Below are 57671 nucleotides of genomic sequence, written 5' to 3'. Positions count from 1 at the left end.
AGCGGTGACATGAGACTGGAGTATAAGGATTTTAAGGTGCAGGTGATGCGCAAGGATGGAAAGAAGAAAAACAAATTCGTTTCTGCGCTGGCCAATCTTATTGTTAAGAACAAGGCTTTGAATGATAAAGCCAATCATAAGGACATTAGCTTTACGCGTGATAAAACAAAATCTTTCTGGAATTATCTCTGGAACCTGATTAAGAACGGGGCTTTGAAAGCCTTCCTTTAGATCTTGAAAGTGATGACTGGTTTGTTGGCATGATTTACCAGGTCCTCGCTAATACTGCCATTAAAGAAATGGGCAAGGCCTTTTCTTCCATGTGTGCCAATACCTATTAAGCTGGCGTTGACCTTTTTTGCAAAATTCAGAATACCCTGTTCCACACTTACATCATTATAAATATGGATCTTATGTTTTTCAATTTCAACATCTTTGAGGAATTCCTTTATTTTCTGATGAGCTTCTTTGGTGGTCACAAAGTCATTGGGGGTATTAACGAATAATAAATGCATGGTAGCCTGCATGCTGTTTGAAAAATTAACCGCCTTTCGAAGTACATTTTTATGGGATGGATTCGCATCTGTGGCGAAAACAAAATGATTAATTACAAAATCTTCAATTTCATTCTTGATCACCAGCACCGGGATCTCTGAGTGTCTTACCACTTTTTCTGTATTGGAACCAATGAACATTTCCTGGAAACCACGGGCGCCATGGGAACCCATCACGATAAGGTCGCAATTCTTTTCCTTGCCAATTTCCATAATACCTTCAAAGGCCCGGTGAAATTCCACCACTTCATGGACTTTGATGCCTTGGAGGTAGGGTTCTTTCATGATCCTGTTAAATCTCTGGTGAGCCAGTTTCATAAAGAAGATAGCCTCGGGCAGGTTCTGGCTTCCGCCACCTACGGGATCTATAAGCTGCAGGGGTAATTCCAGCATATGCAACAGGTAAATGTCACCGTCGAATTTTCGTGCAAGTTGTGCGGCTACTTTCAGGGCTTTCTCAGCCTGTTCACTAAAGTCTGTAGGGACGAGAATATGTTTCATGACTGAAGGTAAATAGTTGTAAATCAGTTATCTATTAAAATTACGAAGAATATTTTAGGTGTTCTTAAATATTTCACTTTTTATGGGATAGGAATTTTAGCGCAGAGTGCCACGATGACACTGATTTTATGTGATCACTCATTTCATTTATAATCACGTTTTTATACTTGGAAAATATTGCTATATTTGCAGCGTTGAAACTAAAAAAGTACAGCGAGGGGACAGAAGTCCCCTCTTTTTATAATTATATGCTGAAGGAGAAGGTAGAAAAATTAGCAGAGAAGGCATTCGAAGAAAATAATTCCTTATTTTTAATCAGCCTTGAAGTGAACTCCGCCAATCATATCAAGATAGTGTTGGACGGGGACAAGGGAGTTTCAGTAAATGACTGTATCACGGTAAGTCGTGCCATAGAGCACAACCTGGACAGGGAGGAGGAAGATTTTTCTCTGGAAGTTACTTCGGCCGGGGTCTCTGAGCCTCTTACCATGCCGAGACAATTCAAAAAGAATTTAGGTCGCAGGTTAAAGGTGAAAACCGCAAATGATAAGTTCGATGGAGATCTTATCGCTGCAGACGATAATGAAATAAAGCTTTCCTGGAAAGCGAGAGAGCCCAAGCCGGTAGGTAAGGGTAAGATTACAGTTCAGAAAGAGGCCGTTTTGCCTTATACTGAAATTGTGGAAGCAAAAGTTAAAATAACATTTTAATCACATATTGATATGGAAAATATCGCGTTGATTGAGTCATTCTCAGAGTTTAAAGACGATAAACTTATAGATCGTGTCACCCTGATGGCGATCCTGGAGGATGTTTTTAGAAATGCTTTAAAGAAAAAGTATGGAGAAGACGATAATTTTGATATTATTGTAAACCCTGATAAGGGAGATCTTGAGATCTGGAGAAACCGGATCGTAGTGGCAGATGGTGAAGTAGAGGACTCTAACAGGGAAATATCTCTTACCCAGGCCCGCAAAATCGAACCCGATTTTGAGGTTGGTGAAGATGTTTCAGAAGAAGTAAAGCTGGTAGATCTTGGAAGAAGAGCGATCCTGGCCCTGCGCCAGAATCTTATTTCAAAGATCCATGAGCATGATAACACGAATATTTACAAGCAGTTTAAAGATCTTGAAGGAGAGATTTATACGGCTGAGGTTCATCATATAAGACACAGAGCGATCATTTTGCTGGATGATGAAGGGAATGAAATAGTGCTTCCAAAGGACCGCCAGATTCCTTCAGATTTCTTCAGAAAAGGAGAAAATGTAAGGGGGATCATAGAAAGCGTCGAATTAAAAGGTAACAAGCCTACAATCATAATGTCCAGAACCGCACCAGGTTTCCTTGAGAAATTATTCGAACAGGAGATCCCTGAGGTTTTTGATGGTTTGATCACTATCAAGAAAGTAGTTCGTGTTCCTGGTGAAAAGGCGAAAGTAGCGGTAGATTCTTATGATGACAGGATAGATCCTGTTGGTGCCTGTGTAGGTATGAAAGGTTCCCGTATTCACAGTATCGTTCGCGAACTGGGGAATGAGAACATAGATGTGATTAATTTCACCAATAATGAACAGTTATTTATCACCAGAGCTCTAAGCCCGGCGAAAATAACTTCCATTAAAATGGATGAGGAAGCGAGAACGGCTGAGGTAATGCTTAAGCCGGAAGAAGTTTCTAAAGCGATTGGTAGAGGTGGGCATAATATTAGATTGGCAGGACAATTGACCGGCTATGAAATAGATGTGTACCGTGAAGGTGTTGAAGAAGATGTTGAGCTGAAAGAATTTACAGATGAGATCGAAGATTGGGTGATCGCCGAATTTTCAAAGATCGGTCTGGATACAGCAAAAGCTGTGTTGGAGCAGGATGTAGATGATCTTGTTCGTCGTACAGATCTGGAAGAAGAGACTATTAAAGATGTAATGTCTGTGCTTCGATCTGAATTTGAGGAATAATATTTTTAGAATACAGAATACAATTAAAGAGAGTAATTTAGAGGGCAATTTATGGCAGAAGCGAAAACAACGCGATTAAATAAAGTTCTACGTGAGTTCAATATCTCGTTAGACAGGGCTGTGGAATATCTTAATTCCAAAGGCTACGAGATAGACGCACGTCCAACTACCAAGATCTCGGGAGAAATCTACGAGGTGCTTTCTGACGAGTTCGAAACCGACAAGAGTAAGAAAAGAGCTTCTAAAGAAGTTGGTGAAGAGCGTAAGAAAGAGAAGGAAGAGCTGCGCAAGGAAATCGAGGAAAAACGTAAGGCTGAAGAGGTGAAAAAGGAGAAGGAAGAAGAGACGATCTCATCCAGAGCCAAACTCGAAGGACCAAAAACTGTTGGTAAAATAGACCTGGGCGCGAAGCCTGGTGAAAAGCCAAAGCCGGCAGAAGAAGCCAAGCCTGAAGAAAAAGCCAAAGAAACTCCAGTGGAAGAACCTGTCCAAGAAGCTGAAGAGACTAAGCAACCTGAAAAACCAGCGGCGAAAGCCGAGGAAAAAGCAGAGGAGCCTAAAGTAGAGGAGAAGAAACCTGAACCTGAGAAGGCTAAGGAAGAAGAGCCTAAGAAAGAAGAGGCTGCTCCTGCTGCTGCTGAAGAATGGGAAAAGGAGGAATCCAGTACTATAGAAACCAAGTATACCAAGCTTAGCGGTCCTAACTTTACCGGTAAAAAGATCGATCTTTCTCAATTCAAGAAACCTGTTAAGAAGAAGGAAGAGAAGAAAGACGATAAGAAGGATGATAAGGATAAGCGCAAAAAGCGTCGTCGCCGCATCAGCAAAGATGTGAAAGGTGGTGGCGGTGGGCCTCGTGTTAAAGGTACCGGAGCCGGAGCTGGAAGAAAAAGAAGTAAACCTATTACCAAGGAGGAGCCTACTGAGGAGGAAGTACAAAAACAAGTGCGTGAAACGCTTGAAAAACTTCAGGGTAAATCTTCTAAAGGTAAAGGAGCAAAATACAGAAGGCAGAAACGTGATGAACACAGACAGCGTTCTGCAGACGATCTGGCTCAACAGGAATCTGACGAAAAGATCTTAAAAGTTACTGAATTCGTAACGGTAAGTGAGGTTGCAACCATGATGGATGTTCCGGTAACTAAAATTATTTCAGCGTGTATGTCACTTGGAATGATGGTAACCATGAACCAGCGTCTGGATGCGGAGACCTTAACGATCGTAGCTGAAGAGTTTGGTTATGAAGTTGAGTTTACTACTGCCGATGTTGAAGAGACTGTTGAAGAAGTAGAAGAAAATCCGGAAGATCTTGAAACAAGAGCTCCGATCGTAACCGTAATGGGTCACGTTGACCACGGTAAAACTTCCCTACTTGATTACGTTCGTAAGGAGAATGTGATCGCAGGCGAAAGTGGTGGAATTACACAGCATATTGGTGCCTACGGGGTGAAACTCGAAGGCGGACAAAAGATAGCATTCCTGGATACTCCCGGTCACGAAGCCTTTACGGCGATGCGTGCTCGTGGTGCACAGGTTACAGATATTGCGATCATTGTGATCGCAGCAGATGATGATGTGATGCCGCAAACAAAAGAGGCGATCTCTCACGCTCAGGCGGCGGGAGTGCCAATTATTTTTGCGATCAACAAATCTGATCTTCCAACGGCAAACCCTGAGAAGATCAAGGAAAAACTTGCTTCCATGGATCTTCTTGTAGAAGACTGGGGTGGTAAGATTCAGTCGCACGATATTTCTGCTAAAACAGGAATGGGAGTTAAGGAATTACTTGAAAAAGTGCTTCTTGAAGCAGAGATCCTGGAATTAAAAGCGAATCCTAAAAAACTGGCTAAGGGTACCGTAGTAGAAGCATTCCTTGACAAAGGTCGTGGATATGTGGCTACGATCCTGGTTCAGGGTGGTACGCTTAAAGTTGGAGACTATGTACTTGCCGGTAGAAATAGCGGTAAGGTGAAGGCGATGCAGGATGAACGTGGTAACGACGTTAAAGAAGCTGGTCCATCTACACCGGTATCCATACTTGGTCTTGATGGTGCGCCACAGGCCGGTGATACCTTCAAGGTGATGGAAGATGAGCGTGAAGCGAAAGATATCGCAGCCAGACGTACTCAGTTACAACGTGAGCAGAATGTTAGAACTCAGCGTCACATTACGCTGGATGAAATTGGAAGACGTATTGCTCTTGGAGACTTTAAAGAGCTTAATATTATCCTGAAGGGTGATGTGGATGGTTCTGTGGAAGCGCTTACAGATAGTTTCCAGAAACTTTCTACTGAAGAGATTCAGGTAAATATCATACACAAAGGAGTAGGTGCAATTACTGAAAGTGATGTGCTGCTTGCTTCGGCCTCTGATGCGGTTATTATCGGGTTTAACGTTCGTCCTGCAGGAAATGCAAGACAGGTTGCCGATAAGGAAGAAATCGATATCAGAACATACTCGATCATCTATGATGCGATCAATGATCTTAAAGATGCCATGGAAGGAATGCTTTCTCCAGAATTGAAGGAGGAGATCACCGGTACGGCAGAGATCAGGGAGACCTTCAAGATATCCAAGATCGGTACGATCGCAGGTTGTATGGTAACTTCAGGAACTATTTACAGAAGTGCCGGTATACGCCTTATTAGAGATGGTGTGGTGGTATACACAGGAGAACTTGCTTCCTTGAAGCGTTTCAAGGACGATGTAAAAGAAGTTAAGAAAGGTTACGACTGTGGTATGCAGGTGAAGAACTACAACGATATTAGAGAAGGTGATGTGCTGGAAGCCTTCAGAGAAGTTGAGGTTAAGAAAACTCTTAAATAAGAGAAACTGTTATAAATTAAAAATGCGACTGAGAGATCAGTCGCTTTTTTTTGTTTGAAGCATTATGTGAAAAATGTAATGCCTTTTATTTTTAACTTCTGTTATTGCCCATCCGGGATAACCGGTAATGGCAGAAGTAAGTTCGCAGAGATGTGTTAATTTATTTTCTAAGGGGCTTCGGGATAAATGCTGCCGGAAAATTTTCCTTGATCTTTAGAAGCGCTCTGTCTGCTTCCAGGCGGTTTCTGAAGTTACCTACCCAAACCTTGTAATTTGGGGCCTCGTAAGTAATTTGTGAGCTGTATGGGTATAAAGTCCTGTATTTCTGGATCACTTCGTTGGCTTTTCCGTTGTCCCCGTAAAAAAGCTGAATCACATAACGATCCCTTATCTGGTTGTTTTTATTCAGCTCCTTTTTAACCTCCATTAATTTTTCGATCTTCCGGTTTTGTTGAATGTTCACATTCCCTTCCTGGGCACTGATTTCCAGGGTGAAAAAGAACATGAAAGCTGCAGTTGTAAAAAGAAGCAGGGAGTTGGGTTTTCTCATGATATTTTGGCTTTTTGACAAATGTAAAATTAAATAACTTAAACAGGTTATAATTTATTATTTAGAACTAATATAAATTACCTATTAACACTTCTGTAAGATTCCTAAAATCGTCTGTATGTATTACTTTTGTGCACGAATTTAAAGGTACCTTTTTAGGTTTTTAGCCCTAAAATACTGTGTGTAAAAACCGTACCAAAGTTTAGACGTTAATCGAACTTATAATATGAAAAAGGTGATTTTCCGCCATTCAACTTCGCGACAACTACTATTAAGCGTAGCATTTTTATTTACCTTCACCCTATCCGGGATCACGCAGGCTCAGGCGGCGCAGGATGCGACTGCTCAGGCAGAAGCCGGACAGGAAGCTGCTGCGGCAGATGATGGAGGTTCAGACCTTGGTGATGTGTCTGCAGGTAAAGAGTTATTTAATTCTTTGTGTGCAGCCTGTCATAAACCATATTCAAATTCGATTGGTCCGGCTCTTCATGGGGTGACTGAAAGACGTGATATGGAGTGGATCTATTCCTGGATCAAAAATTCTGCTGCTTTAATAGCCAGCGGTGATGCTCAGGCTAACGAGATCTACAACGAGTGGGGTCAAACCGCAATGCCGGCATTCCCGCAGTTGAGCAATAACGAAATAGATAACATACTCGCTTACGTTGAACAGCCTAAGCCGGAGCCGCCTGCTGCTGCTACTGCTGGTGGAGAAGCTGGTGCTGCCGGAGGATCTGGTGGGGTTTCTACAGATGTGATCCTGGGGATTCTTGTTTTTGTGTTGGCGATGCTTCTGCTGGTTCTTTTCCTTGTGAACAAAACCCTTAGAAATTTTGCTGATGCTTCCGGAATTGTAATTCCTGAAAAGCCAAAAAGAAAACCGATCTATAAGGCATTCGTGGAAAATCAATTCCTGGTGCTTGTAAGCTCGATATTTGTTCTTTTGGCTGTGGGTTATTTCGCTTACGGATGGATGATGCAGGTAGGTGTTGACCAGGGCTATCAGCCAATTCAGCCAATACATTACTCACACAGGATTCATGCCGGTGAGAACCAGATAGAGTGTAAGTATTGTCACTCTTCAGCCAGGGTCTCCAAACATTCAGGGATTCCATCGCTTAATGTTTGTATGAATTGTCACAAGGCGATCGCTGAAGTGGCTCCTGAAACGGCTACAGAAGAATACTCAAAAGAATTTTACGATAACGAGATCGCGAAGCTTTATGAAGCAACCGGATGGGATCCTGCTACCAGAACTTATTCTGGAGAAGAGAAGCCTGTGAAATGGGTGCGTATTCATAACCTTCCAGATTTTGCATACTTTAACCACTCGCAACACGTAACTGTGGCCGGGATCGAATGTCAGAAATGTCATGGTCCAATCGAGGAAATGGAGATTGTATATCAAAATGCTCCTCTTACCATGGGATGGTGTATTAACTGTCACCGTGAAACGAATATCAGGATCGAGGGTAATGAATATTACGAGAAGATCCACGAGGAGTTATCTAAAAAATATGGTGTAGAAGAGCTAACAGCTGCCCAGATGGGTGGGTTGGAATGCGGTAAGTGTCACTATTAAAATCCTGAAGTTCAGGTAACAAATTAAGAAGCTAATATCTAGATATAATATGTCATCAAACAAGAAATACTGGAAAAGTGTTGAAGAGCTAAATGAAAACAGCTCTGTTGTTGAGGCGCTCCAACAAAAGGAATTCGCTGAGAATATCCCGGTAGAGGATTTTCTTGGGGATAAGCAAAATCTTGAAGATTCAAAGACTTCAAGAAGGGACTTCCTTAAGTATGTTGGATTCAGTACAGCAGCTGCTTCACTGGCCGCCTGTGAAGGCCCGGTGGTAAAATCTATTCCTTACGTGGTACAGCCAGACAGGATCGTACCCGGGGTTGCCGATTATTACGCATCTACTATTGCTGATGGTTTCGACTTCGCAAGTGTTTTGGTAAAAACTCGTGAGGGTCGTCCTATCAAAATTGAAAATAATGATCTTTCGAAGTTCAAAGGCGGTGTAAATGCGCGTGTACATGCTTCGGTACTTTCATTGTATGATACAAAAAGGGTGAAACGCCCAATGATCGAAGGAAGGAATGTTTCCTGGGAAGAGTTTGACCGTGAGGTTACTTCTGCACTGGATAATGCCAGCGGAGATGTGGTTCTTCTTACGCAGACATTCGCGAGTCCTTCGACTTCAAAATTAATTCAGGATTTTTCATCTAAATACGGGAATGTACGTCACATCGTGTATGATACAGTTTCTGAAGATGCAGCCCTGAATGCTTTTCAGGCTAAATATGGTCGTCGTGCCTTGCCAAACTATGATTTCTCGAAAGTGAAGACCGTGGTTGGGGTTGGTGCAGATTTTCTTGCAGACTGGCAGGGAGGTGGCTACGATGCTGCTTATGCCAAAACAAGAATTCCGAAGGATGGTAAAATGTCCCGTCATATTCAGTTTGAGTCTAATATGTCTCTTACCGGGGCTAACGCAGATAAGCGTGTTCCTTTAAAGCCTTCTGAGCAAAAAGCAGTGATGTCTGCTTTAAGAGGTTATATCGCAGGTGGTTCTTCTACCAGTGATCTTCCTTCAAACATAGACGATGCAGTGGTGAAGGCAGCACGAGAATTGCGTAAAGCAGGGAGTGGTGCTGTGGTTGCCTGTGGCATTCCAGATATGGAGGCTCAGACCTGGGCATTGGAGATCAACGAAGCACTTGGAAGCCAGGTGATGGATACTTCTAACGCCAGGGTTATTCGTCAGGGTAACGCTGCAGAAGTAATGCAGTTGGTTGAAGATATGAATAACGGTAGTGTTGGTGCTCTTTTGATCGCCGGTCTAAACCCTGTTCATACCCTTCCAAACAGAGAAGAATTTATTGAAGGTCTTAAAAAGGTTGAAACCGTAGTAGATTTTACTACCAGAGCCGATGAGACTTCAGAAGTTAGTAAATATGTAGCTGCCACTCCACATTACCTGGAGAGCTGGGGAGATATTCAGTTCAATGAAAGATCTTTCAGTTTAATGCAGCCAACGATAAGACCTTTATTCGATACGAGACAATTTCAGGATACTTTACTGAAATGGGCCGGTAATAATGTGTCTTATCTTGATTATATAAAAGAAACTTGGTCTTCAGATTTCGGAGGTCAGCCATTTTCAAAAGCACTTCATGACGGCGCTTTCGAGGCGACTTCTCCGGTAGCTATCGCTGCAGGGTCTGAAAGCCTTTCCGGTTCCAGATCATCTTCATTAGAGGATAATCTTGAAGGAGAAGGATTTGAGCTTTCTCTTTACACGAAAGTGTCCATGGGAGACGGTCAGCAATTTAATAACCCGTGGTTGCAGGAAATGCCAGATCCGCTTACCAGAGCGAGCTGGGATAATTATGTAACTGTTTCTGAAGCCGATGCTGAAGAGCTTGGTCTTGAAAACTGGCATGATGCAAACGGAGGTTTAAATGGTAGCCATGTAAATCTTGGATTAGGGGATACGGTTCTTAAAAATGTACCGGTATATATTATGCCAGGACAGGCGAAGGGATCTATTGGTCTTGCGCTTGGTTATGGTAGAAAAGCCGGGATACAGGAAGAAATGCAAACCGGGGTGAATGCCTATCCTTTGTACAGGAACTTTAGTTCTGTACAGAAGGTGAAAATGGAGAAAACTGCCGGGGTACATGAATTTGCCTGTGTGCAGCTTCATAATACCTTAATGGGTAGAGGTGATATCATCAAGGAAACCACTTTAGAGGTGTTCAATACTAAAGATGCTCACGTATGGAATAAGACTCCGGAAGTATCTTTAGATCACCAGGAAACTCCTGTAACTTCTCCGGAAGTAGATATCTGGGAGAGCTTTGACAGGACTACGGGTCCACACTTTAACCTGAGTATAGATCTTAATGCCTGCACCGGTTGTGGAGCTTGTGTGATTGCATGTCATTCAGAAAATAACGTTCCTGTAGTAGGTAAGAACGAAGTAAGAAGATCAAGAGATATGCACTGGTTGCGTATAGACCGTTATTTCTCTTCTGAAGAATCCTTTACTGCAGATCTTGATAAAAAAGAAAATATTGGTGGCCTTGGAAGTTCCCTTTCTGAATTCGGAGAACTGGAAGAGCCTGCAGGTAACCCACAGGTTGTATTCCAGCCGGTGATGTGTCAGCATTGTAACCATGCTCCTTGTGAGACTGTTTGTCCTGTTGCGGCAACTTCCCATGGTAGACAGGGTCAAAACCAAATGATCTATAACAGGTGTGTTGGTACAAGATATTGTGCGAACAACTGTCCTTATAAAGTTCGTCGTTTCAACTGGTTCAACTATGCCCAGAACGATGAATTTGATTACCATATGAACAATGACCTTGGTAGAATGGTACTTAACCCAGATGTTACTGTACGTTCCAGAGGGGTTATGGAAAAATGTTCTATGTGTATCCAGTTAACTCAGAAAACGATCCTTGATGCCAAGCGTGAAGGTAGAACGATCAAGGATGGTGAATTCCATACGGCTTGTTCTGCAGCATGTGATAAAGGCGCTATGGTCTTTGGAGATGTGAATGATGAAGGAGCAAAAATTCTGGAAAAGAAAAATGATGACAGGATGTATCATCTGCTTGAGTATGTAGGTACAAAACCAAATGTGATGTACCAGACGAAAGTTAGAAATACTTCCGAAGCTTAATAATAACGAATAACTAAGAATCAATCTAATAAGGATATGTCTCATTACGAAGCACCTATACGAAAGCCTCTAGTTACCGGGAACAAAAGCTATCACGATGTGACAGTGGATGTTGCTGCTCCGGTTGAAGGAAGGGCGAATAAAACCTGGTGGATAGTTTTTTCTATCGCCCTTGTTGCCTTTCTTTGGGGTGTTGGATGTATAGTATACACGATTTCTACAGGTATAGGTACCTGGGGATTAAATAAAACAGTAGGTTGGGCCTGGGATATTACCAACTTCGTATGGTGGGTAGGTATTGGTCACGCCGGTACACTGATCTCGGCCGTATTACTTTTATTCCGTCAAAAATGGAGAATGGCGATCAACAGGTCTGCAGAGGCTATGACGATCTTCTCTGTAATGCAGGCGGGTCTTTTCCCTTTAATTCACATGGGGCGTCCATGGCTGGCATACTGGGTACTTCCAATCCCTAACCAGTTTGGATCTCTTTGGGTGAACTTTAACTCACCGCTTCTTTGGGATGTATTTGCAATTTCAACCTACCTGTCGGTATCGCTGGTATTCTGGTGGACTGGTTTATTACCTGATTTTGCAATGATTCGTGATAGGGCAATTACGCCTTTCACAAAAAGAGTTTACGGAATACTTTCATTTGGATGGAGTGGACGTGCCAAGGACTGGCAGCGTTTTGAAGAAGTATCTCTGGTACTTGCCGGATTGGCAACACCACTTGTACTTTCTGTACACACCATTGTATCTTTTGACTTCGCAACTTCGGTAATACCGGGATGGCATACCACCATTTTCCCTCCTTACTTCGTTGCGGGAGCTATCTTCTCTGGATTTGCCATGGTAAACACCCTGCTTATCATCATGAGAAAGGTTTCTAATCTTGAAGACTATATTACTATTCAGCATATCGAATTGATGAACATCGTGATCATGATCACGGGTTCTATCGTTGGTACTGCATATATTACCGAGTTGGTGATCGCATGGTATTCCGGGGTGGAATACGAACAGTATGCATTCCTTAACAGGGCTACCGGACCTTACTGGTGGGCATACTGGAGTATGATGACCTGTAACGTGTTCTCTCCACAGTTCATGTGGTTCAAGAAACTGCGTACCAGTATCATGTTCTCATTCTTTATTTCGATCGTGGTAAACATCGGGATGTGGTTCGAGCGTTTTGTAATTATCGTGACTTCATTGCACCGTGATTACCTTCCATCTTCATGGACAATGTTCTCGCCAACATTTGTAGATATCGGGATATTCATTGGTACCATAGGATTCTTCTTTGTATTGTTCCTTCTTTATGCCCGTTCGTTCCCGGTGATCGCCCAGGCAGAGGTGAAGACAATTCTAAAGGCTTCCGGAGAAAAATATAAGAAACTTAGAGAGGAGCATGGAGATGATGCATTGCATTACGATCCACAGGCTGTAGGTAGAAATCCACTTCAGAATGAAGAAGCAGGAATTCACCATAAGATAGAAGATACAGAGCATACTACAAGAAAAGAAGCAGATCATCCTCACGAGGAAACTGTAAATGTAGACGGCATGGTGGTATCTGAGGTTACCAAAGATCGTATCGACGAAATGCTTTCCAGAATTGGAACTTACGATCCAAAAACTCAGGATGCAGATGATCTTACGAAACTTAAGAATGTAGGGCCGCTACTTCAGCAGCATTTACATCAGGTAGGTATCTACTTATTTGACCAGGTAAGTAAATTAACAGAACAGGATTTTGAATTGCTTGATGAAGTGATCGAGAACTTCCCTATTCAGGAGAACAGGGCTGGATGGATCGAGCAGGCAAACAAACTAAAAAATAAATAATCAGGATGGCATCTAAAGTTTTACACGCTATTTACCGAGATGACGATCTGCTTTTACAGGCTGTAAAGCAGATTCGTGAAGCACGCTATCATATTGGAGAGGTTTATTGCCCGTTCCCGGTTCACGGACTGGACAAGGCAATGGGATTAGCTCCAACCAGACTGGCCATCACCTCGTTCATGTATGGTATTGTTGGTTTATCTGTTGCAGTTGCGATGATGAACTTTATCATGATCGAAGACTGGCCGCAGGATATTGGTGGTAAACCAAGTTTCAGTTTCTTCCAGAACATGCCGGCATTTGTGCCAATTATGTTCGAATTAACTGTATTCTTTGCAGCTCACTTAATGGTGATCACCTTCTATATGAGAAGTAGATTATGGCCATTTAAAAGCGCTGAGAACCCTGATGTAAGAACAACAGATGATGTGTTCCTAATGGAGGTAGATGCTGCCAACCATAACGTGGAAGACCTAACGGACTTTTTATATAAGACCGGAGCTTCTGAAATTAAATTAATAGATAATAAATAGTGATAATGAGAAGTTTGTTCCATAAAACTATAGGATTTTGTCTGCTGGGCTTGGCAGTTGTTTCCTGCCAAGACAAGGAGGATCCAAACTATCAGTACATGCCAGATATGTATGAATCTGTAGGTTACGAAACCTATGGGGAGTACGAGGTATTTCAGAACGGTCAGGAAGCTAAGTTACCTGTAGAGGAAACTGTACCAAGAGGCTGGTTGCCTTACGAGTATCAGGATACTCCTCAGGGAGCTGCAGATGCGAAAGCGAATCTTAAAAATCCACTTGCCTATACCATGGATAACCATGCAGAAGGTAAGCAACTTTATACTATATATTGCGCGGTTTGTCACGGTGACAAGGGAGACGGTAAAGGGATCCTGGTGGAGCGTGAAAAGATACTTGGTGTACCTTCTTATGATGACGCAGGTCGTGCCATTACAGAGGGAAGTGTATATCACGTGATGTATTACGGAATCAATAACATGGGATCTTATGCTTCTCAGACCAGTACAGAAGAGCGTTGGCAGATAGATCACTATGTGATGAGCCTTAAAGACAAGTTGGAGGGTAAACCCGAAAGAGAATTCGAAGAAGCCGGAGCGCAGGAAAATCTGCTCCCTTCAAGAGCAGATGCGAATATCTATGACGATGCAGATGATGTGGAATCTGGGCAGTCCAACGAAAAGAACCAAACCGAAATTCAAGAATAAAGATTTAGATCTATCGATATGTATACGCTATCCAGTAAATTAAAATTAACAGCAATCATTTTTATGATTGTTGGGGCTGTAGGTCTCATTTATGGATTCATCGCTGCACCGGAAACCGTAGAGGATGTGAAAGAAATGATGGCTTCAGAACATCATGGTGAAGAGCATGCAGAAGAGAATACTACAGGTATTAATGTGGAACAGCTTCCGGGAGGAGATAATGTTGAAACCGAAGATATTTCAGGATACGAAAGTGAAGTATCTCATGGGGATGAAGCTCACGCTGAAGCCGGTCATGGGGAAGAAGCTTCACACGAGAATGAGCACTACGAGCACATCCTGCACCAATTGCAGAATAAACCATGGGCTGCCTTATATGTAGCGGCTTTCTTTTTCTTTATGATATCTCTTGGAGTGCTCGCATTCTATGCGATCCAGTATGCTGCCCAGGCGGGCTGGTCTCCGGTACTCTTCAGAGTAATGGAAGCGATCACCGCATATTTGTTACCAGGAGGGATTATTGTATTTGTACTACTGGTTCTTTCAGGTCTGCATCTAAATCATTTATTTATTTGGATGGATCCTGAAGTAGTAGCACATGATGAGATCATTCAGGCTAAGACGGCTTACTTAAATGTGCCTTTCTTTCTTATTAGAGCTGCAATCTATTTAGGTGGTTGGATTTTCTTCAGACACCTGCTTAGAAAGAACTCTCTTAAGATGGATGATTCCACAGATCTTACCTACTTTAAAAAGAACTTTAAACTATCGGCAGGATTCCTTGTATTCTTTATCGTGACAGAATCTATGATGTCATGGGACTGGATCATGAGTCTGGATCCGCACTGGTTTAGTACCTTATTTGGATGGTTTGTTTTTGCCAGCTTATTTGTATCTGGAATTACTACTATTGCCATTATCAGTATATACCTTAAATCAAGAGGATATCTTGAATTTGTGAACGACAGTCATATTCATGACCTGGCGAAATTCATGTTCGGGATCAGTATTTTCTGGACCTACCTGTGGTTCTCTCAGTTCATGTTGATCTGGTACTCGAATATCCCTGAAGAGGTGGTATACTTCATCCAGCGAATGGAAGATTATCAATTACCATTCTTTGGTATGTTGATCACCAATTTCCTTTTCCCTGTATTGTTATTAATGAACAGTGATTACAAGAGAGTGAACTGGTTCGTGATTATGACCGGGATTGTGATCTTATGTGGTCACTATCTTAATGTATATGTTATGGTGATGCCGGCGACTGTTGGAGAATCATGGTTTATTGGAATACCTGAAATTAGTGCGGTACTATTGTTTGGAGGCTTGTTTACTTTTATTGTATTCAACGCGCTCACCAAGGCACCACTGCTGGTGAAAGGCAATCCTTTCCTTAAGGAAAGTAAGCATTACCATTATTAATAAAGATTGATTGTTTAAAGAAGAACTTATAAAATGACCGTATTTTTAGTAATCATAGTACTTGCACTTCTGGCCGTTACAGGTTGGCAGATCTCTAAGATATTTGAGTTATCCAAAAAACCGGATGGCGATACTTCTCAGGTGGCAAATGACAATGATAACCGCTGGAATGGAATTTTGATGCTGGCGTTTGTTATTTTCCTTTATGTAATTACAATTTACTGCTTCTGGGAATATGGTAGATTCTATCTGCCTGAAGCTGCTGCCGAGCATGGTAGTGAGTATGATAACCTTATGTTTATCTCTCTTGGGTTGATCATGTTTGTACAGATCATTACCCAGGGATTATTACACTACTTCGCCTATAAGTATAAAGGGAAAAAGACACAGAAAGCATTATTCTACGCAGATAATGATAAACTGGAATTCATCTGGACAATCATCCCGGTGATCACCCTTGCGGGATTGATCATCTACGGATTATTTACCTGGAGTGATATTATGAATATCAACGAGGAAGAAGATCCTTTAGTGATCGAGATCTATGCCTACCAGTTCGACTGGAGAGCAAGATATTCCGGTGAAGATAATACCCTTGGAAAAGCCAATGTTCGATTTATCGAAGGTGTAAACCAGTTAGGTGTGGATGAATCTGATTCTTATGGAGATGATGATAAGATCGTAACTGAACTGCATTTACCTGTGAACAGACCGGTATTATTCAAATTCAGATCTCAGGATGTCCTACACTCAGCCTATTTCCCATTCTTTAGAGCACAAATGAATGTTGTGCCTGGTATGATCACTCAGTTTGGTTTTACACCAACGATCACTACTGAAGAGATGCGTGAAAGCGAGTATATGGTAGATAAAGTAAAAAGTGTAAACGAGGAGAGAAAAGAGCGTAATGAAGATCTTATCGCTGCCGGGGAACCTACACTTGATCCTTACGAATTCGATTATTTCCTTCTTTGTAACAAAATATGTGGGCAGGCTCACTACAACATGCAAATGAAGATCATAGTTGAATCTGAAGAAGATTATGAAGCATGGTTGGCAGAACAACCTACTTTTGCGAGCACTATGGAGGGTAGCAATCAGGACCAGGCGCCTGCAGCACCTTCAGAAGATATGGAAACAGAGGAGCCACAGGAAAGTGAAGCAGTGGCTGTAGTAGATAACGAAAAAAACTAAGAATAAGATATGTCAGCAATTGCAACAGCACCGGCTCACGATCACCACGATGATCACGGACATCATCACAAGGAGACTTTTATAACAAAGTATATTTTTAGTCAGGATCATAAGATGATTGCCAAGCAATATCTTATTACCGGACTAATCATGGGGGTAATTGGTATCGCAATGTCGATCCTTTTCCGTATCCAGCTGGCATGGCCGGAACAGTCTTTCTGGGTGTTCGAGGCATTGCTTGGTGAGCGATGGGCTCCAGACGGGGTAATGTCTCCAAGTATTTATCTGGCCCTGGTTACCATACATGGTACCATCATGGTATTCTTTGTACTTACGGCAGGATTGAGTGGTACATTCTCAAACTTATTAATTCCGTTGCAGATCGGTGCACGAGATATGGCCTCAGGATTCCTTAACATGGTTTCTTACTGGTTGTTTTTCCTATCCAGTGTTATCATGCTGGCATCATTATTTGTAGAGTCTGGACCTGCTATGGCCGGTTGGACGATCTATCCGCCTTTAAGTGCGTTGCCACAGGCTATTAGTGGTTCTGGTACAGGGATGACCTTATGGCTGGTTTCTATGGCTATTTTTATTGCCTCTTCTTTACTTGGTTCTCTTAACTATATCGTTACGGTGATCAATTTAAGAACAGAGGGAATGTCTATGACCAGGCTTCCACTTACTATCTGGGCTTTCTTCGTGACTGCTATAATTGGGGTGGTTTCCTTCCCGGTTTTACTTTCAGCAGCATTACTGCTTATCATGGACCGTAGTTTTGGAACTTCGTTTTTCCTTAGTGATATATTTATTCAGGGAGAAGTTTTAAGTCACCAGGGTGGTTCACCGGTATTATTTGAACATTTATTCTGGTTCCTTGGACACCCGGAGGTATATATCGTACTATTGCCGACCCTTGGTATAACTTCAGAAATTATTGCAACTAACTCTCGTAAACCGATCTTTGGATATCGTGCGATGGTTGCTTCAATACTTGCGATCGCTTTCCTTTCAACTATCGTGTGGGGTCACCATATGTTTATTTCAGGTATGAACCCGTTCCTTGGTTCTGTATTTACCTTTACTACATTGTTGATCGCGATCCCTTCAGCGGTAAAAGCATTTAACTATATCACAACCTTATGGAAGGGTAACCTGCAGATGAACCCGGCTATGCTGTTTTCTATCGGTTTGGTCTCTACTTTCATTACAGGTGGTCTAACAGGAATTATCCTTGGGGATTCAACCCTTGATATCAACGTTCATGATACTTACTTCGTGGTTGCTCACTTCCACCTGGTAATGGGTATCTCAGCACTTTATGGACTATTTGCCGGTGTTTACCACTGGTTCCCTAAGATGTTTGGTAGAATGATGAATAAAAACCTTGGTTATATCCATTTCTGGGTAACTGCGGTTGGTGCTTACGGGGTGTTTTTCCCAATGCACTTTATCGGGATAGCAGGTCTTCCAAGACGTTATTATACCAATACAAATTTCCCATACTTTGATGACTATGCAGATGTGAACGTTATTATTACCGTTGCAGCGATCATCACCGCATTGATTCAGTTGGTATTCCTTTATAATTTCTTTAGTTCTATTTTCTTCGGAAAAAAGGCTACTCAGAATCCATGGAAATCGAATACCTTGGAATGGACTACTCCGGTGGAGCATATCCACGGAAACTGGCCAGGTAAAATACCTTCAGTATACCGTTGGGCATATGATTATTCCAAGACCGGTGAAAATGGAGAATACGTGATCAAGGGGCAGGATTTTGTCTCTCAGGTCGTACCTCTCCAGGAAGGTGAAGAAGAGCTTAATCATTAAGCAAGACCTTCCCTTATAAGAGATTTGAAAAGCCTTTTCCCACCCGGAAGAGGCTTTTTTAATTATCTTTGATCTCGAAATTCTCCGGAGTTCTCACCAATTATTTCTTATATTAATCCGGATAACAGATTTTATTATGAACGAAAACCTCGATGCCAGCGGAGATAATTTTTCTCCGGAAGAATTTGATATAGAAAGAGCATTAAGGCCGCTAAGCTTTGATGATTTTGCCGGTCAGGAACAGGTGCTGGAAAATCTTCAGGTTTTTGTACAGGCGGCTAATTTAAGAGGTGAGGCACTGGATCATACCTTATTTCATGGTCCTCCCGGGTTGGGAAAGACCACCCTGGCCCATATTTTGGCTAACGAGCTGAATGTTGGTATTAAGATCACTTCGGGTCCGGTGTTGGATAAGCCCGGGGATCTTGCCGGTTTGCTTACCAATCTCGACGAAAGGGATATACTGTTCATTGACGAGATCCACAGATTGAGCCCTATTGTGGAAGAGTATTTGTATTCGGCCATGGAGGATTACCGGATTGATATCATGATCGAAACCGGGCCAAATGCCCGTACGGTACAGATCAATCTAAACCCATTTACGCTCATTGGTGCGACCACCAGATCTGGATTGCTTACGGCGCCTATGAGAGCAAGATTTGGTATCTCCAGCAGGCTGCAATATTATACTACCGAATTACTTTCAGGAATCGTGGAACGAAGTTCAGATATCTTAAAAGTGCCTATTACTCAGGAAGCGGCTATCGAGATCGCAGGTAGAAGCCGGGGTACACCCAGAATTGCTAATGCCCTTCTAAGAAGGGTGCGTGATTTCGCCCAGATAAAAGGGAATGGAAAAATAGATATTGAGATCGCCAGATTTGGACTTAAGGCGCTGAATGTTGACGCTCACGGTCTGGATGAAATGGACAACAAGATCCTGGCCACGATCATCGATAAATTTAAAGGTGGCCCGGTTGGGATCACTACCCTGGCCACGGCGGTAAGTGAAAGTGCTGAGACCATTGAAGAGGTCTATGAGCCTTTCCTAATCCAGCAGGGATTCATTTACAGAACTCCGCGGGGTAGGGAAGTAACCGAGCATGCCTATAAACACCTGGGACGCATCAAAGGAAGCACTCAGGGCGGGCTGTTTTAGAGTTTATAATTGAGTCCGCATTAGACCCGGGATTAATATTTATTAGTGCAATCAGAGCATTTTATTTAACGACGTCATGCTGAACTTGTTTCAGCATCTTAAAAACACTTCTACTACTCCCAAACCATTGGGACAGTGTGACAGCCGTAATTTTAAATTTTGTTCTCGTCCTTTACATATTAATCGGCGATACGAAGGACTGATTTAGATGAATTCGAAGGCAAGGGTGGCATTCCCAGATTATACCTCATGCTGAACCTAAATTAGCATTTCGTTGGTTTGAATAATTGAATAAATCTATATTGTATGTCAGGCTGAGCGCAGTCGAAGCCTCTGGACTGGTTTAAATAGCCTTTGTGATTCTCTAATATGCATAAGTATTTTGTTTACATATTAAAATGTTCAGATAAATCCTATTATACGGGAATTACTAACGATCTGGAAAGACGAATAAATGAACATAAGGATGGTTTAGATAAGCAAAGTTATACATATAGAAGGAGGCCAATAAGCCTAAAATTCTACGAGGAATTTAATGATGTTTTGCAGGCTATCTATTTCGAAAAACAAATCAAGGGATGGACCAGATCAAAAAAGATGGCTTTAATAATGGGTGATTGTGATATGTTGCAAATGCTGGCAGAGTGTAGAAATGCGACGCATTATAAATATAATCCAGGTGAATAAGCACTTCGACTGCTCCCGACTCCTCGGGACAGTGTGACAGCTGTAATTTTCCATATTGTGAGAAGTCTCTTTTAAATTTTTAAAATTAGCATTTAGGATTGACCTGGAACTTTAGAATATTAGGGCATTTGTGGCTATTAATTCAATGACGTCATGCTGAACTAGTTTCAGCATCTCCTGTAATTGACCTTAACTCAAAGTGCCCTACTGTTTATTATATTTACTTTAGCATTTGCGCTTCATTTGCGAACCAACATCATGCTGAACTTTTTTAAGCATCTCATTTAATAAAACTCCCGGGTTTTGGAAACCTATGAGTTATCTTGCCAATTGATAAGTCTTAATAAAGATGAAAAAAACAGAAGATAATATCCCCGAAGTATCTATTCTCAAATTCTTAATGCATTCTGCTAATATCTTAAAGAATCCATTGCCTTTTCATCATCGTAATTTCGAGGAGAAAGGGGATACTTTCCGGCTGAACATTGGCTTTAATAAATCTGTGATATTTTCTCGCGACGCAGGCCTGGTGGAGTATGTACTCCAGAAGAACCAGCGAAATTATGTGAAATCTGAGATCCAGACTAAAGATCTGGTGAAGTATGTTGGAGAAGGACTTTTAACTTCAGAAGGGGAGCACTGGAAAAGACAACGAAAACTCATCCAGCCGGCATTTCACAAAAAACAGCTGGCGAATTTAATGGACTCCATAAAACAAGCGATCCTGTCTGAATATTCCCGGATAACCCCGGGAAAAGAACTGGATATCTTTCCTGTGTATAACGATCTTGCCTTTCAAACCGTGGTAAAATCTCTTTTTAGTAGTGCAGCGAACCAAGAGGAGATCAACAGGTTACAATTCATTACCGAAGAGACCCAGAAGATGCTGGTAAAGGAGCTGCGACAGCCCTATTTGGGTTGGTGGTTCAATCTAAGCGGGAAGATAGAAAGTTATCTTAAATTGACCAGGGAAGCCCGGACAATTTTAAAAGCTATGGTGCAGGAGCGAAGAAGTTCCGGAGAACGTTATGATGATCTTCTGGATATGCTCCTGGAAGCGAAATATGATGATGGTAATTTTATGGATGAAGAGCAACTCATCGATGAGATCCTTATCCTTTTTACTGCGGGGCATGAAACTACTTCAAATTCATTGACCTTTACAGCTCAATTACTTGCTTTAAATCCGGTATGGCAGGAGAATATATTTAATGAGATAGAAATCCTGGAACGGGAAGAAACAGATCTAATGGGTTTTGTTACCAAAGCGAAAATAACCCAGCAGGTGATAGAAGAATCCATGAGGATGTATCCGCCGGCTTATTTTATAGACCGGGTGAATCTGGAGCCTGATGAATTTGAAGGTAAGTATTTTGAGTCTGGGTCAAATCTATTGTTTTCCTTACATGAAGTTCATCGCCATCCTGAATTATGGGAAGATCCCGATGATTTTAAACCAGAAAGGTTCGCTGATGGCGGGAAAAAATTTTCCTCCCAGTATTTCCCCTTTGGCGCCGGCCCCAGAAAATGTATAGGTAATAATTTTGCCATGTTCGAAATGATCATTGCCGTGGCAGAAATCATTCGCAGGTATAAGATCATCCCGGTTAATAAGGAAATCGAGATCAAACCGCTTATAACTTTAAAACCCAAGAATGCTGCTTTGCGATTTGAAAAGAGAAACGGCAGTTAATATTTACATTAAAGTAAGTTTTATACCGAATAGCTGGTTTACCCCCATTTTTTTTCGCGCTGAATTTGCAGTACTTCGTATTTCGGTTCTAAGTCTCTATTGTTAGAACCTGTCTTAAAACAGGTTTTCCTACCCGCCTGATTTTTTTTCCCTTGGCCCTTAATTTTAATCAAGGAGATCTTTATAAAATATCTTTTATAGATAGCATAGCCAGTAAAAGTAATTCCTGAAAAGGAGCAGTCCCTGTTCAATAATTCTTTCTATGACAAAAGTTTTTATCAGAAGAAAGCTCTGACGTGTGTTTTCTGAAAACCTGGTAAATACACCAGAACAATTTTGAATAAATGAGATAGTATAGAGACTTTCTCTGGATTTATCTGTCCAATAAAAGGCGTGCCGTGATCATACTAATTTAGGGTGTAAGTTTAATACTCCTAACACCAACGCCTTAAAATTATTCCAAACGATTGGCTATATGAATTCCTTTTAATTGTAAAGTCAGAAGAAATCAATCAAGTTTAAAAAATTAATATTCAAATAAATATAAATATTATGAGATCAACACGAGTATATGCCGTAATTCTTACATCCTTTTTATTCCTGGTTGGATGTTCAGAAAATGATGAAAATGTAAATGATTCCAATTTAATTTCGAAAAATGCATCTGCATCGATGGCTTCATCAACATCAGACAAGGGATCTGCTGTAACCTCCCAGACTTTTCCCCAGGCCCAGCAAGAAGTTCTGGAAACATGGGAAGCAATTAAGGAAAGTGTTATTGAGGGAGATATTGATAAATTGATCTCTTTTCATGCCTATGGTCCAAAATTTACCGAATTCAAAAATGGTGAGCTTAGAAATGGCGCTGAAGAAAATGAAGCTTATGAACGAGCCGTTTTTGGCTCGGTAACCGAGGTAATTAAATTGGACGCCCAGGACATAAAGATTGGTGTCTATAATGGAAATGTGGCTATTATGACATTTCACGCTGATTTCCAGTTGATGTTTGGAGATAACCTTGCTCAAGTTAGAGAACAAACCTCGTTACTTTTTGTGAAAACTAAAGGTGAATGGAAAATAGTTCACGAACATCATTCTCCATTGAATTAAAAAATGTAATTAATAGTTTTGAATGCCCTGAGTTCAGGGCATTCTTTATTACATCGAGCCTTTAACTTTTTAGCATTTATTTGATGGCCTCTATCGTTTTTATGGATTATAAGAGCAGAGGTTCAAGAAGATTGTCGCCATTACCGGGCTATAAGTTCTTTATAAAATCGTTACCATTATTATAGAAATCGAGAACAAACCGCTTATAACTTTAAAACCAAAGAATGCTGTTTTACGATTTGAAAAGAGAAACGCCAGTAAATATAGCATTAAAGTAGGTTTTATACCAAATAGCTGGTTTACCCCTATTTTTTTTCGCGTTGAATTTGCCGTACTTCGTACTTCGGTTCTAAGTCTCTATTAATAGAACCTGCCTTGTAAACAGGGTTTCCTACCTACCTGATTTTTTCACCTATTGGCTTTATAAGTTAAATCTGAAAGATCTGGAAAAAAGATCTTCATTCAAATAGGTGTCACCATGATAATGGCCATTCCTTGCTGTGTTAAATAGTAATTTTTTTCTACCCAGAAATTATAAAACCATGGAAAATGGAGTATTGATCTAAGAAAAAAATTAATAAGGATGGATTGTTTTGCTGCGCTAAAACCTTATATCATGATGGAGCTTATGTGATTTCCCTGATAGTTGTAGGAAAGGAAAGGGTCAAAGCATCATATAACTGAAATGATTCTACCTGCGACATAAGATAATTTAGAAATTTATCAAGTTTGAACGACTCCTCTTAAGTGCCGGTCCCCTCCTGTATCTGTTTTCTATACCTTCTTATAATCTCATTTAGTAGTTGATTTACAAATTGTTATTAACCAAAATTATAAAAAATGAAAACTTTAATTAAATTTTTAAGCTGCGTTATTTTAATGTTGTATTGTTCATGCGAGAAAGATGCCATGAGCGATGGAGAGATTTCCGATTTTGATCTCACCTATGAAAAAATGAAACCTGACCGAAGTACGGTAGATGTATTTAATCCTATTTTAGGCGAGGTAGTAGGCTCGGCGACATTACTTAGAAATGAAAAGGGCTTTTCCTATACCTATAAATCTAATGCTCTTACGCCGGGTTATGCTTATACTGTTTGGCTTGTAGTATGGAATAACCCTCAGGAATGTGCTATTCCAGGAGCCTGTATAGACACCGATTTTGCGAGGGCAGATCTCACTCAAGTTGAAGTAATGACCGGCACCGGGCACGTGGTAGGCAGTAGCGGGAAAGGTTATTTTGGAGGACATTTAAATGTAGGGGATGATTCAGGTACAATCAATGACCTGTTTGGGTTACCATATGCGGGAGGACTCCAGCAAGGCAAAACCTTTAGTTCAGAAATCCATTTGGTTTTAAGAAGTCACGGTCCGGCGAGACCAGGTATGATATCTGACCAGATTGGTAGTTACGAGGGAGGTTGTGATAATCCTTTTGAATTTCCACCTTTTACCGAAATTCCGGATGAGATGGGAGAATGTGGTGATATTGAAGTCGCTATTTTCTCTCCAGTGAATTAAAAAATTATAGTTAATAGTTAGAATGCCCTGAGTTCAGGGCATTCTTTATTACATCGAACCTTTAACTTATTAACCTTTATTTGATGACCTCTATTGTTTTTGTAGATTATAGGAGCACAGGTTCAAGATGATTGTCGCCGTTACCGGGCTGTTAGCTCGTTATAAATTCCTTACTGTTAAAAAAGAGATAGAGATTAAAGCATTGATAACGCTGAAAATTAAAAATGCAATATTGAATTCGAACCTGGGTAAGCCAGCTATGTAAGCACTGTATCTAGAATCCTGTCAAGACTCCAGCTTAGAATTTCCTTTGATTGCTCGTTATCAAGATGACAAACGTCTTTCGTGACCACAAATGGTTCGATTCCCATTAAAATGGTAGCCATGTTTGCTAATTTCTCCATCTGCTCAGGGCTCATATCTTTTCTTCTATCCTGAAGTAGCATTAGAAGAGTTTTCTTTCTACGGGCTCCTCTCATTTTCGTGCTTTGTTCGGCATTTAATACCACACTCATATATTTTCTAAAACCAGCTTCATGATCTATCGTTAAATTATTGTAGTATTCCTGAATAGCCAGAATAGCCTGTTTTAAATTGAGATTTTTCACTTCTTCAATAATCTCTTCAGAACTTTTTGTGTTGAGATCCAGAACCGCTTCTGCAGTAAGAATATCGATGCTTGAATAATACCTGTAAATAGTAGCACGGGAAATATTTGCTTGCTTAGCAACATCTTCCAGAGTAAACTCTTTTTTCTTCCCAATTATATCCTGGGTGCTTGCAAGAATTCTATCTCTTGTTTTTAGCTTTTGATCTCTTCTGCCTGTTCCTAAATACTTCCCTTTCATGAGACAAATGTCTTATAAAATTTTGTAATTATAAAATTTAAAAATATATTTACGAGACAAAAATCTCATAAGATGAATAATGTATTGAAAATGTGGGTTTTGGGACACAAGGTTGCTCCGCAAAAAATATCTGCCGATTATGATCTAGCCATTGGAGAATCGCAGACAGATGTTCCCGGTCCACCACCACATCTTCACGAAAAGTATCATGAATCTTTTTATATCATAGAAGGAGAAATGGATTTCATCATTAATGGCAAATCAAAGAAAATTAGAACGGGAGAAACGGTGGATATCCCGCCAGGGACCTTGCATACTTTTAAAAATTCAGGTTCTAAGGTTTGCAAATGGGTAAATATACATAGTCCAAAAGGTTTTTCTGAATTTTTTGAAAAGTATGGGATTGCTGAAAATGAAACTGAAGCGATGACAAAATCTGTTTCACCGGAAATTTTACGGCAGGTTCTGGAAACCGCTGCTGATTATGATATGAAGATTCAAATGAATAAGTAAATAATTTATTAACCAATCCTATAGAAATGAAAAATCAGTTCAACCAAATTTTCAAAAGTGCTGTGGCACTTACATTATTTTTTGCAATTCTCTCTTGTAGCAATGATCCATTAGTAGAAACCGATACTCTGGAAACCTATGATTTCAAACTCGAAAAAGCAGAGAGCTGGGAGGATCAAATTGAAATCCTAACTAAGGCCATGAGGAGATTTCATAATTTTGAGGTCGCGATTGCCCAGGGGTATGTTCCCGTAAGTCCATTAGTTTCCGGAATGGGTATCCATTATGCCAAATTCGATTATGTCGATATGCAATTCGATCTTCTAAAACCCGAAATTCTTGTTTATCACCCGGACGAGAATGGTGATATGCAATTTGTTGCTGCAGAATATCTGTATGTAATTCCAGATTGTTTTAACCTTAGTGAATATCCTGATGCTCCAGAAGGATTTCTGGGAGGGCAGGATGAGTGGAGTGTAAACTGCTATGCGGGTCCTGGAGGATGGACTTTGCACGCCTGGGTAGGTTTAGAGAATCCAGATGGTGTTTTTGCAGCATATAATCCAGTTCTGCTCGAAGAAGATTAAAATCCAGACATTATTTCTTTAAATTAGCTGCTGAAAGTTCAATTTTGAATACAACAGCGAATAAATATTCAGAAATTATCAAAGCCGAAGCTAAACGCCTCGGCTTTCTTTCTTGCGGAATCTCTAAAGCTGAGTTTTTGGAAGAGGAAGCGCCGCGGTTGGAGAACTGGCTGAATAATAATATGCATGGGGAAATGCGCTATATGGAAAACTATTTCGATAAGCGTCTGGATCCTACCAAACTGGTGCCCGGCTCTAAAAGTGTGATCTCCTTACTGCTGAATTATTATCCGCATGAATTTCAGAATAAAGATGCATATAAGATCAGTAAGTATGCCTATGGCAGAGACTATCACTTTGTGATCAAGGATAAACTGAAAGAATTATTATCCAGCCTTCAGGATGAAATTGGTGATTTTCATGGGCGGGCATTTGTAGATTCGGCTCCTGTCCTTGATAAAGCCTGGGCTGCAAAAAGCGGACTCGGCTGGATTGGTAAGCATTCAAATTTACTGTCAAAGAAAACCGGCTCTTTCTATTTTATTGCAGAACTTATCGTAGACCTGGACCTGGAATATGACACCCCCGTGACCGATCATTGCGGTTCCTGTACGGCCTGTATAGATGCCTGCCCAACCCAAGCCATTGTAGAACCCTACAAGGTGGACGGCAGTAAATGTATTTCCTATTTTACCATCGAGCTGAAGGACGAACTGCCATCATCATATAAGGATAAGTTCGACGACTGGATGTTTGGCTGTGATGTATGCCAGGACGTATGCCCCTGGAATCGTTTTTCTAAACCCCATAACGAACCACTTTTTAATCCCCATCCAGATCTACTGGAAAATGAAAAGAAGGACTGGGAAGAGATTACCAGGGAAACTTTTAATGAAATATTCCGCAAATCTGCCGTGAAACGTACCAAGTTTGAAGGCTTGAAAAGAAATATCAGCTTTTTAAAAGAATAGATTTCTAATTAAGTCCAGCCTTGTTACCTTTGCTAGTCAGCCAAAAAATTAAATTATGAGTAATACTTCCAGAAAGAGAAGAGAGGCCCTGGTTTATCATGCTAAACCTAAGCCAGGAAAAATTGAAGTCGTACCTACCAAAAAATATGCAACTCAAAGAGATCTCTCTCTGGCCTATTCGCCCGGTGTGGCCGAGCCCTGCCTGGAAATAGAAAAAGATAAGGAAAACGCTTATAAATATACAACCAAAGGAAACCTGGTTGCAGTGATCTCTAACGGTACTGCTGTGCTTGGTCTTGGAGACATTGGGCCGGAAGCATCCAAACCCGTCATGGAAGGTAAAGGATTGCTGTTTAAGATCTTTGCAGATATTGATGTATTTGATATCGAAGTAGATACCAAAGATGTAGATAAGTTTATAGAGACGGTCAAGAATATCGCACCGACTTTCGGCGGAATCAACCTTGAAGATATAAAGGCACCGGAAGCTTTTGAAATAGAGCGCAGGCTCAAAGCAGAACTGGATATCCCGGTGATGCACGATGATCAGCATGGTACGGCTATTATTTCGGCGGCCGCATTGCTGAACTCTCTGGAACTGGCGAAGAAAAAGATAGAAAAAGTAAAGATCGTAATAAGTGGTGCGGGTGCTGCGGCCGTATCCTGTACCAAGTTATATAAGTCTTTTGGCGCAAAGGCAGAAAACATTGTCATGCTGGATAGTAAAGGAGTGATCAGGAAAGATCGCCCAAATCTATCGGAAGAGAAGGAAGAATTTGCTACGGCCAGGAAAATAGATACCCTGGAGGAGGCTATGAAAAACGCAGACGTTTTTGTAGGTCTTTCCATTGCCAATATTGTAACTCCGGAGATGCTGAAAAGTATGGCCAAAAGGCCGATCGTTTTCGCTATGGCGAATCCCAATCCCGAGATCGATTATGATCTGGCCATGAAGACCCGTAAAGATATCATAATGGCTACCGGCCGGAGTGATCATCCTAACCAGGTAAACAACGTTCTTGGGTTTCCTTTTATTTTCAGGGGAGCGCTGGATGTAAGGGCGACCAAGATCAATGAGGAAATGAAAAAAGCCGCGGTAAAAGCCCTGGCCGAACTGGCCAAGGAGGCGGTACCGGAGCAGGTTAATATTGCCTATGGCGAGACCCGTCTTAATTTTGGCCCGGATTATATCATTCCAAAACCTTTCGATCCAAGGTTGATCGCTAAAGTTCCTCCGGCGGTGGCCAGAGCGGCTATGGAGAGCGGTGTGGCCCGAGAAGGTATTCAGGACTGGCAGAAATATGAGGATGAACTGCTGGAAAGAATGGGGAATGAGAATAAGATCACCAGGTTGCTCATTAACCGTGCAAAAACCAACCCCAAGCGTATCGTTTTTGCCGAGGCAGACCATTTAGATGTACTTAAAGCAGCGCAAATCGTAAAGGATGAAGGCATAGGGATGCCAATCTTGTTAGGAAGAAGAGAGGTTATAAAAGAGTTGATGGGCGAAATCGATTTTGAAGATGATGATGTGTTGATCATCGATCCAAAATCTGATGAGGAAGAGGAACATCGTAATAATTATGCGCATAAATACTGGGAAACCAGGCATAGAAACGGGGTTACCAAATATGATGCTGAAAAGCTGCTCCGCGAACGGAATTATTTTGCGGCCATGATGGTGAATGAGGGTGATGCAGATGCATTACTTTCAGGATATTCCAGGGCCTATCCTACCGTGGTCAAACCCATGCTCGAACTTATTGGTATGGCCAAAGGGGTTACCCGGGTGGCTGCCACCAATGTGATGAATACCTCCAGGGGTCCTTTGTTTATTAGTGATACGTCTATCAATATAGATCCTCCGGCTAAAGACCTGGCTAAGATCGCGCAAATGACCGCCCGTACGGTACAGTTATTCGGGATGGAACCTGTAATAGCCATGATCTCCTACGCTAACTTTGGTTCCTCCAAGGATCCAAGAGCCAGAAAGGTCAGGGATGCCGTTTCATATCTGCATAGATTTCAGCCGGAGCTTAAGGTAGATGGTGAACTTCAGGCAGATTTTGCCCTTAACCGGGAGATGCTTCAGAATAAATTTCCATTTTCCAAGTTAGCGGGGATGAAGGTAAATACCCTGATTTATCCAGATCTGGATTCAGCCAACAGCACTTATAAGTTAATAAAGGAGCTTAATGACGTAGATTCTATAGGCCCAATTATGATGGGCATGAAGAAGCCTGTTCATATCCTGCAGCTTGGTGCCAGTGTGGAGGAAATTGTGAACATGGCGGCGGTAGCGGTTGTGGATGCCCAGGAAAAAGAAAAAAGACAGAAAAAACAATAATCATAACTCTCAAGGAACAGGCAGAAACATCGTTTCTGCCTTTGGTTTATTTTACTACATTTGAGATTGAACCCAATTCTTTTTCATGATCCACCACTTAAAGGGCCAGTTAATTGAAAAAAATCCAACCTACGTTGTTATAGAATGCAACGGTATTGGATACACCGTAAACATTTCTCTGCATACTTATTCGCTAATACCGGAATCTGAAGCTGTAAACCTGTACACTTATTTGCAGGTGAAGGAAGACTCGCATACGCTTTATGGATTTGTAGAGAAGTCTGAACGTGAGATCTTCAAGTTGTTGATCTCGGTTTCGGGGGTTGGTACGAGCACTGCCAGAATGATGTTATCTTCCCTGCAGCCACGGGAAGTTACAGAGGCAATAGCCAAGGGAGATGTTCCTACCATCCAGAGTGTAAAAGGTATTGGAGCCAAAACGGCTCAAAGAGTGATTTTAGATCTGAAAGATAAGGTCCTGAAAGTGCTTGGAGACGACGAAGTTTTCGTCTCTCAGAACAATACTAACAAGGAAGAAGCGTTATCAGCATTAGAGATCTTGGGTTATAACAGGCGTCAGGCTGTTAAGGTTGTAGAGAAGATTTTGAAAGACGTCCCTGAATCCACCGTTGAATCTATTATAAAACTGGCTCTTAAAAAGCTGTAAGTAAATTGAGGAACAATTACTCTAAATTGTATTTACCGGTATACCTTAGCTTCCTGTTAATACTGGTGTTTTCAGTGGACTCTGTGGCTCAGGAAACGCCTCAGGATACCACGGCAACGGGCTATGTACTTGGTGATATCAGCCTTCCCGATCCAGAAAGCATAGTTTTCAAATATGAGTATGACCCCATCCTTAACCGTTATTTCTATAATGAGAGCCTTGGAGAGATCAATCTGGGCTTACCACTGGTTCTTACTCCTCAGGAATTTGAAGAACTCGTTCTTCAGGAAGAAATGCGGAATTATTTTAAACTCAAGAATGACGCCCTTTCCGGAAGAAAAGAAGGTTCTGAAGATATACAGAAAGACCTGTTACCCGATTTTTACGTAAACAGTAATTTTTTCGAAACAATATTTGGCGGGTCAGAGATCAATATCCTTCCTCAGGGATCTGTAGAACTGGATCTGGGCTTATTGTATACTAAACAGGATAATCCTGCTTTCTCGCCCAGGAACCGGAGAAATCTCTCTTTTGATTTCGATCAGCGTATAAGCCTTAGTTTACTGGGACAGGTTGGTGAGCGCTTACAGATTACAGCGAATTACGATACCGAATCCACTTTTGATTTTCAGAATCAGTTAAAACTGGAATATACTCCCAATGAGGATGATATCGTCCAGAAGATTGAAGTGGGTAATGTGAATATGCCTTTAAGCAATGCCCTGATCCAGGGAGCCCAGAGTCTATTTGGTTTTAAAACCGAATTACAATTCGGGAAAACAAGGGTGACCGGGGTTTTCTCTGAACAGCAATCAGAACGAAGAACCGTAAATGTGGAAGGTGGGGCTACCGTTGAGGATTTTGAAAAGTTTGCGCTGGATTATGACCAGGACAGGCACTTCTTTTTAGCACATTATTTCAGGGATACCTATGACAGGGCTCTGGAGAATTATCCCTTTATCAATACCAATATCCAGATCAAAAGAATTGAGGTTTGGGTGACCAATCGTACCAATAATATTCAGAATATCCAGAACACCCGGAATATTGTGGCGATCCAGGATCTGGGAGAAACCAATGTACCCGGGAATATAGGATTGGATACCCCGCCGGCAGGGTTTTTTAATGAACCACCGGGCGCTTTTCCAGATAACCTGAACAACGATTTTAACCCACTGGGAATAACCGGTCCAACCCAGTCGATACTTAACCAGTCTATACGTGATATCGCTACCGTGGACCGTGGTTTTGGAAGTGTGACAGTTTCTGAAGGAATAGATTATGCTATCCTGGAGAATGCAAGACAGTTAAACCCTTCTGAATATACTTTAAATACCCAGTTAGGGTATATCTCCCTGAACCAACGTCTCAGCAATGATGAGGTTCTTGGAGTTGCTTTCCAGTTTACCATTAACGGTGAAGTTTACCAGGTTGGTGAATTTGCCAATGATGGTGTGAATGCAAACAATAGCCAGCCGGCAGAAAACCCTGATACCGGGGTGAATACCAGGGCGAGTCAGAACCTGGTGGTGAAAATGCTGAAAAGCACGATCATCAATGTAAATGAACCGGTATGGGACCTTATGATGAAGAATATCTATAGTCTTGGTGCTTACCAACTGGAACGCCAGGATTTCAGGATGAATATTCTTTATACAGACCCCCAGCCTTTAAACTATATTCAGCCGGTGGAAGGTACCACCCTGCCAGATGACGTGGCAGATACTCCTTTATTGAGGGTTTTTAATCTGGATCAATTAAACGTGAATGGTGACCCTATAAATGGCGGGGACGGCTTTTTTGATTATGTACCCCAGCTTACTATAGATCCTCAAAACGGTAATATTATTTTCACCACGGTAGAGCCTTTTGGAAGTCATTTATTTAATAAACTCGATCCTACACCTAACAGCGGACCGGAAAATTACTCGATTCCCGAAACCTGGAATGAGAACCAGCGGCGTTACGTTTTCAGGTCTATGTATAGAACAACCAAGATCCAGGCCGAACAGGAAGAAGCAGATAAAAATAAGTTCCAGCTAAAAGGTAGATATAAGTCGGCCGAAATTGAGGGGATCCCTATAGGTTTCAACCTTCCCCCGGGTTCAGTTACGGTGACTGCCGGAGGCCGAATACTCCAGGAAGGGGTGGATTATGTGGTGAATTATGAATTGGGGAGGGTGCAGATCCTTGATGAAGCTTTGCTGGCGTCAGATATTCCAATCCAGGTAAATACAGAAAATAATGCCCTATTTGGTCAGCAAACCAAGAGGTTTACCGGGATCAACGTAGAGCATCAGTTCAATGAGAATTTTCTTTTAGGTGGTACTTTTATCAATCTTAAAGAAAGACCATTGACGCAAAAAGCGAATTATGGTTACGAGCCTATAAACAATACCATTCTTGGATTAAATTTTAATTACAGCACTGAAGTACCGTTTCTTACCAGGCTGGTAAATAAACTGCCCAATATAGATACCGATGTTAAATCTAATGTTTCTGTACGTGGTGAATTTGCTTATTTAATTCCCGGAACACCAGATTCAGATGATTTTAATGGCAGGGCAACGACCTATATTGATGATTTTGAGGCGGCGCAAACCACTATAGATATAAACAATCCTTTAAGCTGGGAACTGTCCAGTGTACCTATTGGGTTTGGAGGTGAGCTCGCCAATGGTGATCTGGCCGCGGGATACAAAAGGGCAAAAATGGCCTGGTATACCATAGATCCTATCTTTTATAGTAATAACAGGCCGGCGGGAATCAGTGATTCAGATATTTCAACCTACGCTGCCAGAAGGGTAGCTTTAAGCGAGATCTTCCCGAATATTGACGTGGTCCAGGGACAATCGCAGGTGGTATATACCATGGATGTCTCTTATAATCCGGCTGAAAGGGGGCCATACAATTATAATCCTAACGCACTAGGCGGGAATAATCTTCCTAATCCGCAGGACAATTTTGGGGGCATCATGAGGTCCATTAATACCACCAATTTTGAACAATCAAATGTTGAGTACATTCAGTTCTGGGTGATGGATCCTTATATTTATCCTGAAAATTCAGGTCGTGCCGGCGGGACCATTAATTTCAACCTAGGTAATATATCTGAAGATGTACTTAAGGATGGTAGAAAACAATACGAAAACGGACTTCCGGAAGGGGAAGGCGATGCCAATACTTTAACTACTTCTTACGGGCAGGTTCCGGCAGATAATTCACTGGTTTATGCCTTTGATACTGAAGGTGCTGCCAGGCAGTTGCAGGATGCGGGCTTCGACGGACTCCTGGATGCAGAAGAAGCTGCGAAATTTTCCAGTTTTGCTGCTCTTCCAGATCCATCTGCAGATAATTATCAGTATTTCCTGAATACCGATGGTAGTATTGTAGAAAGATATCAGAATTATAACGGAACACAGGGAAACTCACCTACAGAAGTAACAGACACTAACCGTGGTAACTCAACTCTGCCTACTACAGAGGATATCAACAGGGATAATACCATGAATACCATTAATAGTTATTTTGAATACGAAATCCCTTTTTTCCAGGGAATGAATATTGATAATAACCGGTATATCACCGATGTAAAAGAGCTGACTACCACCTTGAGAAATGGCCAGGAATTGCCGGTAAGATGGCTGCAGTTTAAAATTCCGATCTTTGAACCTACTAATGCTGTAGGTGGAATTGCAGATTTCAGGTCGATTAGATTTATTAGAATGTTCCTGACAGATTTCCAGGATCCAACCATATTAAGATTTGGTACGATGGACCTGGTTAGGGGAGATTACCGGAGGTATACCCAGAGCCTTTTCGAAGATCGTAACCAGGTTGAAAACCCGAATACACTTTTTGAAGTGAATGCGGTGAATATAGAAGAGAACGAGAACAGGCAGCCTGTTCCTTATGTACTGCCTCCGGGAGTACAAAGGGAAGAGCTGTTCCAGAGCAACTCTAATATCAGGCAGAATGAACAATCCCTGTCTTTAAGGGTTTGCGAGCTTGAGCCACAGGATGCCCGAGCAGTGTATAAGAACTTCCAGATCGATATGCGGCAGTATAAGAATCTTGAGATGTTCCTGCATGCAGAATCCTTTATAAATAAACCGCCACTCAAAGACGGGCAACTCGTTGCATTTGTTAGGATAGGAACAGATTTTAGTGATAACTTCTACCAGGTGGAGATCCCTCTTTCACCAACTTTATTTGGTGCTACCTCCCCGGAAGATATCTGGCCAGAAATTAACAGGCTGGATCTTGAGCTGGACCTGCTTCAAAGAATCAAGACTGCCGTTTTGGGTGATCCATCGCTTATATCTACAGAATTAAATTTCTTTACTGAAGATCTTCAGCCTATAGATGCAGAGGCTACCTACGATATGGGGCAGTTAAGACTTGGAGTAAAGGGAAACCCGAGTTTTGGTAATGTAAGGCTATTGATGGTTGGGGTAAAGAATGGAACCCGGGTAGATGGTGTTACTGAGTTGTGCGGGGAAGTCTGGTTTAATGAACTAAGACTCTCCGGACTGAAGAATGAAGGAGGTTGGGCCGGCGTACTTAGTATGGACACCAACCTGGCAGATTTTGCCAATATTTCGGCGACCGGAAGACAAAGCACCATTGGCTTTGGAAGTATCGAGCAGGGTCCAAATCAACGTAGTCTTGAAGACCTGCAGCAATATGATGTGGTTACCAACGTGAACATGGGTCAACTCCTGCCGCAAACCTGGGGTGTGAAGATCCCGGTGAACTATAGCCGGGGAGAAGAATTAATTACTCCAAAGTTCGATCAGGAATTTCTGGACATAGATCTTGATACCAGGCTTGAAAGTATCGAAGATCCGCAAGAAAGAGAAACAATAGAAAAGCAGTCTCAATCCTATACCAGGAGGGAAAGTATAAATGTGATCGGGCTCCGAAAAGAAAGGGTGGGCGAAAAAACGCCTATGCCTTATGATATCGAAAATTTCGCCTTTTCAACTTCTTATAACCAGATAGATCATCGGGATTTTGAGATCGAAGAAAGTCTGGATCAAAGTGTAAGAGTGGGTGGAACTTATGAATTCAATTTCCCTGATAAAACTCTGGAGCCTTTAAAGAATATAGCGGTGCTGGACAGCAGTGATTATTTTGCCCTTTTCAAGGATTTTAATTTTAATTATCTGCCTTCCAATATCAATGCAAGTTCCAATATTTTCAGGCAATATAATGAGCAGAAATTCCGCTCACTGGATCTAAGCGAAAATGATATCGGGATACCAACCCTCTACCAAAGAAATTATCTTTTTGACTGGCAGTACGGGATCAATTATAACTTAACCCGGTCCCTGAATTTCTCCTTTAATGCCAGTAATAACAGGATCATTAGAAACTATATCGATGAGGAAGGTTTTGCAGATAACAGTATAGGTCTCTGGGATGACTTCTTTAATGTAGGTGATCCTAATCTGCATTTTCAAACCTTGCAGGTAAATTATCAGCTGCCGTTCAGCAAGATTCCGGTATTGAAATTCATTAACGCTACCTATTCTTATACTGGAGATTTCCAGTGGCAACGGGGTTCTCGTGTTTTCCAGCAACTGGAAGGGATCCCGGCTATCGGGAATAGTGTTCAGAATTCGAATACGCATCAGATCAACGCCAGCCTCAATATGCAGGATCTGTATAATTATGCCGGTCTGGTGGAGAAGAAAGCGACGAATAAAGGTAAAAGCATTCAGGAAAGAAGCAGAGGAGTGCCCACACTGGGTCCTCCAGATGCAAAGGAGGAAGACCAGGAAGAACAGCCAAAACCAAAAAGATACCAGGCATATAATACGTTTATTAATGTGGTCACTGGTCTTAAAACCTTCCAGGTAAATTACCGGAACAGCCGTGGTATATTTTTGCCGGGTTATACCCAGGGAATTGGTTTTATGGGAACTTTTAAACCCACTACCGGCTTCACCTTTGGATTTCAGGATGATATACGCCATATGGCTGCGGAAAGAGGATGGTTAACCTTGTTCCAGAATTTTAACCAGCAGTATACCGCGATAAAAAATGAGCAACTGGATTACCAGGCCGGCCTTGATATTCTTCCTGATATGACCATAGAGCTAACCGGGCGAAGGAATTTTGCTGAAAATTATTCAGAAAATTACAAAGTAGAACCGGTTACTCTGGAATATCAATCCCTCACACCATATACCTATGGTAATTTCAATATTTCTACGATCCTGTTGCGCACAGCTTTTAATAATTCCACCGAAGTAAGTTCTGAAACATTTGAAACTTTCAGGGAAAACAGGCTGGAAGTTGCCCGAAGAATTGCTGAGCAAAGGGGGTTAGACCCAACAGATGTGGATGAAGAAGGATTCCCCCGCGGAATCGGAAAAACAAACCAGGCGGTGTTACTTCCTGCTTTTATCGCGGCATATTCCGGAAAGGATGCCGGGAAGGTGAAGCTTGGTGCTTTCAGGGATTTTCCTATTCCTAACTGGAATGTAAAATATACCGGGCTAATGCGCCTTGGCTGGTTCAGGGAAAAATTCAGGAGATTTTCTGTACTACATGGATACAGATCAGATTATACCCTGAATCAATTCCAGACCAACCTTGATTATAACCCTTCAGATCCTGAAGAATTGAACCAGGCAGGAGATTTTAAGAATCCTGTTCTTTTTTCAAATCTTGTATTGACAGAACTTTTCACGCCATTAGCCAGAATAGATTTCGAAACCAAGGGAAACATTCAGATCCTGGCAGAAATAGCGAAAGATCGCTCCTTGGCTTTCAGTTTTGATAATAACCTGCTTACAGAATATAGCGGGAACGAATATACCCTTGGTACCGGTTACCGTATAAAGGATTTTAAAATCGCTACTGCGATTGGGGGTAGAAGAAGAGTTTTGAGCAGTGATCTTAATTTCAGGGCAGATGTATCGTACAGGAAGAACCGTACTATTGTAAGATATCTGGACCTGGCCAATGCACAAACCATATCGGGTCAGGACATCTGGTCTATCAATTTTAATGCAGATTATGCCTTTACCAGAAACCTTACGGCCAGGTTCTATTATGACCATACCTTCTCAGAATATGCTGTCTCCACGGCATTTCCACAGACTACGATCAGGTCTGGGTTTACCCTTATTTATAATTTCGGAAATTAATCGAGGCTTGTTTGAAGAATTCGAGTAAAAAACTAACTTTGCGGTCTTATTAAATCTAAACTATGAATATTCCACAAGAATTAAAGTACACTAAAGACCACGAGTGGGTTAAGATAGAAGGCGATACCGCTACCATTGGAGTTACAGATTTTGCTCAGGGCGAACTTGGGGATATCGTATATGTTGAGGTAGAAACCCTGGACGAAACTTTGGAGAAAGAAGAAGTTTTCGGGACGGTAGAAGCTGTAAAGACGGTTTCAGATCTATTTATGCCGTTATCTGGTGAGATCATTGAGTTCAATGATAGCCTGGAAGATGAGCCGGAGAAAGTAAATGAAGATCCTTACGGAGCCGGATGGATGATAAAAATTAAAATGTCTGATACCTCAGAAGTAGATTCTTTGTTATCTGCAGACGAATATAAAGAAGTAGTTGGTAGCTAAAATATTTTTATTTCTTGCGGTTACCTATACCGGGGCCATTACCTATTTTTCTTTAATAGTAATGGATTTTAAGGTAAGTGTGGCCGGATTTGACCCTACAGACAAAATGCTCCATGCCGGGGCATATTTGTTTTTAGCAGGCTTGTGGAAGCTGTATTTTTTATTTAAGCATTCCGATTTTCAGCGATATACCGCCAATCTTTTGTGGGTGGCATTCGCTTCCTTTTTATTCGGGATGTTAATCGAAGTTTTACAGGGAACTCTAACCAGTTACAGAACTCCAGATTGGTGGGATGTAGTTGCGAATTCGACCGGGGTTGTACTCGCTGTTTTATTTTTTATGGTCATGGCTCCAACGGTTAAAAGGCTGAAGCAGAAAGTTGCTTAGCTAAATAAGATTAGAAACTGGATTTATCTTTCGGTCGTTGATTACCTTTTCAGGCTTGGATAGGTTTTCTTAAAATACCAGCATTGGTTGATTGATGCCCCAATTCATTTAAGATGCAATTCAATTAATATTTACTGGTACGAATCTTGTGGTGGTGGTATTTGTATTGGTTTATGAATGCAGGGTCTAATTAGAATCCGATCAGAACGCCAAGTTCCGGATTAGAGAAATAAGCCATACCATGATAGCTGAATCACCTCAAATGAAGCCAGGTTAAGAGTAGGTAGATTTGTTCTCGTATCATATACAATTCCTGTTACATTTTAATCTCAGGAATGATAGTGAGTGGTTTACAGATTTACTTTAGTTTTAATTACTTATTATCTCATATATATTTAGTTTTTTAGAAAAAATCTTTATTTTAGCAACCCTTAACAATATAACGCATTATGGAACCTAAGAAAAATCCAAAGGCTAATTTGAACAGAAACAGAGTATTGTTTCTTCAGCTTGGTCTTGTAGTAGTTCTGTTCATCACCTGGAGGGCGATCGAATGGAAAACTTATGACCCGGACAATATCGATATAGGACAGGTAAATATGGACGCCCTTGATGAAGAGGATGTGCCAATTACTGAAATGCAGAATACTCCACCGCCACCGCCACCGCCACCACCGGCACCAGAGGTGATCGAAGTTGTGGAAGATGAGGAAGAAGTGGAAGAAGATGAAATCCAGTCTACTGAAACCAATCTTGATGAGATCGTAGAAGTGGAAGAGGTTGTTGAGGCTCCTGAAGAAGAAGAGGTAGCAGATGTTCCGTTTGCGGTAATTGAAGATGTACCTATTTTTCCAGGTTGTGATAACCTGAGAAACAACGATGAACGTAAAAAGTGTATGAGTGAAAAGATCTCTAAGTATGTGAACAAAGAGTTTGATACAGATCTTGGAGCTGAGCTTGGATTGAGCGGTATAAACCGTGTAATCGTTCAGTTTAGAATTGATGAAAAAGGTAATATTGGCCAGGTAAGAGCACGTGCTCCACACCCAAGGCTGGAGCAGGAAGCTGCCAGAGTGATTAACAGTCTTCCTAAAATGAAGCCTGGTAAACAACGTGGTAAGCCGGTAGGGGTAATGTACTCTCTTCCTATTGCTTTTAAAGTACAGGACTAAGAAATTACAACTATATATAATTCGAATCCCCTGCTTTTAGCAGGGGATTTTTTATTTTATATAAATTCAATTTTATAAAAACTGTATATTAGACCCACAAACCATGGCCCCCTTATGCGTATGAAGTATATGTTACTTCTTCCAGTTTTATTTTTAAGTATTCAAATCAGTGCCCAGGATATTAATCTTTCTTCAGAAATTTATCCTGAATTTCCTCAATGTGAAAGTGTAGATTACAAAGAGCAGCAGGAATGTTTTAATACTACCCTGGTAGATTACATTACTTCCGGCTTCAAAGTTCCCGAAGTGGTCCTGGAAGAAAATTATGAGGGGCAGCTTACTATAATTTTTGAAGTGGACGAGGAGGGTAAGTTTCAGGTGATCTACCTCGATGCCGCTTATGATGAGTTAAAAGAGGAAATAAAAAGGGTTTTTAATGCTCTACCGGTTATAGAGCCGGCAAAATATAATGGCCGTCCCGTTCATATGCAGTTTAAAATGCCTCTGCGAATTCCGCTTCAGGCGAATTCTGGTATTCAGCCTGTTCCGCAGGAAGAAGAAATCACCTTGAAAGCGGAGGAAAAAGACAAGGATCCTGAGGATAATATTATCAATGAATATGAAAAAATTAAATCTGAAGAATTTACTCATCCCAGGTTTAGCAGCCAGATCAACATTCCACTTTCTCACGAATACTACGCCCGCTTTGATAAGGAATTTAATAGAATTGGCACAAATACACATTCCGCTTCAAAACCCCTGATGTTTGACGAGGTAAACAGGTATTATGATTTTGAGGATCAACATGAGCAATTGATGCAGGATCGCTCTACTTATGCCGGTAGAAAACTTTGGAATGAACATTTAGTCAGGTTCCAGACAGATAAATACTGGTTCACGCTGGATCCAGGTTTTGATCTTCAGATAGGGAAAGATTTTGAGCAGACTTCTCATGATTTCACCTATAACAATGGCCGGCAGTTTATAGTCCAGGGTGGTTTGGGTAAGAATTTTAATTTTTACTCTGTGGTTTACGAAAGCCAGGGAAGATTTGCTGAATATTATAATCGCTATGCGGAATCTATAAGGCCAGCGGGAGGTGACCCCGCGATTGTCCCGGGAAGGGGAGTTGCAAAAACCTTTATGGACGAGGGTTATGATTATCCCGTGGCAGAAGGTTATTTATCTTTTACGCCTGCTGAATTTATCAATATTCAGTTTGGTCATGGAAAGAATTTTATTGGGGATGGATACCGCTCCCTGGTCTTAAGTGATAATGCTTCGCCTTATCCTTATTTGAAATTAAATACGAATTTCTGGAAATTAAAATATACCAATACCTGGATGTCCTTGCGGGATGTGCGGCCAGCGGTGGTTAACAGCGGTTCCTACCGAACCAAGTATATCGCTAATCATTATCTGAGCCTTAATGTGACCAAAAGACTTAATCTAGGTTTCTTTGAGTCGGTGATGTGGGAAAATGATAATGACCGTGGCTTTGATATTAATTATCTTAATCCGGTGATCTTTTACCGTGCTATTGAATTTGCTACCGGTGCTGATGGTGGGAATGCAATTATAGGACTTACAGGGAAATACAAATTCTCAGACCAGGTTTACGCTTATGGTCAATGGCTTATAGATGAATTTTCATCCACTGATGTTTTTGGCGGAGAAGGTAGCTGGAAAAATAAATTAGGATTCCAGGCAGGATTCAAATATTTTGATGCCTTTAAAATTCATAATCTTTTCCTGCAGGCCGAATATAACCAGGTGAGGCCATATACCTATTCCCATAATTCAATAACGCTCAATTACGGCCATAACAATCAATCTATGGCGCATCTTTGGGGCGCTAACTTCAGAGAGTTTGTCGGGATTGCCAGGTATAAAAGGGACAGGTGGTTTGGTTCTACCAAATTCATTGTTGGAGAGAGAGGTTTTGATTTTTCAAATTTTGGTTCTAAATCCAATTACGGGCAGGATATTTATCGCACAGAAGATGATCGTCCTTTTGAGAGCGGTGTGAAAATAGGCCAGGGAAATACAACTAATTCTTTTTATACAGAACTGGAAGCAGGTTATATTGTAAATCCTTCAACCAATCTAAAGCTTTTCGCAAGTTTTATCTACCGTGATTTTGATGTGCAGACAAATACGGTAGTGAACTTCGATAATTCTACAACCTGGATCAATTTTGGGTTGAGAACAGATATTTTTAACTGGTACTTTGACTATTAGTGATTTTCAACACTGAAAATTAACACATTGCCTTCCTTGTTAAAACCTAATTAAGAAGTATCTTTGCGCCAGTTAAAAAAAAGCTTTTTTGAGCAACACTCGCGTACATAATTCCAGCGCTTCCATTCTTTCAGATTTCAAGGAAATAACCAAGATGAGATTGGCTATTAGTGTAGTCTTTTCTTCGGTCGCAGGTTATTTTTTAGGAGCAGATAATATAGATTTTGTCGTAGTCACCCTGCTGGCAGTTGGTGGTTACCTTATGGTTGGGGCGTCTAACGCCTATAACCAGATAATAGAGAAAAATCTGGATGCTTTGATGGACCGTACCAAAAATCGTCCATTGCCTGCAGGGAGGATGACCAATACGGTGGCATTCACTATAGCAAGCATCTTTACGGTCCTGGGATTGGCGGTGTTATATGTGATCAATCCAAAAACTGCTATGTTCGGGGCGATAAGTATATTTCTCTACGTTAGTATATATACCCCATTAAAAACAAAAACCCCGCTTTCAGTATTTGTAGGTGCCTTCCCGGGCGCCATACCCTTTATGCTGGGATGGGTGGCAGCAACAGGTAGTTTCAGCATTGAGCCCGGAACACTATTTATGATACAGTTTTTCTGGCAATTCCCACATTTCTGGGCTATTGGCTGGTGGTTGTATGATGATTATAAAAAGGGAGGTTTTTTTATGCTGCCAACCGGTAAAAGGGACAGGGGAACAGCCGTCCAGGTTATTTTATATACCTGTTGGACGATTTTAGTGTCGCTTGTACCTGTATTTGGTGTAACCGGGAAATTATATCTGACTCCGGTTTCCGGGGTGATCATACTTCTGCTTGGGCTGGGAATGCTTTATTACGCGATAAGACTTTATAAGGAGAAGACAGCTGAGGCTGCAAAAAAATTAATGTTTGCCAGTGTTTCTTATATAACTCTGCTGCAAATAGTTTACGTAATGGATAAATTTATTAGACAATGGATTTAACTCAGGGATCTGATGAGATGAAACACGGCCGGGCAAAGAAAATGATGCTCTGGTTTGGGATGATAAGTATGACCATGACCTTCGCCGGGTTGATGAGTGCTTATGTGGTCAGTAAAAACAGGCCAGACTGGCTGAATGATTTTGAATTGCCTGTAGCATTTCTCTGGAGTACTATAGTGATCACCGCCAGTAGTATTACCCTGCATTTCAGTAAGAAAATGATCCAGGGTGGAAACCGCAGGAATGCCAGTGCACTTTTAATAGGTACACTTATCCTGGCCATTCTATTTATAGTTTTTCAGATTTATGGATTCACAGAAATATTAAATCAGGGATATTGGTTTACCGGTGCAGAAAGTACGGTGACCACATCTTTCATTTATATTCTTGTATGTGTGCACTTAGCGCACCTTTTAGCGGGTATCATTGTGCTTTTGGTCTTAATTTATAACCATTTTAAACAACGCTACAAAGCAGGGCAAATGCTTGGCTTTGAGCTGGGTGAGACCTTTTGGCATTTTGTAGATGCGCTTTGGATATTTTTGATTTTGTTTTTCTATTTCTATAGATAATAAAAAAGCGTATTTTTGCGCATCCTTTAACATTAAAATACTTCTATGGAGGCTACTGTCGTTAGAACAGGCACAGAAGGAAAAACCTGGGGTGGTGGTAATGAACCACTAAAAGCAAGTTACGGAAAAATGATGATGTGGTTCTTCATTCTTTCCGATGCTTTGACCTTTTCAGGATTCCTTGCCGCTTATGGTTTTTCAAGATTTAAATTCATCGATTCATGGCCAATCGCAGATGAGGTGTTCAATCACTTCCCGTTTTTGCATGGAGTAGATGCCCCGATGTACTACGTGGCATTGATGACGTTTATCCTTATTTTTTCTTCGGTTACAATGGTACTTGCAGTAGATGCAGGTCATCATATGAAGAAAGGAAAAGTGACAATTTATATGTTCCTTACCATTATTGGGGGTCTTATTTTCGTAGGATCTCAGGCGTGGGAGTGGAAGAACTTTATTAGTGGTGAATATGGTGCGGTTAAAACTGCAGGAGGTAACATTCTTCAGTTCGTAGATGCCGAAGGTGAACGAGTAGCTCTTTCAGAAATCGCTGTGCCAATTGAAGGTGTTCGTGTGGAACATGATGCCAATAATGGTATCTGGTTCGATTCTGGCGAAGAACTTCCTACTTATAGTCTTGAAGAAATTAAAGCAGGGTTCATTCAAAATGAAGATTTGCTAATCAGAACTCAGACCCTTACAGAAGATGGTCAGAAAACAATTCTTTCTAGAGACGAGTCGTTGCTGAAATTAAATACTGAGGCTATTGGAACTGTAGAAGGTGCAAACCTTACCGAAAATGAATATGGCGCTCCTTTGTTTGCCGATTTCTTTTTCTTTATTACAGGTTTTCACGGGTTCCACGTATTTTCAGGAGTGATCATCAACATCATCATCTTCTTTAACGTGATCATAGGAACCTATGATCGTCGCGGAAGTTATGAAATGGTTGAGAAAGTTGGACTTTACTGGCACTTTGTAGACCTGGTATGGGTATTTGTATTTACTTTCTTTTACCTGGTATAATTCAGAAATAAAATTATTATGGCTCACGATACTACACAACATCACGGATCTGCAACCAAAAGGATCTGGATAGTTTTCGCAATACTTTCTGTAGTAACTATAGTAGAGGTGATTCTGGGGATCATTAAACCGGAATTCTTAACCGATACCAATTTCTTAGGAATGAGATTGCTTAACTGGATCTTTATAATCCTTACAATTTATAAGGCATACTATATAGCCTGGGCTTTTATGCACCTTGAGCATGAGAGCAAAGGTTTGAGAAGAGCGATCGTTTGGACTTCGATCTTCCTTGTAAGCTACCTTATTTTTATCCTTCTTACAGAAGGTGGATATATATATGATATTTACAAGGGCGGGCATGTTGCCTGGGACTTCTAACAACAAAAGTTAAATGCATAGGAAAAGGCGGTTTTATAAAACCGTCTTTTTATTTTTGTAACCCTTAGTAAAACTGGATTTATACTTATGAAAAAGTTTCTGGTACTTGGAATTTTATTCGCTCTTCCTATTACTGCTTACCTGTTCTTTGCATCCGGTAAAAACAATTTTGCCAAATTACCTGTGCTTACTCAAAACGTTCAGGATATTGGCAGTTTCGATACAAACACTGACAGTATCATTAGCTTCAAAGATCATATAAGCGTGGTGGCCTTCTTTGGTTCAGATCTTGAAAACATCAAAGGCAATACCTTTAACCTGGACAAGAAGATCCTGGAAAAATACTACGATTTTGATGACTTTCAATTTGTGCTTATCCTTCCGGAAGAAGCAAGGAATGAAACCAGCGATTTTGTGGAGGAATTCAAAAAAATAAGTGAATCTTCCAAATGGAAGATCGCTTATGGCAGCAGTAAGGAAGTACAGGAAGTATTTTCAAGTTTTAATACGCCGCACGAACTGGATGAGAATGATCATACTCCTTATGTTTTTATCGTGGATAAAGACGCAAATCTACGCGGAAGGGACGATGATGAAGATTACGGTAAGCTCTTTGGGTATGACTCAAGAGATGTCGCTGAGCTGAACAATAAAATGAATGATGATGTAAAGGTTATTCTGGCCGAATATCGTCTTGCTTTGAAAAGGAATAATCCTGAAAGAAAAAAATAAAATGAAAAACTACTCATACGTAGGGATCTCATTGGTAATTCTGATTTTCGGAATTATTTTTATTCCAAAGATCATAGACCGGATAAGCGATAATGAAATTGTTTCTTCCAACCGGCTGAATCAGAAGAAAGAGCATACTCTTAAAAAGAGCGATGAACCTCTTTCTTATATTGTTCTGGATGGGGAAAAGAAAAGAGCACCGCAGTTCGAGTTTATTAATCAGAACGGTGATACGATCTCTAATGAAGATTATAAAGGAAAGGTATACGTGGTTGAATTCTTTTTTACGACCTGTCCCACCATCTGCCCTATAATGAATAAAAATCTTGTAGAGATCCAGGAAGTGTTTGACGATCGTAAAGATTTTGGTATTGCCTCTTTTTCTATAGATCCTGTGCATGATACCCCAGAAGTCCTTTCTGAATATGCTTCCCAGTATAATATTACCAGTCCCGGCTGGAACCTCATGACCGGTGACCGTGAGGAGATCTATGCATTGGCTAACCAGGGATTTGGACTGTATGCGGGCGAAGATAAAAACGCAGCAGGAGGTTTTGCCCACCAGGGTCTGTTTGCTTTGGTGGACAAGGATGGGTTTATCAGGTCCAGAAAAGATAAATTTGGAAATCCCCTTATTTACTACCGTGGTTCAGTAGAAAGAAATAAGAGCGTTGCTCGTGGGGAAGAAGAACCGCAAATCGAAATTCTAATAGAGGATATAAACAATTTACTTTGAAAACGACTTTAAACACTTCAGACAAAGTAGCCGTTCCGGTTATTATAGCTTTATCTATTGCGGTTCCTGTAATAGTTCTTGTGCTTATGTTGCTCCCGGAGCGATATAATATTTTTGGTGCTGAGGCGATTACCTTTCCATTGTTTCATGGTATTTTGAATTTTCTTACTGCCGTGTTATTGATCATTGGTTATTTTTTTATGAGTGTTCAGAAATATATTCAGCATAGAAATACCATGATCGCGGCTTTTGGACTTTCTGTAATATTTCTGGTAAGTTATGTGTTATCCAAGATCAGTAATGAGCCGGTCCCATACGGGGGCGAAGGTATGTTCAGGTATGTATATTTCTTTATTCTCATTACGCATATCGTACTTTCGGGAATAATAGTTCCGTTAGTTCTTTTTACCATGTACAGGGGTTTAAAGGGGGAATATGAAAAGCATGCGAAAATTGCCAGATGGACGTTCCCTATTTGGTTATATGTAGCAGTTACAGGAGTTCTGGTATTCCTGTTTATGATGCCATATTATTAGTTATGCGGATAAATTCTTAATTTTAAAGTGATCAAAGAAAAATGAAGATGAAAAATGTCGGTGTAGCAGGAGTATTATTTTTGATATTGTTTTTGAGTTCGGATTTGGCGGCTGCGCAATGTTCCATGTGCCGTGCTGTACTGGAGAGTGAAGCAGATCAAAGTACTGCTAAAGGCATTAATGATGGTATTCTTTTTCTTATGATCTTTCCTTATCTGCTCGTTGGAGGCGTGGGTTATTTCATTTACAGATCTCGCAGAAAAAAGAAAAGTACTTCCTGATCATTCTTTTTCGGTTTTTTCGATCATAGTCTTAATGGTTTTTAAAATTAGACTGTAACAATTTAATTTTTTAACAGTCTTATTAGGTAGGGAGTCATTTCTCTGCGTAATAACCATCACTCATGATTGAAATTTCAAATCTTCACAAATCCTATAAGATGGGTGCTAATTCCTTGCACGTATTAAAAGGGATAAATTTTAAGGTAGCTGAAGGTGAGCTGCTGTCTATCATGGGATCGTCGGGATCCGGAAAATCCACACTTTTAAATATCCTGGGAATGCTGGATGAAGCCGATGAAGGTTCTTATATCCTTGACGGAGTCCATATTAAAAATCTTAGTGAAAAACTGGCGGCCAAATACCGGAATAAATTTCTCGGGTTTATCTTCCAGTCTTTTAATCTTATTGGTTATAAAAATGCCTTAGATAATGTAGCTCTGCCACTCTATTACCAGGGGATGGCCCGCGGGGAAAGAATGGACAGGGCTATGAGTTACCTGGAAAAAGTGGGTCTGGCAGACTGGGCTTCTCATCTTCCTAATGAACTTTCAGGAGGGCAGAAACAGCGGGTGGCTATCGCCAGGGCGCTGGCCAGTGATCCTAAAGTATTACTTGCAGATGAACCTACCGGGGCTCTTGATACAAAAACCTCTTATGAAGTGATGGAGCTTATCCAGGAAATAAACGACGAAGGACGTACCATTTTAGTGGTAACCCATGAACATGACATCGCACAAATGACGAAAAGGATCGTTAATCTTAAGGATGGTGTTATAATAGAAGATACTCTGATTTCACAGAATAGGGCTGCGCAAAATGTTTGATTTAGACAGATGGGACGAAATATTCGAAACAATTCGTAAGAACAAATTACGAACGTTTCTTACCGGCTTGTCTGTAGCTTCAGGGATTTTTATCCTGGTGATCCTTTTGGGAATTGGAGAAGGTATGCGCAACGGTATTGCCCGGGAATTTGAACAGGATGCTTCTAACCTGATCTTTGTGTTTCCCGGGGTTACTTCTAAAGAGCACAACGGTCTAAACCCGGGAAGAAGGATTCAGTTAAAGAACGAGGATTACGACCAGATCTTAAGATTATATGGAGAAAAGCTTGATAAAGCTTCTTCGGTTTATCAAAACTGGGGGCAGGTTCTCAATTACGGCAAAGAATCGGGCTCTTATGATCTGCGCGGAACTTTTCCCGCCTACCAGGAACTTGAAAATATCTCTCTCACATCTGGCAGGTTTATAGATTTCAATGATCTTTCGAATTCTGAAAAAACCATGGTAATAGGGAACAGGTTAAAACTGGATTTGTTCAAAGAGGAAGATGCGATTGGAAAGATCGTACAGGTTTCAGGAGTCAACTTTAAAGTGGTGGGGGTTTATACAGATCCGGGCGGAGAACGTGAGGAAACAAGGGCGGTAATTCCCATAACCACCGCGCAGAAAGCTTTTGGTGGTGGAAATAATATTAACCGGCTCTATCTTACCCTGAAACCGGAAGATAATTTTGATGCAGCGGTTGCCGCTTCCAGTCAGTTTTCTGAAGAACTGGAGCAATTTCTAAAAATGAGACACACTATTGCACCAGATGACGACAGTGCGATCCGGATAAATAACTACCTGGAAAATGCTAAAAGGTTTTTCACTCTTATGGATATGATTAGATTATTTTTCTGGGGAGTTGGGATATGTACGATCATAGCGGGAGTGGTAGGAGTAAGCAATATCATGCTAATAATTGTTAAGGAAAGAACCCGGGAAATAGGAATAAGAAAAGCGCTGGGTGCCCAGCCAATCTCCATTATAGGGATGATCCTGCACGAGTCTATTTTCGTAACCGCGATAGCCGGATTCCTTGGCCTTATTTTTAGTCTCGCCCTGCTTGAGTTTGTAGGTCCACTTATTGAAACACAGTATATCTATAATCCCACCGTGAATTTTACGGTTGCAATAAATACAGTAGTGATCCTGGTACTGGCAGGCGCCCTGGCAGGATTTTTTCCGGCCTGGCGCGCAGCGAGAATAAGACCTATTAACGCATTAAGAGACGAATAATATGTTTAGCAGAGATCGTTGGAGTGAAATCATTGAAGCCCTGACCGCCAATTGGTTCAGGACTGTTCTAACTGCTTTCGGGGTATTATGGGGGATATTTATTCTGGTGATCCTGCTGGCTGCAGGAAAGGGTCTGGAAAATGGTGTCAAGCAAGGGTTTAGCGGGATCGCAACCAATACCATGTTCATGTGGACCCAGGTTGCTTCCAAACCATATAAGGGAATGCCTAAGGGGCGTCGTTTTAGCTATGATATGGATGATGTCACCGCTATAAAAGATCAGGTTCCCGGATTAAGATTTGTATCTCCCAGAAATCAGTTAGGAGGTTTTGGTGGTGCAAATAACGTGGTTCGAGGTCTAAATACAGGTGCTTTTAATGTCTATGGAGATTATCCTGAGATCATTCAGCAGGAGCCTATGGATATCACCACCGGACGTTTTATCAATTATTCAGACATTAACGATAAACGCAAGGTGGCAGTCATCGGCGAGGGAGTAAAAACGACCTTATATGATTCAGGAGAAGATCCCTTAGGAACCTACATTAAAATTAATGGAGTGAATTTTATGGTAATTGGTACCTATAAGAAAAAAAGTCAGGGTGGAGACATAGAGGAAGGGCAAAAACAGATCTTCGTTCCTTTTACGGCATTTTCCCAGGCTTTTAACAGAGGGGATAAAGTAGGCTGGATGGCGATAACTGCCAGGGATGGATATTCTATAACCGAGTTGAAAGAAAATATCATAGATATCGTGAAAACACGGCATACGATACATCCCGAAGACGATCGCGCCATCGGGAACTTTGACCTTTACCAGGAATTCAGCAAAGTGAATGGGCTTTTTATTGCGCTAAAAGCGGTGGCCTATTTTGTAGGGGTGCTGGTTCTACTTTCGGGAATTATCGGGATTAGTAATATTATGCTTATCGTGGTCAAAGAAAGAACAAATGAAATAGGAGTGCGACGTGCCCTGGGTGCAACCCCATGGTCTATTAGGGGGCAGATATTAATGGAGTCTGTTTTTTTAACCATTATTTCTGGAATGGCGGGGATTATACTTGCTACGGCGGTGATCTGGCTGGTGAATATTCAGTTGAGTGGAATGGATACTTCAGAAATGATGTTCCTTAACCCTTCCGTTAACCTTGGAGTGGTTATGATCGCTCTTTCAATTTTAATTATTTCAGGATTGCTTGCCGGGCTTATACCGGCGCAACAAGCGATCAGGGTGAAACCCGTAGATGCTTTAAGAACAGAATAATACCTTTAAAACTAATACAATCTAAAAATGAAAAAATTTGTAACCATCGGAATCTTAGTTTTTATAGCGGTGACCTTCGTGGGAGCTCTGTATTATCTATATCAAAAGAATCAGGAAGATCCAGTAGTTTATCAAACTGAAGAGCCTACAGAACAAACCATCATTAAGAAAACCGTTGCTACAGGGAAAATTGTTCCTAAAGAAGAGGTGCTTATTAAACCAAATATTTCGGGTATTATCGATGAGATCTATATTGAAGCCGGGGACAGGATCAAGGCGGGTGATCTGATCGCAAAAATCAGGGTAATCCCAAATGTTTCTTCCCTGCAGAGTGCAAAGGATGCGGTAGCCACTGCAAAAATTAACCTGGAAAATGAAAAGAAAGTTTTTGAAAGACAAAAAGCGCTTTTTGATAAAGGAGTGATTTCGGCGAACGATTTTGATGCTGCAGAGGTAAGCTATAAAAGAGCAGAACAAAATTATAAGTCTGCTCAGCAGAATTATGAGATTGTGAGAACAGGTACCACCAGTGGGATTGGGAGTGCAGCGAACACCCTTATCCGGTCTACCGTAGAAGGTATGGTGCTGGATGTTCCGGTGAAAGCAGGGAACCAGGTAATTGAGAGTAACAACTTTAATGATGGTACCACCATCGCAACTTTAGCCGATGTAAATGAAATGATCTTTGAAGGTAAGGTGGATGAAAGTGAAGTAGGAAAAATTAAGGAAGATCTTCCACTAGAGGTGACCGTGGGAGCTATAGAAAATAAAACATTTAATGCTGTCCTGGATTATATAGCTCCAAAAGGGGTCGAGGATAACGGGGCAATTCAATTTGAAATAAAAGGAACTTTAGATAAAGCAGATACCACGTTTATTCGTGCCGGCTTAAGTGCAAATGCCTCGATCATCCTGGCGCGTGCAGATAGTGTGCTGGCTATTAAAGAGGCTTTGGTTCAGTTCGATCCGGAAACTAAGGAGCCTTTCGTGGAAATTATGACCGGAGACCAGGAATTCGAAAAGCGCGATGTAGAGCTTGGGGTGAGTGATGGTATAAATGTAGAGGTGCTTAGCGGCTTGGAAAAAGGAGATAAGATAAAGGTTTGGAACCAGCTCAAGGCTCCTATGAATCTTGCTCAAAATTAGAATTTTTATTCCTAGTGTAACAACATCCATCTTTTACAGACATATCATACAGAATCTTATTATGAAGAATTATAGTTTACTAGTCACCCTATTGCTTTTTTCCAGCCTGCTTACTGCGCAGCAAAAGGAATGGACCCTGGAAGAATGCGTTAATTACGCTTTAGATAATAACATCCAGGTAAAACAATCTGAACTTGAGGTAGAGCTTTCAGATATAGAAAAACGTGATGCCCTGGGTAATTTTATACCTAGTATAAATGGCCAGGCGACCAATGCCTGGAATACAGGTCTTACCCAAAACGTAACTACCGGAATTTTACAAAATCAGACTACCAGAAACTTCTCTGCCGGTGTAACCGCCGGTTTAACCCTTTATGATGGGCTGAGAAATTTCAAACAATTACAGCGGGCAAGAATTTCAAGAATAGCCAGTGAATATTCTCTGGATAAGATGAAAGATGATATAGCCCTGTTCGTTGCAGATGCTTACTTACAGGTGTTGTTCAGTAAACAAAACCTGGAGGTGTTAAAGGCTCAGAACGAAGTGACCCAGCAACAGTTAGTTAGAACCCGAGACCTTGTGGAGGCAGGTGTTTTGCCCCAGGGAGACCTTCTGGAGATCCAGGCAACCATTGCAGATGAAAAACAGCGCATGATCGTCGCAGATAACCAGATCCAGATCTCTTTAATAGGTCTTGCCCAGACTTTAGGGATCAAGGACTACCAGAATTTCAATATTGCAGAGAGAGATTATAATATTTTCGGTAACGAGATCCTTGAAAATTCTGTCTACGATATTATTGAAAAAGCCAAGGAGGAAAGATCTGAAATAAAGATCGCAGAAGCGAATCGGGAATTGGCAGAAATGGATGTAGAACTTACCAAAGGAGCATATTTACCTACGCTGAATGCTTTCTTTAATTATAACACCAGGGAAAGCGGGCAAAGCAGGATTATTGGTTCTACCCTGGATCCCAATGAACCAACCAGGCAAATTGGTATCGTTGAAAGTAGTAACGAGATTGTAGTTGCGCCTAATGCAGTTCCTACTTTAGGTAGCCCGTTACCATTTTTTGAACAACTTTATCGTAACGATGGGGTTACCTATGGCTTGCAATTAAATGTTCCTATCCTGAATGGTTTTGCTACAAGAAACCAGGTAAGGCGAAATGAGGTGAACGTAAAGCGGGCACAGTTCCAGCTGGAACAGGCTGAGCTTGATCTTGAGGCAAATGTTTACCAGGCTTATACCGATGCCCGTGGTGCTTTCGAAGTTTACGAAGCTTCCCTTGTCGCGGCAGATGCACAGGAAAGAGCTTTTGAATATGCAACAGAGCGGTTCAATGTGGGGCTTACCAATGCCTTCGATTTCAGCCAGGCAAAAATTAGATTCGAGAACACACAAAGAGAGGCTCTAAGAGCTAAATACGATTATATTTTCAAACTAAAAGTAGTTGAATTATATTTTGGAATTCCTGTTGGGGATTTAAAATTCTAAGTAAATGAATAAAAAGACACTTTTCATCATTCTGGGCGTAGTAGTAGCCTTAGTCATTCTATTAGTAATTGGTAAAAAAGCGGGTTGGTTTGGTAACTCGGCTAATGTGAAGGAGGTTGAGATCACCAAGGTAGAACCAATAGATATTACCGAAACCGTTTCGGCAACAGGAAAGATCCAGCCGGAGGTTGAGGTAAAGCTTTCGTCTGAAGTTTCCGGAGAGATCATTGAATTGCCGGTAGTAGAAGGACAGGCAGTGGTGAAAGGAGATCTGTTAGTAAGGATCAATCCGGACATTTATCAATCCAGCGTTCAAAGAGCCCGGGCAAGTTATTCTAATTCCAAGGCAAATTTTGCGCAGACCCAGGCGAATTTAAAACAAGCCGAAGCAGATTATAAAAGAAACAAAACTCTTTTTGAAAAAGGGGTGATCTCACAGGCAGAATGGGATGGTATTGTTTCTAACTACGAAATGGCTGAAGCAAATAAAGAATCGGCATATTTTAGTATGCAGAGTAGTGCTGCCACAGTAACCGAGGCACAGGATAACCTGGGGCGTACTAATATTTATGCACCCATGAGCGGAACCATCTCAAAACTTGATGCTGAATTAGGCGAAAGAGTAGTGGGAACTCAACAAATGGCAGGTACAGAGATCCTACGCGTTGCCAACCTGGAGAATATGGAAGTTGAGGTAGATGTAAATGAAAATGATATCGTAAAAGTTTCTGTTGGGGATTCTACGATCGTAGAGGTAGATGCATACCTTGGGAAGGAATTTAAGGGCATAGTAACCGAGATTTCCAATACAGCAGATAATACCCTTACCACAGACCAGGTAACCAATTTTAAAGTAAAGGTGAGAATCCTTAAAGATTCCTATGCAGACCTTACAGAAGGAAAACCGGAGAATTATTCTCCATTCAGACCGGGGATGACAGCTACGGTGGATATTATAACCAATAAAAGGTCTAATGTCATTGGCGTACCTATTAGCTCTATCGTGATCAAAAATGATACTACTGCCACCAAAAAATCTTACATTAAAAAAGATAACGAAGAGGAAGAAAAGTTTGAGTGCGTATTTGTAAAAGACGGACAAAAAGCTAAACTTCGCGTTGTGGAAACTGGTATCCAGGATGATTCTCATATAGAGATCCTGAGAGGCCTGGAAGATGGTGATGTCGTGATCACCGGCCCATACAGTACAGTTACTAAAAGCCTTGATACCGGTGATGAAATCGAGGTTAAGAAAGAAGGAGAAGAGAAAGAAACCGATTAAATGTTTAGAATTTGGCGCTGATTTTATGTCTGGAGACTGCAACTACCAACTGTTCGGTAGGAATTGCAAAAGATGGCGAACTATTAATCTTAAAAGAGGATAATAGTAAGAATTACTCGCATGCAGAGAAATTGCATGTATTCATTAAAGAAGCGATGTTGAAAGCCGGGGTGACTGCCAATGAACTTGATGCCGTTGCAGTTAGCAAAGGTCCCGGATCTTATACAGGATTAAGAATAGGCGTTTCTTCAGCCAAGGGATTATGTTATTCTCTTGGTATTCCTTTAATTTCAGTGCCTACCCTGGATCTTTTGGCTTATAAGCTCAAAGGTGAAAAAGGCTTGATCGTATCTATGCTCGATGCCCGCCGCATGGAAGTTTATTCTGCGGTGTATGATTCTGATATTAATCAGTTAAGAGATACTGAGGCGCAAATTCTTGAGCCTTCTTCGTTTAATATTTATCTGGAGAAATCGAAGGTTCATTTTATTGGAAATGGAGTGGCCAAATTCGAGGATATCTGTACTCATCAAAATGCAGTTTTTCATAAGGAACAATATCCTTCAGCAAAAGAAATGGCGGCAATAGCCGAATATAAGTATCAAAAAAGCGACATTGAAGATGTCGCTTATTTTGAACCTTATTATTTAAAAGATTTTATTGCAGGTTAAGATCGTTCCTGTACCTGCTTTTCTCTTTCAGTACCTCTCATTTTAGTCTGGTCATAAAGGTATACATCTCTTTGAGGATAAGGAATGGTCATTCCTGCTTCTTCCAGTCTAATCTTTCCTTCCTCTATCATATACCAGTGAAGATCCCAGAACACACTTAATTCAGCATAATACCTTACAGAGAAGTTAACCGAACTATCTCCAAGGGAATGTACAATAATCTGCGGTGCAGGATCTTTTAGTACATTTTCCTGTTCCATTACCATATTAGTAAGAACTTCTTTTGCCTTTTTGATATCATCATCATAGGATATTCCAAAAGTAAGATTCTCTCTTCTAGTTTTGTTATGGCTGTAGTTAATCACATTATCATTACTCAATTGGCCGTTAGGAATAACTGCTCGTTGATTACCAAACGTATCGATCTTGGTATAAAATAGAGAGATCTCAACGACACTCCCGGAAACTCCCTGAGCTTCTATCCAGTCGCCAACTCTAAAAGGCTTTAGAACAATTATCAAAACACCTCCTGCCAGATTCCCCAGTGACCCTTGCAAGGCTAAACCAATAGCTAAACCGGCCGCACCAATCGCAGCTACCAGGGATGCACTTTGCACTCCCAACTGGGTAATTACCAGGACAAAAAGTAAGATTTTAAGCCCCCAGCTGGTAGCATTCAGGGTAAATTTCTCCAGGGTTGGATCATAGTCTTGTTTTTCGAATAGCTTTCTCAGGTATTTAACGATCATTTTGATCACCCATAAGCCCACGATCAGGAGAGCGAGGGCTCCTACTAAAGTTGGTAGATAGTCTATAAATTTTGAACCGTACTCTTTGGCGATATCGCCCCAGTCATTCAACTTTTCCATATTTAATTTTAATTGTTATTGATTTTAATGGTAAAAAATTAGAGTTTATTTCTTGTTTAATTTATGTTAAACTTCGCAAATCCTTTCCAGTGCTGCTTCTTCAAATTCCACCGGCAGTTGGCATACACCTTCCTGGCAAACATAGATGAGATCTTTGTTATCTATATACCGGTCTTTTAAAAGGGCGATCTCAGAGTCTTCAGCGCTTGCGGCCAATATCATATTAGGCAGATATTTTTCCTGTAAAAATTTTGCCTTCTCCCTGTATTTTTCTCCCGTTATCGCTACTTCAAAATAAGGATGGGTAAAATTCATTAAGAGATCCAGCCAGTTGGAGTAAGATTGTGGGTATTCCGGGATCTTGTCCAATACATTCTGAAGCATTTGTCTTGATCTATCCAGGTATTTAGTATTTCCCGTAATTTTTCCCAATCGAAACAGGTTTTTTGCCATTACAGAATTAGAGGCCGGGATCACATTATCGTTTATCTCAATAGTTCTAGTTACTAATGCCCGGTCTTTTATTGAGGTAAAAAAATACATTCCGGAATTCTGATCGAAAAAATCTTCTTCAGCAACCTTTAATAAACTTTCTGCCTGATGCAGGTCCTCTATTTTGAAAGTTGTTTCATAGAGGTCCAGGAATGCCTGAATGCAAAAGGCATAATCTTCAAGGTAACCATTTATGCTGCTTTTCCCGTTTTTATAGGAATGGAACAATCTGCCGTCTTCCCTTTTTTGATGTCCCTTAATAAATTCAATGTTCTTTCTTCCTGCAGCCAGATACTCTTCTTTGCCCAGAGCCTGGTAGGCTGCCACATATCCAGAAAGCATCATGGCATTCCATGAAGTAAGTGATTTATCATCTAATCCTGGTTTATGTCGTTCTTTTCTTAAATTTTCCAGCTTGTCCAGACAACTTTGTATTCTTTGTTTTACTTCAGATTCTGAAATCCCGAACTCTTCAGCGATATCATCAGAAGGTCTCGTCCTTATAAGCACGTATCCCTGATCTTCCCATTTTCCGTAGCTGTTAATATTAAAATAGGTGGAAAACAGCTGAAAGTCGTCCCCAAGGTGGTTCTCCAACTCTTCTTTGGTCCAGACATAATATGCTCCTTCCTCATTCTTTCCAAAACTATTCTGGCTATCGGCATCCAGAGCTGAATAAAATGCTCCGGTTTGATCGGTCATTTCCGTCTCTATATACTTCAGTGTTTTCTCAACTACTTCCCTGTACCATTCATTTTTGGTCAGTTTAAAGGCTTTAGAATATAATTGTACTAGTTGGGCATTATCATAAAGCATTTTTTCGAAATGCGGGACATGCCATCTTTCATCTACCGAATACCTGGAAAATCCACCAGCAATAGGATCAAAAACACCTCCCCATGAAATTTTGTTCAGGGTAAGTAAGCAATGCTCCAATAAGTTCTTATCTGAATCCTGATGAGCGTAGCGAAGGAGGAATTCAAAATTATTAGGCATCATAAAC

Annotated in this window: 47 protein-coding genes (2 of these 47 cut by a window edge); 42 read left to right on the top strand and 5 right to left on the bottom strand. The window is 41.0% G+C overall.

The genetic code is table 11. From position 1 onward, the window contains the following. A protein-coding gene (locus tag FGM01_RS12210) for a hypothetical protein (protein WP_143411451.1) crosses the window boundary here: on the top strand, positions 1–231 show its final stretch. The gene continues 1299 nt to the left of window position 1, outside the view; the window shows 231 of its 1530 coding nt (coding positions 1300–1530); the start codon falls outside the window, past its left edge; its stop codon occupies positions 229–231. On the opposite strand, the gene FGM01_RS12205 is transcribed toward FGM01_RS12210, so the two are convergent. Next, complete coding sequence (locus FGM01_RS12205) at positions 228–1055, bottom strand: universal stress protein (RefSeq protein ID WP_143411450.1); 828 nt, start codon at positions 1053–1055, stop codon at positions 228–230. The genes FGM01_RS12210 and FGM01_RS12205 overlap by 4 nt on opposite strands. A gap of 248 nt (positions 1056–1303) precedes the next feature. On the opposite strand from FGM01_RS12205, the gene rimP reads away from it, so the two are divergent. The 3 genes from rimP to infB are packed head-to-tail and all read left to right on the top strand — an operon-like array spanning position 1304 to position 5836. After that, positions 1304–1765, top strand: coding sequence for a ribosome assembly cofactor RimP (rimP, locus tag FGM01_RS12200; protein WP_143411449.1), 462 nt, complete (start codon positions 1304–1306; stop codon positions 1763–1765). A gap of 12 nt (positions 1766–1777) precedes the next feature. Continuing rightward, entirely contained in the window at positions 1778–3010 is a 1233-nt protein-coding gene (gene nusA / locus FGM01_RS12195) for a transcription termination factor NusA (RefSeq protein ID WP_143411448.1), read from the top strand. A 51-nt stretch (positions 3011–3061) separates the two neighbouring features. After that, positions 3062–5836, top strand: coding sequence for a translation initiation factor IF-2 (infB, locus tag FGM01_RS12190; protein ID WP_143411447.1), 2775 nt, complete (start codon positions 3062–3064; stop codon positions 5834–5836). A gap of 160 nt (positions 5837–5996) precedes the next feature. Here infB and FGM01_RS12185 read toward each other — a convergent pair whose 3' ends face one another. Then, positions 5997–6386, bottom strand: a complete 390-nt coding sequence (locus FGM01_RS12185) for an SPOR domain-containing protein (RefSeq protein ID WP_143411446.1) — start codon at positions 6384–6386, stop codon at positions 5997–5999. A 226-nt stretch (positions 6387–6612) separates the two neighbouring features. On the opposite strand from FGM01_RS12185, the gene FGM01_RS12180 reads away from it, so the two are divergent. The 13 genes from FGM01_RS12180 (at position 6613) to FGM01_RS12120 (ending at position 24793) form a co-directional block, all read left to right on the top strand. After that, complete coding sequence (locus FGM01_RS12180) at positions 6613–7968, top strand: c-type cytochrome (protein WP_208012728.1); 1356 nt, start codon at positions 6613–6615, stop codon at positions 7966–7968. 49 nt (positions 7969–8017) lie between these two features. After that, positions 8018–11083, top strand: coding sequence for a TAT-variant-translocated molybdopterin oxidoreductase (locus FGM01_RS12175; RefSeq protein ID WP_143411445.1), 3066 nt, complete (start codon positions 8018–8020; stop codon positions 11081–11083). Positions 11084–11119: 36 nt separating this feature from the next. Further along, the gene (nrfD, locus tag FGM01_RS12170) at positions 11120–12934 is read left to right on the top strand and encodes an NrfD/PsrC family molybdoenzyme membrane anchor subunit (protein WP_143411444.1); all 1815 of its coding nucleotides are present in this window, start codon (positions 11120–11122) and stop codon (positions 12932–12934) included. A gap of 5 nt (positions 12935–12939) precedes the next feature. Continuing rightward, positions 12940–13467 (top strand): DUF3341 domain-containing protein, encoded by a 528-nt coding sequence (locus tag FGM01_RS12165; protein ID WP_143411443.1) that lies wholly within the window; start codon positions 12940–12942, stop codon positions 13465–13467. A gap of 5 nt (positions 13468–13472) precedes the next feature. Continuing rightward, complete coding sequence (locus FGM01_RS12160; protein ID WP_143411442.1) at positions 13473–14171, top strand: c-type cytochrome; 699 nt, start codon at positions 13473–13475, stop codon at positions 14169–14171. A gap of 18 nt (positions 14172–14189) precedes the next feature. Further along, positions 14190–15596, top strand: coding sequence for a quinol:cytochrome C oxidoreductase (locus FGM01_RS12155; protein ID WP_143411441.1), 1407 nt, complete (start codon positions 14190–14192; stop codon positions 15594–15596). Between the two features lie 33 nt (positions 15597–15629). Then, on the top strand, positions 15630–16790 hold the full coding sequence (locus tag FGM01_RS12150) for a cytochrome c oxidase subunit II (protein WP_143411440.1): 1161 nt from the start codon (positions 15630–15632) through the stop codon (positions 16788–16790). A gap of 9 nt (positions 16791–16799) precedes the next feature. Beyond that, positions 16800–18623, top strand: coding sequence for a cytochrome c oxidase subunit I (locus tag FGM01_RS12145; RefSeq protein ID WP_143411439.1), 1824 nt, complete (start codon positions 16800–16802; stop codon positions 18621–18623). 136 nt (positions 18624–18759) lie between these two features. Then, positions 18760–19782 (top strand): Holliday junction branch migration DNA helicase RuvB, encoded by a 1023-nt coding sequence (ruvB, locus tag FGM01_RS12140; protein ID WP_143411438.1) that lies wholly within the window; start codon positions 18760–18762, stop codon positions 19780–19782. 369 nt (positions 19783–20151) lie between these two features. Next, the gene (locus FGM01_RS12135) at positions 20152–20469 is read left to right on the top strand and encodes a GIY-YIG nuclease family protein (protein ID WP_143411437.1); all 318 of its coding nucleotides are present in this window, start codon (positions 20152–20154) and stop codon (positions 20467–20469) included. 349 nt (positions 20470–20818) lie between these two features. After that, positions 20819–22162 carry a cytochrome P450 gene (locus FGM01_RS12130; RefSeq protein ID WP_143411436.1) on the top strand — a complete coding sequence of 448 codons (1344 nt, stop codon included), beginning with the start codon at positions 20819–20821 and terminating at the stop codon, positions 22160–22162. Between the two features lie 552 nt (positions 22163–22714). Further along, a complete protein-coding gene (locus tag FGM01_RS12125) occupies positions 22715–23272 on the top strand; it encodes a nuclear transport factor 2 family protein (RefSeq protein WP_143411435.1) in 558 nt (185 codons plus the stop codon). Positions 23273–24112: 840 nt separating this feature from the next. Further along, positions 24113–24793: a hypothetical protein gene (locus tag FGM01_RS12120; RefSeq protein ID WP_143411434.1), complete on the top strand. Its 681-nt coding sequence runs from the start codon at positions 24113–24115 to the stop codon at positions 24791–24793. A gap of 257 nt (positions 24794–25050) precedes the next feature. On the opposite strand, the gene FGM01_RS12115 is transcribed toward FGM01_RS12120, so the two are convergent. Beyond that, the gene (locus FGM01_RS12115) at positions 25051–25641 is read right to left on the bottom strand and encodes a TetR/AcrR family transcriptional regulator (protein WP_143411433.1); all 591 of its coding nucleotides are present in this window, start codon (positions 25639–25641) and stop codon (positions 25051–25053) included. 72 nt (positions 25642–25713) lie between these two features. Between FGM01_RS12115 and FGM01_RS12110 the strand changes: the two genes are divergently transcribed. The 25 genes from FGM01_RS12110 (at position 25714) to tsaB (ending at position 55307) form a co-directional block, all read left to right on the top strand. After that, entirely contained in the window at positions 25714–26154 is a 441-nt protein-coding gene (locus FGM01_RS12110; RefSeq protein ID WP_143411432.1) for a cupin domain-containing protein, read from the top strand. Between the two features lie 26 nt (positions 26155–26180). Next, positions 26181–26741, top strand: coding sequence for a hypothetical protein (locus FGM01_RS12105; RefSeq protein WP_143411431.1), 561 nt, complete (start codon positions 26181–26183; stop codon positions 26739–26741). 44 nt (positions 26742–26785) lie between these two features. Then, complete coding sequence (gene queG, locus FGM01_RS12100) at positions 26786–27712, top strand: tRNA epoxyqueuosine(34) reductase QueG (protein ID WP_143411430.1); 927 nt, start codon at positions 26786–26788, stop codon at positions 27710–27712. 55 nt (positions 27713–27767) lie between these two features. Next, on the top strand, positions 27768–30059 hold the full coding sequence (locus tag FGM01_RS12095) for an NADP-dependent malic enzyme (protein WP_143411429.1): 2292 nt from the start codon (positions 27768–27770) through the stop codon (positions 30057–30059). 85 nt (positions 30060–30144) lie between these two features. Beyond that, the gene (ruvA, locus tag FGM01_RS12090; protein WP_143411428.1) at positions 30145–30726 is read left to right on the top strand and encodes a Holliday junction branch migration protein RuvA; all 582 of its coding nucleotides are present in this window, start codon (positions 30145–30147) and stop codon (positions 30724–30726) included. 5 nt (positions 30727–30731) lie between these two features. After that, positions 30732–37886, top strand: coding sequence for a T9SS outer membrane translocon Sov/SprA (gene sov, locus FGM01_RS12085; protein ID WP_143411427.1), 7155 nt, complete (start codon positions 30732–30734; stop codon positions 37884–37886). 62 nt (positions 37887–37948) lie between these two features. Beyond that, complete coding sequence (gene gcvH, locus FGM01_RS12080) at positions 37949–38329, top strand: glycine cleavage system protein GcvH (protein ID WP_143411426.1); 381 nt, start codon at positions 37949–37951, stop codon at positions 38327–38329. Continuing rightward, the gene (locus FGM01_RS12075; protein WP_243735801.1) at positions 38319–38717 is read left to right on the top strand and encodes a VanZ family protein; all 399 of its coding nucleotides are present in this window, start codon (positions 38319–38321) and stop codon (positions 38715–38717) included. The genes gcvH and FGM01_RS12075 overlap by 11 nt, the downstream gene beginning before the upstream one ends. 449 nt (positions 38718–39166) lie before the next feature. After that, positions 39167–39889, top strand: a complete 723-nt coding sequence (locus FGM01_RS12070) for an energy transducer TonB (RefSeq protein WP_143411425.1) — start codon at positions 39167–39169, stop codon at positions 39887–39889. Between the two features lie 120 nt (positions 39890–40009). Further along, positions 40010–42130: a capsule assembly Wzi family protein gene (locus FGM01_RS12065; protein WP_143411742.1), complete on the top strand. Its 2121-nt coding sequence runs from the start codon at positions 40010–40012 to the stop codon at positions 42128–42130. Positions 42131–42218: 88 nt separating this feature from the next. Further along, positions 42219–43121, top strand: coding sequence for a heme o synthase (gene cyoE, locus FGM01_RS12060; protein ID WP_143411424.1), 903 nt, complete (start codon positions 42219–42221; stop codon positions 43119–43121). Further along, entirely contained in the window at positions 43112–43693 is a 582-nt protein-coding gene (locus FGM01_RS12055) for a cytochrome c oxidase subunit 3 (RefSeq protein WP_143411423.1), read from the top strand. The genes cyoE and FGM01_RS12055 overlap by 10 nt, the downstream gene beginning before the upstream one ends. A 45-nt stretch (positions 43694–43738) precedes the next feature. After that, a complete protein-coding gene (locus tag FGM01_RS12050) occupies positions 43739–44719 on the top strand; it encodes a cytochrome c oxidase subunit 3 (protein WP_143411422.1) in 981 nt (326 codons plus the stop codon). Positions 44720–44737: 18 nt separating this feature from the next. Then, the gene (locus tag FGM01_RS12045) at positions 44738–45100 is read left to right on the top strand and encodes a cytochrome C oxidase subunit IV family protein (protein ID WP_143411421.1); all 363 of its coding nucleotides are present in this window, start codon (positions 44738–44740) and stop codon (positions 45098–45100) included. An 87-nt stretch (positions 45101–45187) separates the two neighbouring features. After that, positions 45188–45832, top strand: a complete 645-nt coding sequence (locus tag FGM01_RS12040) for a hypothetical protein (protein WP_143411420.1) — start codon at positions 45188–45190, stop codon at positions 45830–45832. 1 nt (position 45833) lies between these two features. Then, positions 45834–46568: an SCO family protein gene (locus FGM01_RS12035; RefSeq protein WP_143411419.1), complete on the top strand. Its 735-nt coding sequence runs from the start codon at positions 45834–45836 to the stop codon at positions 46566–46568. Beyond that, entirely contained in the window at positions 46565–47104 is a 540-nt protein-coding gene (locus FGM01_RS12030; protein WP_143411418.1) for a DUF420 domain-containing protein, read from the top strand. Before FGM01_RS12035 ends, FGM01_RS12030 begins: the two co-directional genes overlap by 4 nt. A 47-nt stretch (positions 47105–47151) precedes the next feature. Further along, positions 47152–47385: a hypothetical protein gene (locus tag FGM01_RS12025; RefSeq protein WP_423738350.1), complete on the top strand. Its 234-nt coding sequence runs from the start codon at positions 47152–47154 to the stop codon at positions 47383–47385. 122 nt (positions 47386–47507) lie between these two features. Beyond that, positions 47508–48209 (top strand): ABC transporter ATP-binding protein, encoded by a 702-nt coding sequence (locus tag FGM01_RS12020; RefSeq protein WP_143411416.1) that lies wholly within the window; start codon positions 47508–47510, stop codon positions 48207–48209. Further along, positions 48202–49446: an ABC transporter permease gene (locus tag FGM01_RS12015; protein WP_143411415.1), complete on the top strand. Its 1245-nt coding sequence runs from the start codon at positions 48202–48204 to the stop codon at positions 49444–49446. Before FGM01_RS12020 ends, FGM01_RS12015 begins: the two co-directional genes overlap by 8 nt. A gap of 1 nt (position 49447) precedes the next feature. Continuing rightward, positions 49448–50710, top strand: a complete 1263-nt coding sequence (locus tag FGM01_RS12010) for an ABC transporter permease (protein ID WP_143411414.1) — start codon at positions 49448–49450, stop codon at positions 50708–50710. A gap of 27 nt (positions 50711–50737) precedes the next feature. Next, on the top strand, positions 50738–51856 hold the full coding sequence (locus FGM01_RS12005) for an efflux RND transporter periplasmic adaptor subunit (RefSeq protein WP_143411413.1): 1119 nt from the start codon (positions 50738–50740) through the stop codon (positions 51854–51856). A 61-nt stretch (positions 51857–51917) separates the two neighbouring features. After that, positions 51918–53354, top strand: a complete 1437-nt coding sequence (locus FGM01_RS12000) for a TolC family protein (RefSeq protein ID WP_143411412.1) — start codon at positions 51918–51920, stop codon at positions 53352–53354. A gap of 4 nt (positions 53355–53358) precedes the next feature. Continuing rightward, positions 53359–54636: an efflux RND transporter periplasmic adaptor subunit gene (locus tag FGM01_RS11995; protein WP_143411411.1), complete on the top strand. Its 1278-nt coding sequence runs from the start codon at positions 53359–53361 to the stop codon at positions 54634–54636. An 11-nt stretch (positions 54637–54647) separates the two neighbouring features. Continuing rightward, positions 54648–55307, top strand: a complete 660-nt coding sequence (tsaB, locus tag FGM01_RS11990) for a tRNA (adenosine(37)-N6)-threonylcarbamoyltransferase complex dimerization subunit type 1 TsaB (RefSeq protein WP_143411410.1) — start codon at positions 54648–54650, stop codon at positions 55305–55307. On the opposite strand, the gene FGM01_RS11985 is transcribed toward tsaB, so the two are convergent. Continuing rightward, positions 55304–56176: a mechanosensitive ion channel family protein gene (locus FGM01_RS11985; RefSeq protein ID WP_143411409.1), complete on the bottom strand. Its 873-nt coding sequence runs from the start codon at positions 56174–56176 to the stop codon at positions 55304–55306. The genes tsaB and FGM01_RS11985 overlap by 4 nt on opposite strands. Positions 56177–56242: 66 nt before the next feature. Further along, positions 56243–57671: the 3' portion of a thioredoxin domain-containing protein gene (locus tag FGM01_RS11980; RefSeq protein ID WP_143411408.1), read on the bottom strand. The gene runs 620 nt beyond the window's last position; the window shows 1429 of its 2049 coding nt (coding positions 621–2049); its start codon lies off the right edge, out of view; it ends in the stop codon at positions 56243–56245.

Origin of the sequence: Christiangramia sabulilitoris, from assembly GCF_007050985.1 — a bacterium.
Taxonomy (GTDB): Bacteria; Bacteroidota; Bacteroidia; order Flavobacteriales; family Flavobacteriaceae; genus Christiangramia; species Christiangramia sabulilitoris.
The sequence above is the reverse complement of the archived record's forward strand: the minus strand, read 5'-3'. Positions and strand labels throughout refer to the sequence as shown.

What these genes read in the sequence shown, in the direction of transcription:
- FGM01_RS12205 (WP_143411450.1), bottom strand. Translation starts at nt 1,055, where the DNA reads ATGAAACATATTCTCGTCCCTACAGACTTTAGTGAACAGGCTGAGAAA.
- rimP (WP_143411449.1), top strand. Translation starts at nt 1,304, where the DNA reads ATGCTGAAGGAGAAGGTAGAAAAATTAGCAGAGAAGGCATTCGAAGAA.
- nusA (WP_143411448.1), top strand. Translation starts at nt 1,778, where the DNA reads ATGGAAAATATCGCGTTGATTGAGTCATTCTCAGAGTTTAAAGACGAT.
- infB (WP_143411447.1), top strand. Translation starts at nt 3,062, where the DNA reads ATGGCAGAAGCGAAAACAACGCGATTAAATAAAGTTCTACGTGAGTTC.
- FGM01_RS12185 (WP_143411446.1), bottom strand. Translation starts at nt 6,386, where the DNA reads ATGAGAAAACCCAACTCCCTGCTTCTTTTTACAACTGCAGCTTTCATG.
- FGM01_RS12180 (WP_208012728.1), top strand. Translation starts at nt 6,613, where the DNA reads ATGAAAAAGGTGATTTTCCGCCATTCAACTTCGCGACAACTACTATTA.
- FGM01_RS12175 (WP_143411445.1), top strand. Translation starts at nt 8,018, where the DNA reads ATGTCATCAAACAAGAAATACTGGAAAAGTGTTGAAGAGCTAAATGAA.
- nrfD (WP_143411444.1), top strand. Translation starts at nt 11,120, where the DNA reads ATGTCTCATTACGAAGCACCTATACGAAAGCCTCTAGTTACCGGGAAC.
- FGM01_RS12165 (WP_143411443.1), top strand. Translation starts at nt 12,940, where the DNA reads ATGGCATCTAAAGTTTTACACGCTATTTACCGAGATGACGATCTGCTT.
- FGM01_RS12160 (WP_143411442.1), top strand. Translation starts at nt 13,473, where the DNA reads ATGAGAAGTTTGTTCCATAAAACTATAGGATTTTGTCTGCTGGGCTTG.
- FGM01_RS12155 (WP_143411441.1), top strand. Translation starts at nt 14,190, where the DNA reads ATGTATACGCTATCCAGTAAATTAAAATTAACAGCAATCATTTTTATG.
- FGM01_RS12150 (WP_143411440.1), top strand. Translation starts at nt 15,630, where the DNA reads ATGACCGTATTTTTAGTAATCATAGTACTTGCACTTCTGGCCGTTACA.
- FGM01_RS12145 (WP_143411439.1), top strand. Translation starts at nt 16,800, where the DNA reads ATGTCAGCAATTGCAACAGCACCGGCTCACGATCACCACGATGATCAC.
- ruvB (WP_143411438.1), top strand. Translation starts at nt 18,760, where the DNA reads ATGAACGAAAACCTCGATGCCAGCGGAGATAATTTTTCTCCGGAAGAA.
- FGM01_RS12135 (WP_143411437.1), top strand. Translation starts at nt 20,152, where the DNA reads ATGCATAAGTATTTTGTTTACATATTAAAATGTTCAGATAAATCCTAT.
- FGM01_RS12130 (WP_143411436.1), top strand. Translation starts at nt 20,819, where the DNA reads ATGAAAAAAACAGAAGATAATATCCCCGAAGTATCTATTCTCAAATTC.
- FGM01_RS12125 (WP_143411435.1), top strand. Translation starts at nt 22,715, where the DNA reads ATGAGATCAACACGAGTATATGCCGTAATTCTTACATCCTTTTTATTC.
- FGM01_RS12120 (WP_143411434.1), top strand. Translation starts at nt 24,113, where the DNA reads ATGAAAACTTTAATTAAATTTTTAAGCTGCGTTATTTTAATGTTGTAT.
- FGM01_RS12115 (WP_143411433.1), bottom strand. Translation starts at nt 25,641, where the DNA reads ATGAAAGGGAAGTATTTAGGAACAGGCAGAAGAGATCAAAAGCTAAAA.
- FGM01_RS12110 (WP_143411432.1), top strand. Translation starts at nt 25,714, where the DNA reads ATGAATAATGTATTGAAAATGTGGGTTTTGGGACACAAGGTTGCTCCG.
- FGM01_RS12105 (WP_143411431.1), top strand. Translation starts at nt 26,181, where the DNA reads ATGAAAAATCAGTTCAACCAAATTTTCAAAAGTGCTGTGGCACTTACA.
- FGM01_RS12095 (WP_143411429.1), top strand. Translation starts at nt 27,768, where the DNA reads ATGAGTAATACTTCCAGAAAGAGAAGAGAGGCCCTGGTTTATCATGCT.
- ruvA (WP_143411428.1), top strand. Translation starts at nt 30,145, where the DNA reads ATGATCCACCACTTAAAGGGCCAGTTAATTGAAAAAAATCCAACCTAC.
- gcvH (WP_143411426.1), top strand. Translation starts at nt 37,949, where the DNA reads ATGAATATTCCACAAGAATTAAAGTACACTAAAGACCACGAGTGGGTT.
- FGM01_RS12070 (WP_143411425.1), top strand. Translation starts at nt 39,167, where the DNA reads ATGGAACCTAAGAAAAATCCAAAGGCTAATTTGAACAGAAACAGAGTA.
- FGM01_RS12065 (WP_143411742.1), top strand. Translation starts at nt 40,010, where the DNA reads ATGAAGTATATGTTACTTCTTCCAGTTTTATTTTTAAGTATTCAAATC.
- FGM01_RS12055 (WP_143411423.1), top strand. Translation starts at nt 43,112, where the DNA reads ATGGATTTAACTCAGGGATCTGATGAGATGAAACACGGCCGGGCAAAG.
- FGM01_RS12050 (WP_143411422.1), top strand. Translation starts at nt 43,739, where the DNA reads ATGGAGGCTACTGTCGTTAGAACAGGCACAGAAGGAAAAACCTGGGGT.
- FGM01_RS12045 (WP_143411421.1), top strand. Translation starts at nt 44,738, where the DNA reads ATGGCTCACGATACTACACAACATCACGGATCTGCAACCAAAAGGATC.
- FGM01_RS12040 (WP_143411420.1), top strand. Translation starts at nt 45,188, where the DNA reads ATGAAAAAGTTTCTGGTACTTGGAATTTTATTCGCTCTTCCTATTACT.
- FGM01_RS12035 (WP_143411419.1), top strand. Translation starts at nt 45,834, where the DNA reads ATGAAAAACTACTCATACGTAGGGATCTCATTGGTAATTCTGATTTTC.
- FGM01_RS12025 (WP_423738350.1), top strand. Translation starts at nt 47,152, where the DNA reads ATGAAAAATGTCGGTGTAGCAGGAGTATTATTTTTGATATTGTTTTTG.
- FGM01_RS12020 (WP_143411416.1), top strand. Translation starts at nt 47,508, where the DNA reads ATGATTGAAATTTCAAATCTTCACAAATCCTATAAGATGGGTGCTAAT.
- FGM01_RS12015 (WP_143411415.1), top strand. Translation starts at nt 48,202, where the DNA reads ATGTTTGATTTAGACAGATGGGACGAAATATTCGAAACAATTCGTAAG.
- FGM01_RS12010 (WP_143411414.1), top strand. Translation starts at nt 49,448, where the DNA reads ATGTTTAGCAGAGATCGTTGGAGTGAAATCATTGAAGCCCTGACCGCC.
- FGM01_RS12005 (WP_143411413.1), top strand. Translation starts at nt 50,738, where the DNA reads ATGAAAAAATTTGTAACCATCGGAATCTTAGTTTTTATAGCGGTGACC.
- FGM01_RS12000 (WP_143411412.1), top strand. Translation starts at nt 51,918, where the DNA reads ATGAAGAATTATAGTTTACTAGTCACCCTATTGCTTTTTTCCAGCCTG.
- FGM01_RS11995 (WP_143411411.1), top strand. Translation starts at nt 53,359, where the DNA reads ATGAATAAAAAGACACTTTTCATCATTCTGGGCGTAGTAGTAGCCTTA.
- FGM01_RS11985 (WP_143411409.1), bottom strand. Translation starts at nt 56,176, where the DNA reads ATGGAAAAGTTGAATGACTGGGGCGATATCGCCAAAGAGTACGGTTCA.